At 69.0% G+C, this 41,905-nt stretch carries 43 protein-coding genes and 1 pseudogene (1 of these 44 running past the window's edge); 5 read left to right on the forward strand and 39 right to left on the reverse strand.

Annotated elements, in window-relative coordinates; genetic code table 11:
- A protein-coding gene (acnA, locus tag E5S66_RS10590) for an aconitate hydratase AcnA (RefSeq protein WP_138349175.1) crosses the window boundary here: on the reverse strand, window positions 1–1,965 show its 5' portion. Its footprint begins 792 nt before the window's first position; only the first 1,965 of its 2,757 coding nucleotides appear in the window; its start codon is at window positions 1,963–1,965; its stop codon lies off the left edge, out of view.
- 123 nt (window positions 1,966–2,088) lie between these two features.
- On the opposite strand from acnA, the gene E5S66_RS10595 reads away from it, so the two are divergent.
- The 5 genes from E5S66_RS10595 (at window position 2,089) to E5S66_RS10615 (ending at window position 7,150) form a co-directional block, all read left to right on the forward strand.
- Entirely contained in the window at window positions 2,089–2,913 is an 825-nt protein-coding gene (locus E5S66_RS10595; protein ID WP_171033533.1) for a GGDEF domain-containing protein, read from the forward strand.
- Between the two features lie 155 nt (window positions 2,914–3,068).
- Window positions 3,069–3,269 carry an AbrB/MazE/SpoVT family DNA-binding domain-containing protein gene (locus E5S66_RS10600; protein WP_028839306.1) on the forward strand — a complete coding sequence of 67 codons (201 nt, stop codon included), beginning with the start codon at window positions 3,069–3,071 and terminating at the stop codon, window positions 3,267–3,269.
- Window positions 3,266–3,664, forward strand: a complete 399-nt coding sequence (locus E5S66_RS10605) for a type II toxin-antitoxin system VapC family toxin (protein ID WP_138349177.1) — start codon at window positions 3,266–3,268, stop codon at window positions 3,662–3,664. Before E5S66_RS10600 ends, E5S66_RS10605 begins: the two co-directional genes overlap by 4 nt.
- Window positions 3,665–3,703: 39 nt before the next feature.
- Window positions 3,704–6,295 carry a bifunctional aconitate hydratase 2/2-methylisocitrate dehydratase gene (gene acnB, locus E5S66_RS10610; RefSeq protein ID WP_138349178.1) on the forward strand — a complete coding sequence of 864 codons (2,592 nt, stop codon included), beginning with the start codon at window positions 3,704–3,706 and terminating at the stop codon, window positions 6,293–6,295.
- Between the two features lie 534 nt (window positions 6,296–6,829).
- Window positions 6,830–7,150 (forward strand): DUF3817 domain-containing protein, encoded by a 321-nt coding sequence (locus E5S66_RS10615; protein WP_138349179.1) that lies wholly within the window; start codon window positions 6,830–6,832, stop codon window positions 7,148–7,150.
- Between the two features lie 150 nt (window positions 7,151–7,300).
- Here E5S66_RS10615 and E5S66_RS10620 read toward each other — a convergent pair.
- The 38 genes and pseudogenes from E5S66_RS10620 to E5S66_RS10800 all read right to left on the reverse strand — a co-directional run.
- Window positions 7,301–9,286: pseudogene (locus E5S66_RS10620) on the reverse strand (chemotaxis protein CheW); the annotation flags it as partial.
- 17 nt (window positions 9,287–9,303) lie between these two features.
- The gene (locus E5S66_RS10625; RefSeq protein WP_028839310.1) at window positions 9,304–9,669 is read right to left on the reverse strand and encodes a response regulator; all 366 of its coding nucleotides are present in this window, start codon (window positions 9,667–9,669) and stop codon (window positions 9,304–9,306) included.
- Window positions 9,666–9,944, reverse strand: a complete 279-nt coding sequence (locus tag E5S66_RS10630) for an STAS domain-containing protein (protein ID WP_051246973.1) — start codon at window positions 9,942–9,944, stop codon at window positions 9,666–9,668. The genes E5S66_RS10625 and E5S66_RS10630 overlap by 4 nt, the downstream gene beginning before the upstream one ends.
- Window positions 9,945–10,060: 116 nt before the next feature.
- Window positions 10,061–10,951 carry a chemotaxis protein CheW gene (locus tag E5S66_RS10635; RefSeq protein WP_171033534.1) on the reverse strand — a complete coding sequence of 297 codons (891 nt, stop codon included), beginning with the start codon at window positions 10,949–10,951 and terminating at the stop codon, window positions 10,061–10,063.
- Complete coding sequence (locus E5S66_RS10640; protein ID WP_138349182.1) at window positions 10,948–11,712, reverse strand: ParA family protein; 765 nt, start codon at window positions 11,710–11,712, stop codon at window positions 10,948–10,950. The genes E5S66_RS10635 and E5S66_RS10640 overlap by 4 nt, the downstream gene beginning before the upstream one ends.
- Entirely contained in the window at window positions 11,712–12,623 is a 912-nt protein-coding gene (motD, locus tag E5S66_RS10645; protein ID WP_138349183.1) for a flagellar motor protein MotD, read from the reverse strand. Before motD ends, E5S66_RS10640 begins: the two co-directional genes overlap by 1 nt.
- Before the next feature lie 12 nt (window positions 12,624–12,635).
- Window positions 12,636–13,376: a flagellar motor protein gene (locus E5S66_RS10650; RefSeq protein WP_028839313.1), complete on the reverse strand. Its 741-nt coding sequence runs from the start codon at window positions 13,374–13,376 to the stop codon at window positions 12,636–12,638.
- Window positions 13,377–13,385: 9 nt separating this feature from the next.
- Complete coding sequence (locus tag E5S66_RS10655; protein ID WP_138349184.1) at window positions 13,386–15,152, reverse strand: chemotaxis protein CheA; 1,767 nt, start codon at window positions 15,150–15,152, stop codon at window positions 13,386–13,388.
- A 2-nt stretch (window positions 15,153–15,154) separates the two neighbouring features.
- Window positions 15,155–15,772, reverse strand: a complete 618-nt coding sequence (locus tag E5S66_RS10660; RefSeq protein ID WP_028839314.1) for a protein phosphatase CheZ — start codon at window positions 15,770–15,772, stop codon at window positions 15,155–15,157.
- The gene (gene cheY, locus E5S66_RS10665; protein ID WP_138349185.1) at window positions 15,769–16,161 is read right to left on the reverse strand and encodes a chemotaxis response regulator CheY; all 393 of its coding nucleotides are present in this window, start codon (window positions 16,159–16,161) and stop codon (window positions 15,769–15,771) included. The genes E5S66_RS10660 and cheY overlap by 4 nt, the downstream gene beginning before the upstream one ends.
- A 98-nt stretch (window positions 16,162–16,259) precedes the next feature.
- Entirely contained in the window at window positions 16,260–17,012 is a 753-nt protein-coding gene (locus tag E5S66_RS10670; protein ID WP_425472211.1) for an RNA polymerase sigma factor FliA, read from the reverse strand.
- Window positions 17,009–17,866 (reverse strand): MinD/ParA family protein, encoded by an 858-nt coding sequence (locus E5S66_RS10675; RefSeq protein WP_138349186.1) that lies wholly within the window; start codon window positions 17,864–17,866, stop codon window positions 17,009–17,011. The genes E5S66_RS10670 and E5S66_RS10675 overlap by 4 nt, the downstream gene beginning before the upstream one ends.
- The gene (flhF, locus tag E5S66_RS10680; protein ID WP_138349187.1) at window positions 17,853–19,361 is read right to left on the reverse strand and encodes a flagellar biosynthesis GTPase FlhF; all 1,509 of its coding nucleotides are present in this window, start codon (window positions 19,359–19,361) and stop codon (window positions 17,853–17,855) included. The genes E5S66_RS10675 and flhF overlap by 14 nt, the downstream gene beginning before the upstream one ends.
- Before the next feature lie 37 nt (window positions 19,362–19,398).
- Window positions 19,399–21,426: a flagellar biosynthesis protein FlhA gene (gene flhA, locus E5S66_RS10685; RefSeq protein ID WP_425472214.1), complete on the reverse strand. Its 2,028-nt coding sequence runs from the start codon at window positions 21,424–21,426 to the stop codon at window positions 19,399–19,401.
- A gap of 59 nt (window positions 21,427–21,485) precedes the next feature.
- Window positions 21,486–22,628 carry a flagellar biosynthesis protein FlhB gene (gene flhB / locus E5S66_RS10690; RefSeq protein WP_138349189.1) on the reverse strand — a complete coding sequence of 381 codons (1,143 nt, stop codon included), beginning with the start codon at window positions 22,626–22,628 and terminating at the stop codon, window positions 21,486–21,488.
- Between the two features lie 6 nt (window positions 22,629–22,634).
- Entirely contained in the window at window positions 22,635–23,423 is a 789-nt protein-coding gene (gene fliR, locus E5S66_RS10695) for a flagellar biosynthetic protein FliR (RefSeq protein ID WP_138349190.1), read from the reverse strand.
- Window positions 23,424–23,432: 9 nt separating this feature from the next.
- Window positions 23,433–23,702 carry a flagellar biosynthetic protein FliQ gene (locus E5S66_RS10700; protein ID WP_028839320.1) on the reverse strand — a complete coding sequence of 90 codons (270 nt, stop codon included), beginning with the start codon at window positions 23,700–23,702 and terminating at the stop codon, window positions 23,433–23,435.
- A 13-nt stretch (window positions 23,703–23,715) separates the two neighbouring features.
- Window positions 23,716–24,522 carry a flagellar type III secretion system pore protein FliP gene (gene fliP, locus E5S66_RS10705; protein WP_138349191.1) on the reverse strand — a complete coding sequence of 269 codons (807 nt, stop codon included), beginning with the start codon at window positions 24,520–24,522 and terminating at the stop codon, window positions 23,716–23,718.
- Window positions 24,519–24,920 (reverse strand): flagellar biosynthetic protein FliO, encoded by a 402-nt coding sequence (gene fliO, locus E5S66_RS10710; protein ID WP_425472215.1) that lies wholly within the window; start codon window positions 24,918–24,920, stop codon window positions 24,519–24,521. Before fliO ends, fliP begins: the two co-directional genes overlap by 4 nt.
- Window positions 24,921–25,161: 241 nt before the next feature.
- Window positions 25,162–25,518, reverse strand: coding sequence for a flagellar motor switch protein FliN (gene fliN / locus E5S66_RS10715; protein WP_028839323.1), 357 nt, complete (start codon window positions 25,516–25,518; stop codon window positions 25,162–25,164).
- On the reverse strand, window positions 25,515–26,510 hold the full coding sequence (gene fliM / locus E5S66_RS10720) for a flagellar motor switch protein FliM (protein WP_028839324.1): 996 nt from the start codon (window positions 26,508–26,510) through the stop codon (window positions 25,515–25,517). Before fliM ends, fliN begins: the two co-directional genes overlap by 4 nt.
- 13 nt (window positions 26,511–26,523) lie before the next feature.
- A complete protein-coding gene (locus E5S66_RS10725) occupies window positions 26,524–27,030 on the reverse strand; it encodes a flagellar basal body-associated FliL family protein (RefSeq protein ID WP_171033535.1) in 507 nt (168 codons plus the stop codon).
- 145 nt (window positions 27,031–27,175) lie between these two features.
- Entirely contained in the window at window positions 27,176–28,363 is a 1,188-nt protein-coding gene (locus tag E5S66_RS10730; RefSeq protein ID WP_171033536.1) for a flagellar hook-length control protein FliK, read from the reverse strand.
- A complete protein-coding gene (gene fliJ / locus E5S66_RS10735) occupies window positions 28,363–28,809 on the reverse strand; it encodes a flagellar export protein FliJ (RefSeq protein ID WP_138349194.1) in 447 nt (148 codons plus the stop codon). Before fliJ ends, E5S66_RS10730 begins: the two co-directional genes overlap by 1 nt.
- Window positions 28,806–30,185, reverse strand: coding sequence for a flagellar protein export ATPase FliI (fliI, locus tag E5S66_RS10740; protein WP_138349195.1), 1,380 nt, complete (start codon window positions 30,183–30,185; stop codon window positions 28,806–28,808). The genes fliJ and fliI overlap by 4 nt, the downstream gene beginning before the upstream one ends.
- 118 nt (window positions 30,186–30,303) lie before the next feature.
- On the reverse strand, window positions 30,304–30,891 hold the full coding sequence (locus E5S66_RS10745; RefSeq protein ID WP_028839328.1) for a FliH/SctL family protein: 588 nt from the start codon (window positions 30,889–30,891) through the stop codon (window positions 30,304–30,306).
- Window positions 30,888–31,871 carry a flagellar motor switch protein FliG gene (gene fliG, locus E5S66_RS10750; RefSeq protein WP_171033541.1) on the reverse strand — a complete coding sequence of 328 codons (984 nt, stop codon included), beginning with the start codon at window positions 31,869–31,871 and terminating at the stop codon, window positions 30,888–30,890. Before fliG ends, E5S66_RS10745 begins: the two co-directional genes overlap by 4 nt.
- A gap of 7 nt (window positions 31,872–31,878) precedes the next feature.
- On the reverse strand, window positions 31,879–33,540 hold the full coding sequence (gene fliF, locus E5S66_RS10755; RefSeq protein WP_138349197.1) for a flagellar basal-body MS-ring/collar protein FliF: 1,662 nt from the start codon (window positions 33,538–33,540) through the stop codon (window positions 31,879–31,881).
- Window positions 33,541–33,624: 84 nt separating this feature from the next.
- The gene (gene fliE / locus E5S66_RS10760) at window positions 33,625–33,978 is read right to left on the reverse strand and encodes a flagellar hook-basal body complex protein FliE (RefSeq protein WP_028839331.1); all 354 of its coding nucleotides are present in this window, start codon (window positions 33,976–33,978) and stop codon (window positions 33,625–33,627) included.
- Between the two features lie 277 nt (window positions 33,979–34,255).
- Complete coding sequence (locus E5S66_RS10765; RefSeq protein WP_138349198.1) at window positions 34,256–35,749, reverse strand: sigma-54 dependent transcriptional regulator; 1,494 nt, start codon at window positions 35,747–35,749, stop codon at window positions 34,256–34,258.
- Window positions 35,746–36,129 (reverse strand): response regulator, encoded by a 384-nt coding sequence (locus E5S66_RS10770; RefSeq protein WP_138349220.1) that lies wholly within the window; start codon window positions 36,127–36,129, stop codon window positions 35,746–35,748. The genes E5S66_RS10765 and E5S66_RS10770 overlap by 4 nt, the downstream gene beginning before the upstream one ends.
- A 24-nt stretch (window positions 36,130–36,153) precedes the next feature.
- On the reverse strand, window positions 36,154–37,557 hold the full coding sequence (gene rpoN, locus E5S66_RS10775) for an RNA polymerase factor sigma-54 (RefSeq protein WP_138349199.1): 1,404 nt from the start codon (window positions 37,555–37,557) through the stop codon (window positions 36,154–36,156).
- 221 nt (window positions 37,558–37,778) lie between these two features.
- Window positions 37,779–38,342, reverse strand: coding sequence for a PilZ domain-containing protein (locus tag E5S66_RS10780; protein WP_171033537.1), 564 nt, complete (start codon window positions 38,340–38,342; stop codon window positions 37,779–37,781).
- A complete protein-coding gene (gene fliT, locus E5S66_RS13580) occupies window positions 38,339–38,650 on the reverse strand; it encodes a flagellar protein FliT (protein WP_171033538.1) in 312 nt (103 codons plus the stop codon). Before fliT ends, E5S66_RS10780 begins: the two co-directional genes overlap by 4 nt.
- The gene (fliS, locus tag E5S66_RS10785; protein ID WP_138349201.1) at window positions 38,647–39,039 is read right to left on the reverse strand and encodes a flagellar export chaperone FliS; all 393 of its coding nucleotides are present in this window, start codon (window positions 39,037–39,039) and stop codon (window positions 38,647–38,649) included. Before fliS ends, fliT begins: the two co-directional genes overlap by 4 nt.
- A gap of 8 nt (window positions 39,040–39,047) precedes the next feature.
- The gene (gene fliD, locus E5S66_RS10790) at window positions 39,048–40,388 is read right to left on the reverse strand and encodes a flagellar filament capping protein FliD (RefSeq protein WP_138349202.1); all 1,341 of its coding nucleotides are present in this window, start codon (window positions 40,386–40,388) and stop codon (window positions 39,048–39,050) included.
- Window positions 40,389–40,584: 196 nt separating this feature from the next.
- Window positions 40,585–40,980: a flagellar protein FlaG gene (locus E5S66_RS10795; RefSeq protein WP_138349203.1), complete on the reverse strand. Its 396-nt coding sequence runs from the start codon at window positions 40,978–40,980 to the stop codon at window positions 40,585–40,587.
- 163 nt (window positions 40,981–41,143) lie between these two features.
- The coding region (locus tag E5S66_RS10800; RefSeq protein WP_281278277.1) for a flagellin at window positions 41,144–41,905 on the reverse strand (762 nt) is incomplete at its 5' end.

Raw genomic sequence — 41,905 nt, forward strand, 5'->3', positions numbered from 1 at the left:
GCTCCAGGCGTACAGCTGGCCGTCGGGCGAGGCGATGCCGTTCCAGCGCGCATCGCCCTTGAACACGTCGGCGTAGTTGGACTTGAACATGTCCGGGCCGATGGTGGCGGCGATGGTGGAATGGATTTCCGCGCTGGCCGGCCAGACGTCCTTCAGGTACACCGGGTTGCCGTCGCGATCGTTGCCCAGCGGTTCGCTGGTCAGATCCACGGTGGTGCTGCCGACCAGCGCGTAGGCCACCACCAGCGGCGGGCTGGCCAGATAGTTCATCTTCACTTCGGCGTGGATGCGGCCTTCGAAATTGCGGTTGCCGGACAGCACCGAGGCCACGCACAGGTCGCCGGCGGCGATCCCGGCGCTGACTTCCACCGGCAGCGGCCCGGAGTTGCCGATGCAGGTGGTGCAGCCGTAGCCCACGGTGTAGAAGCCGATCTTCTCCAGCTCGTCCAGCAGGCCGGCCTTCTGCAGGTAGTCGGTCACCACCCGCGAGCCAGGTGCCAATGAGGTCTTCACCCACGGCTTGCGGGTCAGCCCGCGCGCGGCGGCATTGCGGGCCAGCAGGCCGGCCGCCACCATCACCGCGGGGTTGGAGGTGTTGGTGCAGGAAGTGATGGCGGCGATGACCACGGCGCCGTCCTTGATCCGCATGTGCTTGCCGTCGATGGCGATGTCGGCCTGGCCCTTGCCGTGCTGTTCGTTGCCCACCGCGGCGCCGCCGCCCTCGGCGATGAAGTCGGCCACCTCCTCGCTGCGCTTGTCGCGTGCGGAGGTCAGCACCGCGATCGCGGCGCGGCTGTTGTCGGGCATCTCCGGCAACAGCACCCGGTCCTGCGGCCGCTTGGGGCCGGCCAGCGAGGGCCGCACCGTTGCCATGTCCAGCGCCAGCATCGAGCTGTACTGCGCATGCGGGCTGTCCGGCGCGTGCCACAGGCCCTGCGCCTTGGCATAGGCCTCGACCAGTGCGATCTGTGCTTCGCTGCGCCCGGACAGGCGCAGGTAGTTGAGCGATTCGGCGTCGATCGGGAAGATCGCGCAGGTCGCGCCGTATTCCGGCGACATGTTGCCGATGGTGGCGCGGTCGGCCAGCGGCAGGTGCTGCAGACCGTCGCCGTAGAACTCCACGAACTTCCCGACCACGCCATGCTGGCGCAGCATCTGGGTGACGGTCAGCACCAGGTCGGTGGCGGTGGCACCTTCCGGCAGCCGGCCGGTGAGCTGGAAGCCCACCACCTGCGGGATCAGCATCGACGAGGGTTGGCCCAGCATCGCCGCCTCGGCCTCGATGCCGCCCACGCCCCAGCCCAGCACGCCGATGCCGTTGACCATGGTGGTGTGGCTGTCGGTGCCGAACAGGGTGTCGGGGAAGGCCCACAGCTCGCCGTCGATCCGCCGGGTCATCACCACCCGCGCCAGGTACTCCAGGTTCACCTGATGGACGATGCCGGTGTTGGGCGGCACCACCTTGAAGTCTGCAAATGCTTTCTGGCCCCAGCGCAGGAAGCCGTAACGCTCGGCATTGCGCTCGAACTCGATGCGGCCGTTGATTTCAAGCGCGTCCGGGCGGGCGAAAGCGTCCACCTGCACCGAGTGGTCGATGACCAGTTCGGATGGAATTTGCGGGTTGATCTGCTCGGGCCGGCCGCCCAGCTTGACCACCGCGTCGCGCATCGCCGCCAGGTCCACCACGCAGGGCACGCCGGTGAAGTCCTGCAGGATCACCCGGCCCGGCATGAAGGCGATCTCGGTGTCCGGCAGCGCCTTGGGGTTCCACTTCGCCACCGCCTCGATATGCGCTGGCAGCACGCTCACGCCGTCTTCGTGGCGGAGCAGGTTCTCCAGCAGGATCTTCATCGACCACGGCAGGTGCTTCAGGTCGAAGCGTTCGCCCAGCGCCGGCAGGCTATGGAAAGCGTAGTCTTGGCCGTTAACGTTGAGCGTGGCGCGGGTGGCGAAGGTATTGCTCATGGACGTGCTCCCGGTAATGCGTGGCGGCGTCCGCGTGCATCCGGACGCTGAAAAAAGCGGGGGTCCCCGCGACATCTTGCGGTTCCAATGTTAAGCCGGATTGAAAAGAGGCGAGGTTCGGTGATGAAACCCACGCGGGCAATCCACTTCAAGACCGGTCCACGTGCCGGCGCAGTGCTGGCGGTGTTGCTGGCAGCGCCACCCACGCACGCCGCGGGCGGGCAGGGCAGCAGCGTGTGGCCGTGGGCACTCTTGCTGTTCGCGCTGTCGGGGGCCGGGGCCGCGTGGGTCTGGGGCCTGCGTGAGCGCCGTGAGCGCGAGCGCCTGCAGCGGCAGCTGGACGAATACGCCACCAGCATGCGCCAGCAGGGCGAACAGCTGCAGGCGGCGCGGCGGGAACGCGAAGGACTGGTCGAGCGCCTGCAGCAGCAGGCGGTGGAGTTCGGCCGCCAGGCCCATGAGGACGGCCTGACCGGGCTGCCCAACGGGCGCGCGTTCGACGAGGGCTTCGCCCATCATTTCGCCCGCTCCAAGCGGCATGGGCAGGCGCTGAGCCTGATGCTGCTGGACCTCGACCACATCCGCCAGATCAACGACAACTGGTCGCATGCGATCGGCGATGAGGTGCTGGCCGAAGCCGCGCGGCTGCTGCGCTCGGTCTGCCGCACCTCCGACCTGCCGGCGCGGCTGGGCGGCGATGCCTTCGCGGTGATCCTCACCGATACCGACATGGAAGGCGCCAAGCGCTTCAGCCAACGCCTGCACGCCGCCTTCGCCAGCTGCAGGAGTTGGCATACCGCCGCGGCCGGCCCGAACTACGTCAGCTTCAGCGCCGGCCTGGTGCAGCTGGGCGAGGACGACATGGCTCCGGCGCAGCTGCGCCAGCGCGCCGACCGGGCGCTGTACCTGGCCAAGCACGCGGGCGGCGCCCGCACCAGCCTGGGCTGAATTCGCGCGGGGCAGGGCGGTTTCGTGGCGGCTGGCAGATCGAGCGGGTGACCGTATGGCGTGAGGTGCCGGCCGGGCTTCCGCTTGCCGGGCGGTTTAGAGTATGCATCGAAAAGTATGTATAATTCTGGCCTACCCAAAGCGCAGGGCTACCCATGGAAGCCACCGTCGCGGAGCGCGGCCAGATCACCCTGCCGAAGGCGGTGCGTGATGCCTTGGGGCTGACCAAGGGCAGCGTGCTCAAGGTCGAGCTGGACGGCGGCCGCATCGTCCTGAGCAAGCATGTCGACGACGCCATTTCGCGGGTGCGCGGCAAATTCGCGCTGGACGCCGGCGGCAAGGGCAAGCCCGCGTGATTGCCGTCGATGCGCCGGTGCTGGTCGAACTGCTGGCCGATGGGGCCCATGCCGACGCGGTGGAAACGACCCTGCGCCAAGCGCTGGGCGCCGGCCGGGTGGTGGTCAGCGACGCCGCATTGGCGCAGCTGTCCGCCGCGCTGCGCAACGGCGCCGACGCGCTGGCCGCGCTGGAGGAAATGGGCATCCATTACAGCGCGGTGGAAGCCAAGTCGGCGCTGCGCGCCGGCGAGATGCAGCGTCGCCAGCGCCAGCGCGGCGGCGAAGCGCGCCCGATTTCCGATTTTCTGGTCGGCGCCCACGCACTGCTGCAGTGCGATGCGCTGATCACGTTCGACGCCGAGTTCCATCGCGATTACTTCAAGGGTTTGAAGTTGATCGTCCCCCGGGACTGACGGCCCTCTCCACACGTAGTACCTGCCAAGGAAACCCCCATGCTCGCCGCCTACCGCCAACACGAAGCCGAACGCGCCGCCCTCGGCATCCCCGCGCTGCCGTTGACCCCGCAGCAGACCGCCGACCTGATCGAACTGCTGAAGAACCCGCCCGCAGGCGAGGGTGCATTCCTGCTCGACCTGCTGGTGAACCGCGTGCCCGCCGGCGTGGACGATGCCGCCAAGGTCAAGGCCAGCTACCTGGCCGCGCTGGCGTTCGGCAGCGAGGTCAACCCGCTGATCCCGCGCGCGCGCGCCACCGAACTGCTGGGCACCATGCTGGGCGGCTACAACGTGGCGCCGCTGGTGCAGCTGCTGGACGACGCCGAACTGGGCGGCGTGGCCGCCAACGCGCTCAAGCACACCCTGCTGGTGTTCGATGCCTTCCACGACGTGCAGGACAAGGCCAAGGCCGGCAATGCCAACGCGCAGGCCGTGCTGCAGAGCTGGGCCGACGCCGAGTGGTTCACCAGCAAGCCGGAAGTGCCGCAGAGCCTGACCATCACCGTGTTCAAGGTGCCGGGCGAAACCAATACCGATGACCTGTCGCCGGCGCCGGACGCCACCACCCGCCCGGACATTCCGATGCACGCGCTGGCGATGTTGAAGAACAAGCGCCCCGATGCGCCGTTCGTGCCGGAGGAAGACGGCAAGCGCGGCCCGATCGGCGCCATCCTCAAGCTCAAGGAAAAGGGCCATACCGTGGCCTACGTGGGCGACGTGGTCGGCACCGGCTCCAGCCGCAAGTCCGCCACCAACAGCGTGCTGTGGTGGACCGGCAACGACATTCCGCACATCCCCAACAAGCGTGATGGCGGCGTCTGCCTGGGCAGCAAGATCGCGCCGATCTTCTACAACACGATGGAAGACGCGGGCGCGCTGCCGATCGAGCTGGACGTCTCGCAGATGAACCACGGCGACGTGATCGAGCTGCGTCCGTACGAAGGCAAGGCGCTGAAGGACGGCAAGGAAATCGCCAGCTTCGAGCTGAAGTCGGAAGTGCTGCTGGACGAAGCCCGCGCCGGCGGCCGCATCCCGCTGATCATCGGCCGCGGCCTGACCGCCAAGGCACGCGAAGCGCTGGGCCTGCCGGCGACCGACCTGTTCCGCCTGCCGGTGGTGCCGCCGGATACCGGCAAGGGCTTCACCCTGGCGCAGAAGCTGGTCGGCCGAGCCTGTGGCCTGGCGGAAGGCAAGGGCATGCGCCCGGGCACCTACTGCGAGCCGAGGATGACCTCGGTGGGCAGCCAGGACACCACCGGCCCGATGACCCGCGACGAGCTGAAGGACCTGGCCTGCCTGGGCTTCAGCGCCGATCTGGTGATGCAGAGCTTCTGCCACACCGCGGCCTATCCGAAGCCGGTCGACGTGAAGACCCACCACACTCTGCCGGATTTCATCTCCACCCGCGGCGGCGTGTCGCTGCGTCCGGGTGACGGCATCATCCACAGCTGGCTCAACCGCATGCTGCTGCCCGATACCGTGGGCACCGGCGGTGACAGCCACACCCGTTTCCCGATCGGCATTTCGTTCCCGGCCGGCTCCGGCCTGGTGGCGTTCGCTGCCGCCACCGGGGTGATGCCGCTGGACATGCCGGAATCGGTGCTGGTCCGCTTCAAGGGCGAGATGCAGCCGGGCGTGACCCTGCGCGACCTGGTCCATGCGATCCCGCTGTACGCGATCAAGGCCGGCCTGCTGACCGTCGAGAAGAAGGGCAAGAAGAACATTTTCTCCGGCCGCATCCTCGAGATCGAAGGCCTGCCCAACCTGAAGATCGAGCAGGCGTTCGAGCTGGCCGACGCGTCCGCCGAGCGTTCCGCCGCAGCCTGCACGGTGCGCCTGGACAAGGCGCCGATCATCGAATATCTGACCAGCAACGTGACGCTGCTGAAGTGGATGATCGCGGAGGGTTATGCGGATGCCCGCACCCTGCAGCGCCGCATCGAGAAGATGGAGGCCTGGCTTGCCGATCCGCAGCTGCTGGAGGCCGATGCCGATGCAGAGTACGCAGCGGTCATCGAAATTGATTTGGCCGAGATCCACGAGCCGATCGTCTGCTGCCCGAACGACCCGGACGATGCCAAGACCCTGTCCGACGTGGCCGGCGCGCACATCGATGAAGTGTTCATCGGCTCGTGCATGACCAACATCGGGCACTTCCGCGCCGCGGCCAAGCTGCTGGAAGGCAAGCGCGACATCCCCACGCGGTTGTGGATCGCGCCGCCCACCAAGATGGATGCCGCCGAGCTGACCAACGAAGGTCACTACGGGACTTTCGGCGCGGCTGGCGCGCGCATGGAGATGCCGGGCTGCTCGCTGTGCATGGGCAACCAGGCGCAGATCCGCGAGGGCAGCACCGCGATGTCCACCTCGACCCGCAACTTCCCCAACCGCCTGGGCCGCAACACCAATGTGTATCTGGGTTCGGCGGAGCTGTCGGCGATCTGCGCGCGGCTGGGCCGCATCCCGACCCGCGAGGAGTACCTGGCCGACATCGGCGTGGTCAACGCGAACGGCGATGCGATCTACCGCTACATGAACTTCGACCAGATCGCGGATTACCAGCAGGTGGCGGCGACGGTCGCGGCGTAAGCGTTCTCCGTTCCACTTGGGACAAGCAAACGCCCGGCAGTGCCGGGCGTTTGTTGTTTGGCGGCTGGTGGTCATGTGAGCAGAGAGCGGGCTGTCCTGGTTTCCCGAAGCGTTCCCCGCCGGGCAGGCGCTGCTGCGAATGTCCCCCGGCATCGGCGTGGACGCCGCTGCCTCCTCCTTGATTTCGCAGCAGCGCCTGCCCGGCGGGGAACGTCACGGAGTTCCGTGGCGGCGGATGGGAAGAGCGTGCTTCTTTCCTGATGGCGGGTTTGTTTGGCACTTGCCCTGGCAATTCCCAGAATCGCGAAACCATCGGGTGCGCGCGGTGGCGGGTGGGTGCGGCGCCGAAATCAAGGAGGAGGCAGCGGCGCCTGCGCCGGTGCCGGGGGACATTCGGCGCTGCGCCTGCCCGCCACCGCGCGCTGCGATAAGCGCCGTGAGAAACGCGCAAACCGCAATCGACGGCACAGTCATGCCATCCCGAACAAGGTATGGTGTGCGGCCCTTCGCCCGACCACGCCCGCGCATTCCGCAATGACGACCAAACCACTGCTCGCCCCTTCCGGAAAACTGTTTGTCGCCATCGCGTTGATCGAAGCGTTGACCTGGACCGGGTTGCTGGTCGGCATGTACCTGAAGTACGTCAGCGGCACCACCGATCTGGGCGTGTGGCTGTTCGGGCGCCTGCACGGCGCGGCGTTCCTGGCTTACGTGGTGATCTGTTTCATCGTCGGTTCGCGGCTGCGCTGGCCGATGTGGGCGCTGCTGCTGGCCGTGCTGGCGGCGATCCCGCCGCTGGTCACCTGGCCGCTGGAACTCTGGTATCGGCACCGCGGGCTGCTGTCCAACCGTTGAAGCCACGCGCCTCGCGGCGCTGCCGCGAGACGTTGCGCGCGCGGGTCAGGCGACCTTGCGCACGCGCTTGGACAGCTCGATGACCTTGGCCATCTCGCCCTGCAGGTATTCCTCGGTGATCGCCACGGGCGCGGCCTGGGTCTTGGTGGACAGGCTGCCCACGTCCACGATCAGCGCCACCCGGCCATCGCCGAGGATGGTGGCACCGGCCACGCCGGCGATGCGGCGGTAGTTGCGCTCCAGGTTCTTCACCACCACCTGCTGCTGGCCCAGCAGCTCGTCCACTTCCAGCGCCAGCCGCTGGCCCTGGCTTTCCACCACCACCGCGATCGGCTGGGCTTCGGTGCGGGTGGCGGGCAGGCCGTAATGGTTGGCGAGGTCGAGCAGCGGCACGTAGTCCTCGCGCACGCGCAGCAGGCGCGAGTCGCCGGCCACCGTCTTGATGTGGTCGGCCGCGGGCTGCAGCGATTCCACCACCACGTTCAGCGGCAGGATGAAGACTTCGCCGCCCACCGCCACGGTCATGCCGTCGAGGATGGCCATGGTCAGCGGCAGGCGGATCGAGACGGTGGTGCCTTCGCCGTGGCGGCTGCGGATTTCCACCTGGCCGCCCAGCGCGTTGATGTTCTTGCGCACCACGTCCATGCCGACGCCGCGGCCGGACAGATCGGTGAGCGCTTCGGCGGTGGAGAAACCGGGTGCGAACACCAGATCCCACACCTGCGCGTCGGTGGGATTTTCCGGCAGTGGGATGCCGCGCTCGGTGGCCTTGGCCAGGATCCGCTCGCGGTTGAGGCCGCGGCCGTCGTCACCCACTTCGATGATGATGTGGCCACCCTGATGCGCGGCCGACAGGGTCACCGTGCCGGCCTCGGGCTTGCCGGCGGCGATGCGCTGCTCGGTGGTTTCCAGGCCGTGGTCGATGGCATTGCGCACCAGGTGCACCAGCGGGTCGACGATCTTCTCGATCACGCCCTTGTCGAGCTCGGTGCCTTCGCCGGAGGTCTTGAGGTTGACCTTCTTGCCCAGCCGCGAGGCGATGTCGCGCACCATCCGCGGGAAGCGGCTGAAGGCGAAATCCACCGGCAGCATGCGCACCGACATCACCGCTTCCTGCAGGTCGCGGGTGTTGCGGTCGAGCTGGCCGAGACCGGCCAGCAGCTGCTCGTGCAGGCCGGGGTCGAGTTCGGCCGAGCGCTGGGCCAGCATGGCCTGGGTGATGACCAGCTCGCCGACCAGGTTGATCAGCGCATCGACCTTGTCGACCGCCACGCGGATGGTGGTTTCGCCGGCGTCATGGCGGGCGTTGCTTGCAGCTGCCGCAGGCGCGGCGCTGGCAGGTGCGGGCACTTCCGCCGCGGCAGGCACGGCGGCGGCCACCGGCGCGGCAGGCGGCGTCGCTGCAGGAGCTGCGGCGGCCGCTAGCGGTTCGATATTGAGGGTGCACTGGTCCTCGACCCACGCGAACGTGTCTTCGATGGCCGAGCGCTTGACGTTGCCGATCAGCTGCAGGTCCCAGGCCAGCCAGGCTTCGAACGGATCGAGTTCGGCGAACGGCGGCAGTGCGTCGTCGCGGCAGGCGACCTTCAGTTCGCCCAGCTGCTCCAGTTCACGCAGCATACGCAGCGGGTCGTTGCCGCTGAGGAACAGCGAGCGCTCCGGCTCGAAGCTGATCGACCAGCCCTGCGGGTCGGCGCTCGCAGCCGGTGCGGCGGCCGCCGCGATCGGCGCGGCGATGTCGGCAGCGGCGCCTGCGCCCGACAGCAGGCGCTCCAGCTCGGCGCGCGCGCGCGCCAGCATGGCCTGGTCGATGGCGTCGCCGTGTTCGGCTGCGGCCAGCAGCATGCGCAGCGCATCCACCGAGCCCAGCAGGGCGCTGATGGCCACGCCCTCGAGCGTGCGCTTGCCGCTGCGGGCTTCGTCCAGCAGGGTTTCCAGCAGGTGGGTCAGGTCGGCGATGGCGGTGAAGCCGAAGGTGGCGCTGCCGCCCTTGATCGAATGCGCGGCGCGGAACACCACGTGGATGGTGTCGCCGCCGCCGCCGCCGGATTCCATGTCCAGCAGTCCGGCTTCCATGGCGGCGAGGTTTTCGCGGCTTTCTTCGAAGAAGGTGGCGTGGAAGCGGGTGATATCCATGGATGCCCCGAGACGGCTTAGCCGAGAACCTTGCGAACGGTGGCGAGCAGCTGCTCGGGATCGAACGGCTTGACCAGCCAGCCGGTGGCACCGGCGGCCTTGCCTTCGCTCTTCTTGTCGACGCCGGACTCGGTGGTGAGCATCAGCAGCGGGGTGAACTTGTAGCTGGGCAGGGCGCGCAGCTGGCGGATCAGTTCGATCCCGTCCATCCGCGGCATGTTGACGTCGGTGATCACCGCGTCGAACTTCTGCGTCTTGGCCACTTCCAGCGCGGCAATGCCGTCCTCCGCTTCCTTGACGTTGTAGCCGCCGCCGGACAGGGCGAAGGCCACCATCTGGCGCATGGAGGTGGAATCGTCGACGATCAGAAGGTTTGCACTCACGCGGTGTCTCCGGGGGCGGGATCGACACCCAGGCTGGCCGCGAGCGCGAGCTGGCGCGCGGCTTCCACCAAGGTGGGAGAGGGAAGGGTAATGGTGGTGACGCGGCCGCGCGCGGCGCGGTCCCGCATGAAGGCGTGCAGCAGCTGCAGCCCGGCAGTGTGCACGCGGCGCACCTCGGCGCCGGACAGTTCCAGCACTTCGTCGTCGAAGTGCGACTGCAGCGCCGCTTGCAGGTCGGCGACCTGTTCGATGCCGAGGTCGGCTTGCAGTGACAATGGCATTGGACGTCTCGTGAGGGGCTTGATCCCGGACTGTTTAACGGCGCGGAGCGCCGCGACTTGAGGGGGGCGGAACGAACTGCGCGTCAGTGCACAGTTTGCACTGCCCGGCCTCAGTCGAACACCACGCGTGCATCCAGCAGCACGGTGGGCGGTGCGCCCGGCGTGCGTGCGATGCCCATGCCGATGCGGTCGCGCACGCCGGGAGGCGGCGGCTCGATCTGCGGGGTGTCGAGGGTGACCACGTCGGTGACCGCGGTCACCATCAGGCCCACCAGCTCGTCCTGGTGTTCCAGCACCACGATGCGGGCGCGTTCGTCGGGCTCGACCGGCCTGCGGCGCAGCCAGCGGCCAAGGTCATGCACCGGCACCACCCGGCCGCGCAGGTTCATGACCCCCAGCAGCGACGGCACCGCGCCACGCACCGCGATCACCGGCGCCAGCCGCACCACTTCCTGCACCCGCAGCAGCTCCACCGCATAGCGGTCGTCGCCGACCGCCACCCGCAGCCAGCGCTGGCCGATCGGCGCGGCGACCGCCACCCGGTCCTCCTCGGGCTCGGCCATCGGCGGCATGGGCGTCGGTGCACGCGCGGCGGGGATGGCCTGCTGCAGGGGCTGCGATGCCGCCTCGGGGCCGGCGCAGATCGCGGCGTCGGCGGGCGACGGCTGCACGTGATCGAACACCACGTCGTCGTCTGGCCAGGCGTCGACGTCCGGCTCGGGAAGATCGCACGCATCGGCTTCGGGCAGCGCATCGACGCCGGTGGCGGCCTCGGCTTCCATCGCGACGGGTCGTTGCGGTGCGTCCGCGCACCCGGCGTCCGACGCCGGCGATACTTCAGGTTCCGGTTCGGCCAGCGCGGTGGGCGCTTCGACCGCGGGCGCCGACGGCGATGGCGACGGCGATGGCGACAGCGGCATCGCCAGCAGCGAGTCGACGTAGGCATCGACCATCGCGCCGTCGTCCTGCTGGCTGGCCAGGATGGTTGCCTGCGTGCTCATGCGGCCTCCTGTTCGGCGGGGGCGGTGTCCAGCAGCCATTGCATGGCGTGTTCGTAGGCGGCCAGTCCGCGCCCGTACATGTGCTCGCGGCTGCCCAGCGCATCGGCATCGCGCAGGCGCGTGTCGACCGGGATGGGATGCGGGCAAGCGCTGGCGCCGGGGTGCGCCTGCAGCTGTTCCAGCGTCTGCTGCCCGGTGCGCGTGCGCTTGTCGAACAGGGTGGGCAGGATCTGCCGCAGCAGCGGGCGGGCGCGCGAACGCTCCACCATCGCCGCGGTATGCAGCATGCCGGCCAAGCCGTGCAGCGCCAGCGGATCGGTCTGGGTGGGCACGATCAAGCGGTCGCAGGCGGCCAGTGCGTTGACCAGCAGCAGGCCAAGCGTGGGCGGGCAGTCCAGCAGGGCGTAGTCGTGGCCGTCGGGTTCGGCCTGCAGCGCCCGCCCCAGCGCAAGGCCGAGGCCGGGCTGGGTGGCGCTGCGCCGTTCCAGCGTGGCCATGGCCGGCTGCGCGGCGACCAGATCGATGCCCGGGTAGCCGCTGGGCCGGGCGACCTCGGAAATATTCTTGTCGTTGAACAGCTCGTAGGTGCCCACCGGCGGCGGCTCGGTGGGCACGCCGAAGGCGCGGGTCAGCGAGCCGTGCGGATCAAGGTCCACCAGCAGCACGCGGTTGCCGGCATCGGCCAGGCTGCGCCCCAGGCACAGCGTGCTGGTGGTCTTGCCTACCCCGCCTTTCTGGTTGGCGATCGCCCACACGCGCATCACTGCTTGCTCCCGATTGCGGCCGCGGTGCCGGCGGGCTGGGCCGCGCCGCGCATGTCCAGGCCTTCCATCACGCTGTCGACCCCGCGCGAACTGGCAAGGATCACCAGTTCCACCCGCCGGTTGGCGCTGCGGCCGGCCACGGTGCCATTGTCGGCGATCGGCTGGTATTCGCCATAGCCCATCGACGCCAGCCGCTCCGGCGCAATGCCGGAATCGATCAGCTCGTAGACCACATTGGTGGCGCGTTCCGCCGACAGGTCCCAGTTGGAGCGGAACTGCGCGGTGCGGATCGGCTGGTTGTCGGTATAGCCCTCCACCCGCACTGCGTTCGGCGCCTTGCGCAGCACGCCGGCAAGCTGGCGGATGGTGCCCAGCGCGGTGGCGCTGGGGGTGGCGACGCCGCTGGCGAACAGCAGGTCGCTCTGGATTTCCACCGCCAGGAAGTTCGCGCCGCGGCGCACCCGCACCAGGCCGCTGGCGACCAGGCCGGACAGGGCCTTTTCGATCTCGTCGCCCAGCGCCTGCAGCTGCGCCTGGCTGGCCTGGGCATTGGCGGCGGTCGCTGCCTGGTTCTGCTGTTCGCGCCGGCTGACCGGCATCGGCACCTCGACGCGGCTGGGCTGGGCCGGGCCGCGGCGCGCGCCGGTGTCGATCACCGAAGGATGGTCGAAGTCGCCGCCGCGCAGCTGCACCTGGCCAACCTGGACCGGCTTGATCGAACGCGGCGGGCCGCCGAACGCGGCGGAGAGAGAGTCCGCCACGACCCGATACTTGCCCTCGTTGAGCGAGGAGATCGCGTACATCACCACGAAGAACGCCAGCAGCAGGGTGAGCAGGTCGGCATACGGGATCGCCCACGCTTCGTGGTTGAGGTGATCTTCGTGCTGGTGGCTGGGGCGGCGGGCCATGGCTGCGGCCCCTCAGTGCAGGAAGCCGTTGAGGCGGCTTTCGAGGTTGCGCGGGTTCTCGCCTTCGGCGATCGCGATCAGGCCTTCGATCAGCATTTCACGCTCGACCTGCTGGCGATGGATCACGCCCTTGAGCTTGGAACACATCGGCAGGAACATCAGGTTGGCCGCGCCGATGCCGTAGATGGTGGCGGTGAACGCCGCGGCGATGCCGTGACCGAGCTTGCTGGGGTCGCTGAGGTTCTTCATCACCGCCATCAGGCCCAGCACCGCGCCGATGATGCCCATGGTCGGCGAATAGATGCCCATGCCCTCGAACACCTTGGCGGCGGCGGTGTCGCGGTGCTGCTGCGCCTGCGCCTCGATCTCCAGCATCTGCCGCATGGTTTCCGGCTCCACCCCGTCCACCACCATCTGCAGGCCCTTGCGCAGGAACGGATCGGCCAGCTGGTCGAGCACCGGCTCCAGCGCCAGCAGGCCCTGCTTGCGCGAGATGGTGCTCCATTCCACCATCCGCGCGATCAGGCCGGCATGGTCCTGCGGCGGCGGGAAGAACACCCAGCGCACGATGCCCAGCGCGCGCCGGAAGGTGTGCATGGGGGTCTGCAGCAGGATCGCGGCGATGGTGCCGACGATGACGATCATGAAGGCGGCGGGCGACCACAGGCCGGACAGGCCCGCGCCCTTGAGGATGCTGCCGCCTACAAGGGCGACCAGTCCGAGGATCGCGCCGATGACACTGAGGATATCCATATGTCCACGCTAACGGCTGCGCGCGGTGGCGCTTGAGCCGCGCTGCGCGGATTCGAGCAGTGCGTCCACATCCAGGATCAACGCCATGCGGCCGTCGCCGACCAGGCTGGCGCCGGCGTAACCGGGCAGTCCGCGCAGGCTGCGCGGCAGCGCCTTGATGACCACTTCCTCGCGGCCCAGCACATGGTCCACCAGCATGCAGAAGCGCTGTTCGCCGGCCTGCAGCACCACCCCGCGGGTGGCATCGGTCACGCCCTTGCCCTTGCCCAGCCACTCGCGCAGCGACAGCACCGGCAACGGACGTTCGCGCAGGTCGAGGATCTTCTGCCCGTCCATCCACATCACCTGGCTGTCGTCATGGGTGACCACTTCGATCACCCGCACCAGCGGCAGCGCATAGACGTCGTCATCCAGTTCCACCAGCAGGGTGGGCAGGATGGCCAGGGTCAGCGGCACGCGGATGATGAAGCGCGAGCCGCGGCCCAGTTCCGACTGGATCTGCACCTGGCCGGACAGCTCGCGGATCTTGGACTGCACCACGTCCATGCCGACCCCGCGCCCGGACAGGTCCGAGACCTCGGTACGGGTGGAGAAACCCGGCAGGAACAGCAGCGACAGGCACTCGTCCTCCGACAGCCGGCCGGCGCTTTCGCTGTCGATCAGGCCCTTGCGGATGGCGCTGCGGCGGATCGTCTCGGCGTCGATGCCGGCACCGTCGTCGCTGACCTCGATGGCGACGTGGTCGCCTTCCTGCTGCGCGGCCAGGCGCACCCGGCCCTGTTCCGGCTTGCCGATCGCGCGGCGCACCGCGGGCATTTCGATGCCATGGTCGATGGCGTTGCGCACCAGGTGCACCAGCGGGTCGGCCAGTGCTTCAACCAGATTGCGGTCGAGCTCGGTGTCGCCGCCTTCGACCACCAGCTCCACCTGCTTGTCGAGCTGGCGCGCGACGTCGCGGGCGAGCTTGGGGAAACGGGTGAACACCCGGCTGACCGGCTGCATGCGCGCCGACATCACCGCGCCCTGCAGGCGCGCGGTGACGGTATCGAGCGCAGTCACCGCGCGGTCGAGATGTTCGTCGTGCAGATCCGGCCGCAGCGTCTTCAGCCGGTTGCGCGCCAGCACCAGTTCGCCGACCAGGTTGACCAGCGCGTCCAGCCGGCGCACGTCGACGCGGACGGTGTGTTCGGCCTCGGCGGTTGCTAGCGCGGGTTTTTCCGTCGCCGCAGGTTTGGCCGGCGCGGGTTTGGGCGCCGGTGCCGGTTTCGGCGGTGGCGGCGGCGCGGCGCCGGGGATGGCGCCCTCGCCGTGCAGGCTGTCCAGCAGGGCGTCGAAGTCGAGGTCGTCAAGGTCGTCCGGCATGTCGAACGCCGCTTCGGCCACCGGCGCGGGCGCTGCGTCGGCGCCGCGCACCTGCTGCAGCAGAGCGGGATCGACTTCGTCCAGCTCCTCGCCGCGGCTCAGCCCGTCGAGCATGTCCAGCAGGATGTCCACCGCGCGCTGGGCGCCGTCGAAGGCGGCGGCGTCGAGTTCGCAGGTGCCGCTGCGGGCGGCGTCGATGCGGTCCTCGAAGGCGTGGCACAGGTGCACCATCGGCGGCAGGTCGAGGAAGCCCGCGCCGCCCTTGATGGTGTGGAAACCGCGGAACACGGCGTCCAGCGTGGCGCGGTCGCCGGGCTGCTGCTCCAGCGCCACGACCTGTTCGCCGAGGCGATCGAGGATTTCGCGCGCTTCGACCAGGAAGTCCGCGCGGGCGTCGTAGCCGTCCGCCGACATGGTCAGATCCCGAGATCGGCCAGCAGGTCGTTGGCCTCGTCCTGGGTGGCCGCCGGCGCGTCGACGCCGGAAACCGCCGGGCCGTTGCCCCTGCTGTCCTCGCCATGCAGCGCCTGGATGTCGCCCAGGCCGGACTGCAGCGAGCGGATCAGCTGGATCACCCGCTGGATGATCTGGCCGGTGAGGTCCTGGAAGCTCTGCGCCTCGACCATCGATGAAAGCCGCGAACGGATCGCATCGACGGTGGCCTCGTGTTCGGCGCCGATGGTGCCGAGCAGGGTGCGGCACTCGTCGGCCAGATCGAGGGTGCGCATGCTGGCTTCCTCGGTCATCTTGACCACGTGCTCCAGCCGGCTGCAGGCGTCCGGCAGGCCGCCGGCGGACGCCTTGGCGGCGGCGGGGATTCGCACGTCGATGGCGCGTTCCAGGTCGTCCAGTTCGCGCGCCAGCTTGACCAGGCTTTCCACCACCGGCTGGCGGCGCCATTCCAGCAGGGAATCCAGATGGTGCTTCCAGGCGGCGGCATCGCCTTGTTCCAGCGCCGCCATGGCGCCGTGCAGGCGCTCGATGACCTGGGCGTCGCCGGCGGGCACGGACGGCGGTCGCAGCGGCAGGCTCATGCGGCTTTCTCCATCCGTTCGAAGATCTTGGCCAGCTTGTCTTCCAGCGTGGCGGCGGTGAACGGCTTGATGATGTAGCCGTTCACGCCGGCCTGCGCCGCTTCGATGATCTGTTCGCGCTTGGCCTCGGCGGTGACCATCAGCACCGGGATCTTGGCCAGCGATTCATCGGCGCGGATCGCCTTCAACAGGTCGATGCCGGCCATGCCGGGCATGTTCCAGTCGGTCACGACGAAGTCGAACTTGGTCTTCTGCAGTTCGATCAGCGCGGTGGTGCCGTCGTCGGCCTCGGCGGTATTGGTGAAACCCAGGTCGTTGAGCAGGTTCTTGACGATGCGGCGCATGGTCGAGAAATCGTCAACGATGAGGATGCGGATGCCCTTGTCCATGGTGGATCCTGTGGATATTCGGTAACGGTAACGGTCGGCGACCGGAAATCTTGATGGTGCCGCATCCACACCGGAGATGCAGCCCCGGACGCACCGCCTCAGGCCGTTTCGGCGTCGACTTCGCTGCGCCAGTCGGTCAGCCGAGAACGCAGCCGCAGCATGGCCTGGCCGTGAATCTGGCAGACCCGCGATTCGCTGACGTTGAGCACCGCGCCGATCTCGCGCAGGTTCAGTTCCTGCTCGTAGTACAGCGACAGCACCAGCTGCTCGCGCTCGGGCAGGTTTTCGATGGCATCGCCCAGCGCACTGCGGAACGCGCCCTGCTCGAAGCGGCGGGCGGGGGTGATGTTGTCCTGCTGTTCCAGCCGCGGCTCGCCGTCGTGCTCTTCGGCGTATTCGTCCAGACTCAGCAGCTGGCCGCGCGCGGCGTCCTGCAGCACGTGGTGGTAATCGTCGACGCTCATCTCCAGCGCCTCGGCAATTTCCTGCGAGGTGGCGGCGCGGCCTTCGCGCTGTTCCACGTTGCGGGTGGCGGCAACCACGTTGCGATAGCGGCGGTGGACCGAGCGCGGCACCCAGTCGCCGGCGCGGATCGCGTCGATCATCGAGCCGCGGATGCGGATGGACGCATAGGTTTCGAAGGTGGCGCCCTGGTCCGACTGGAAGTTCCGCGCCGCTTCGATGAGGCCGATCATGCCGGCCTGGATCAGGTCGTCGATGTCGACGCTGGAGGGCAGCCGCGCCGCCAGATGGTGGGCGATCCGGCGCACCAGTTCGGCGTGGCGCGCCACGATGGCGGCGGCGTCACCGGTCTGCTGGGCGCGGTATTGGGCGGCGCCGGTATTCATCATGCACAGGCGCTCCCCTGGGCGGCGACCAGGCGCTCGGTGAAGAATTCAACGTGGCCACGCGGACCTTGCGGGGCCTGCCACTGGCCGATCTTGCGGGCGATATCGCGGAACGCCAGCGATGCGGGCGCGGTGGGGAAGGCATCGACCACCGATTCCTGCCGCTGCACCGCCAGCCGCAGCCATTCGTCGCGCGGGATGGCGCCGAGGTAGGACAGGGTGACGTCGAGGAAGCGCGAGGTCACCCGCTCCAGCTTGTCGAACACCGCGCGCCCCTCGTTGACGTTGGGCACCTGGTTGGCCAGCACCTGGATGCGGTTCACGCCGCGGTCGCGGCTGAGCACCTTGATGAGCGCGTAGGCGTCGGTGACCGAGGCGGGCTCGTCGCAGACCACCAGGATCACGTCCTGCGCGGCCTGGCAGAAGGTCAGCACGCCGTCGCTGATGCCGGCGGGCGTGTCCACGATCATCACGTCGAGCGGGATGTCGAGGTGCGAGAACGCGTTGACCAGGCCGACGTGCTGCTGCGGCAGCAGCTCGGTCATGTGGCGCTTGCCGGAGGCGGCCGGCACCACCATCAGTCCGCGCGGACCTTCGATCACGGTGTCGCGCAGCTCGCAGCGGCCAGCGAACACGTCGGCCAGAGTGAAGCGCGGCGACAGGCCCAGCATCACGTCGACATTGGCCAGCCCCAGGTCGGTATCCAGCAGCATGGTGCGCTGGCCGGCATTGACCAGCGCCATGGCGAGGTTGATCGAGGTGGTGGTCTTGCCCACGCCGCCCTTGCCACCGGTCACGGCGATCACGCGGGGCGCGGCATTGGCGTTCGCGGGGCGTTGGGACTCAAGCGGATGCATGGCGGCCTTCGTCTTGGTGGGGGCTGGCGGCGCTGTCGCGGCGCGGGAAGTCCAGGGTGCTGGCCAGTTGTTCCGCGTCGGCCAGCTCGATGTCCTCGGGTACCCGTTGGCCCGACGTGGTGTAGGCCATCGGCAGATTATGCTGCACCAGTACCGAGAGTGCCGCACCCGGGCGGATGCTTTCGTCCAGCTTGGTCAGGATCACCGCTTCCGGCGCCGCCGGGCGGTAGCGGCGCAGCAGTTCGCCGAGGTCGGCCGGGTGCGCGTTCGCCGGCAGCACCAACAGGCTGCGCACGTTGCTGGCGGCACGCACCCACAGGATCTGCCGCAGCAGGGCGCGGTCGCGCAGGCCGTAGCCGGCGGTATCGACCAGCACCAGCGGGTAGTCCGCCAATTGCTCCAGCGCGTGGGCGAGGGCTTCCGGGCCGTCGGCATCGCAGACGGTCACGCCCAGCCGGCGGCCCAGCACGTGCAGCTGTTCGCGGGCGCCGGCGCGTTCGTTGTCGGCACTGACCAGGGCCACGTCGCGGGTGCCGTGGCGCGCCGCGTAGCGGGCGGCCAGTTTGGCAATCGTGGTGGTCTTGCCGGCGCCGGTGGGGCCGAGCAGGGCGACGATGCCGCCGCGCTCCAGCAGTTCTTCGGCGGCAACCGGCAGCTCCGCGGCCAGCGCTTCGCGCAGCGGGGCGAGGATGGCTTCGGTCGGCAGGGTGGGGTCCAGTCGCTGGGCGATCCGCTGCGCCAGCGAATCGTCGCATCCGAATGCGGCCAGCGCGTCCAACGCGGCGGCGCGGGCGGGCGAACCGCGCAGGCGTTCGCTGGCGAACTGGCCCATCTCGCGCTCGATCACCTTGCGCATCGCCGCCAGTTCGGCGCGCAGCGCGGACACCGCGGGATCGGTTTCGATCACTCGCAAGGTCGGGGAGGCATCGGTGGTTGCCGGCGCCTGCGGTGCGGGGGGGGCGACGGGCGCCTGGATCGGCAGGCTCGCCACCGGCGCGGGCGCCACCTCGGCCGGTGCCGGCGGGGCGGCGGCGCGACGCAGGGCCTGGGCGAAATCGACGGGCTGGTCGGTCTGCTCATCGTCGATGCACACGTCGATGCGCGGCGCCTTCGCGGCAGCGGCGGGTTCGGGCAGCGCCAGCGCCGGGCTGGTCGCGGCGGCAGCCGGCGCGCGGGTGGGCTTGAACGCGGCCATCATCTGTTCCAGCCGGCTGCTCTGGCGTTCCGGCGGCGCGGCTTTTTCCAGCGGCGCCACTTCCACGCCGTCGATCCGGAACACCGCGCGGGCCGGCGCTTCGGCGGCAAGCGTGGGCACGTTCATGGTACGCAGGGTCTGCTGCACCAGCGCTTCGTCGTAATCGGTGGCGGCCACCACTTCCACGCCGCCTTCGGCGGCCTGGCGGCTGGACAGGATCACCGCGTCGGGGCCCTGTTCGTCGCGCACCATGCGCAGTGCGGTGCGCATGTCCGGGGCGATGAAGCGTTTGATTCTCATGGTGTCGATCCGCTATCCAGTCTGTGGAGTGCCAAGCTCAGCCAACCGCCCCCAGCAACCGCAACCGCTTGTCTTCGGGCACTTCGCCGTAGGCCAGCACCGAAAGCTGCGGCACGCTGTGGCGCACCAGCCGCGAGATCGCCGCGCGGATCCCGCCGGGGACCAGCAGGATCGCGGGTTCGCCGCGCTGTTCCTGCCGGGCCACGCACTCGCTGAGGTTCTGGTGCAGCCGCTCGGCGAGTCCGGGTTCCAACGCGGCGCCCTGGCCGCTGACCGAGTCTTGCAATATGCGTTCCAATTGCGGCGCCAGGGTGAAGACCGGCAGTTCCGGCGCCATGCCGTTGAGCTCCTGGACGATGAACGGGCCCAGCGCGGTGCGCACGGCGGCGGTCAGCACCGACGGGTCCTGGGTGTGGATGCCGTGTTCCAGCAGTGCCTCCACGATCCGGCGCATTTGCCGCAGCGGCACCTTCTCGGTCAGCAACGACTGCAGCACCCGCACGATCACCGACAGCGGCAGCAGTTTCGGCGTCAGGTCTTCGACGAGCTTGGGCGACGCCTTGCCGACGCTGCCCAGCAGCTGCTGCACTTCGTCATGGCCCAGCAGTTCGGCGGCGCGTTCGCGCACCAGATGCGACAGGTGGGTGGCGACCACGGTGCCGGCATCGACCACCGTGTAGCCCAGCGATTCGGCGTGGGCGCGCTGGCTGGGCAGGATCCAGGTGGCATCCAGCCCGAACGCCGGGTCCTTGCCGGGGATGCCTTCCAGCGGACCGAACACCCGGCCCGGGTCCAGCGCCAGCATCCGGTCCGGGTGCAGGTCGCCGCCCGCCACCGGCACCCCGTGGACGAGGACGCGGTACTGGCCGGCTGCCAGTTCGAGGTTGTCGCGTACATGCACGGCCGGGATCAGGAAGCCCAGGTCCTGGGTCAGCTTGCGGCGCACGCCCTTGAGCCGGGTCAACAGCTCGCCGCCCTGTGCCTTGTCGACCAGCGCGATCAGCTTGTAGCCCACTTCCAGGCCCAGCGGCTCCACCGGCGCCACTTCGTCCCAGCTCAGTTCCGCCACCGCGCTGGAGCCCGGCGCAGCCGATTCCTGAGCAGCGGGCGCCGCCTCGGCGTCCTCGTGTTTTTTCAGCCGCCAGGCGCCATAGCCGAGGATGCCGGCGAACAGCAGGAACGGCAGGTTGGGCATGCCCGGCACGATCCCGATCAGGCCCATCAGCGCGGCCGCCACCACCAGCGCGCGGCGCTGGCCGAACACCTGCGCGCTGACCGCCGCGCCCATTTCCTGTTCGCGGGTGGCACGGGTGACCAGCATCGCCACCGCGGTGGACACCAGCAGCGCCGGCAGCTGCGCCACCAGGCCGTCGCCGATCGCCAGCAGGGTGTAGGTCTGCATGGCATCGCCGAAGGCCATGTCGTGCTGCAGGATGCCGATCAGCACGCCGCCGATCAGGTTGATGAACAGGATCAGCAGGCCGGCGATGGCATCGCCGCGCACGAACTTGCTGGCGCCGTCCATGGAGCCGTAGAAATCGGCTTCGTTGCGCACTTCCTCGCGGCGCAGCTTGGCTTCCTCGCGGGTCAGCAGGCCGGCGTTGAGGTCGGCGTCGATCGCCATCTGCTTGCCGGGCAGGGCGTCGAGGATGAAGCGCGCCGACACTTCCGAGATGCGCCCGGAGCCCTTGGTCACCACCACGAAGTTGACGATGGTGAGGATGGCGAACACCACGATGCCGACCGCATAGCTGCCGCCGACCACGAAGTTGCCGAACGATTCGATGACGTGGCCTGCCGCGGCGCCGCCCTGGTGGCCGTGCAGCAGCACCACGCGGGTGGAGGCCACGTTCAGCGACAGCCGCAGCAGGGTGACCATCAGCAGCACGCTGGGGAATACCGAGAACTCCAGCGGGCGCTTCACGTAGACGACCGCCAACAGCACCATCAGCGACATCGCGATGTTGACGGTGAACAGGAGGTCGAGCAGGAACGGCGGCAGCGGCACCACCACCATCGACAGCATCGCCAGCACCACCACCGGCGCGGCGGCGCCGCTGCGCATCGACTGCAGCAGCGAGGACAGCGAGCTGGTGCCCTGCGCGCGGTTGTCGGGGGCGGCGCTCATCGCGGCGACTTCCCGTCATCCAGCGACGGATCCACGGCAACCGTGGCCAGCTGCGGCATCGGCCCGTGCGAAGGGTGCCAGCGGCGCAGCTGGAACACGTAGGAGAGCACCTGGGCGACGGCGGCGTAGAGCTGCACGGGGATTTCCTGATCGAGCTTGGCGTTCCGATACAAGGCGCGTGCCAACGGCGGCGCCGCGACCGTCGCCACCCGGTGCGCATTGCCGATCTCGCGGATCTTCAGCGCGATCTCGTCCACCCCCATCGCCACCACCTTGGGCGCGCGCATCCTGCCGGCCTCGTACTTCAGCGCCACCGCGTAGTGGGTGGGGTTGGTGACGATCACGTCGGCCTCGGGCACCGCTTCCATCATCCGCCGCTGCGACATCTGCCGGGCCAGCTGGCGGACCTTGCCCTTGACCTCCGGGTTGCCCTCGTTTTCCTTGTGTTCGTCGCGCAGCTCCTGCTTGGTCATCTTCAGCTTCTGCCGCCAGTTCCAGTGCTGGTAGGGCACGTCGGCCGCGGCCAGCAGGCCCATCGCGCCGACCACGGCCACCAGCACGTGCAGCATGAAGCCCATGCCCTCGGACACCGCCGCTTCCAGCGGCATCTTCTGCAGCTGCGGGATGAAGCGCAGCGCGCGATGCACCGCCCACGCGCCAATGGCGCCGATGATCAGGATGCGCAGGATCTGCCGGACCAGCTCGGCCGCGCCTTCCTGGCCGTAGGTGCGGCGCAGCCACGCCATCGGGCTGAGACGCTCGAAATTGGGCTGCAGCGCCTGGTTGCTGAACACGATACCGCCCATCGCCAACGGCGCGATGAAGCAGGCCAGCAGCGCTACTGTCAGCAGCGGCAACACCGGCAGCGCGGCACCGGCCACCAGCAGGGCGGCGTGCGGCAGCAGGCGATCGGGATGGCCGATCAGCGAGGGGTCGAAGGTCAGCGCGCCCTGCATCCAGCCCAGCGAGGTGCGCGCCATGTAGCCGCTGCTGGCCAGGATCGCGACCGCGGTGGCACCCAGCACCGCCACGTTGGCCAACTCGCGCGAACGCGGCACGTCGCCGCGCTCGCGGGCTTCGCGCAGGCGTTTGGGACTGGGGGCTTCTGTCCGGTCCTCGCGGTCCGCCGATTCACTCATTCCAACTCAACCCGTGATGGCGCGGGCGGCCTCGAATGCCTGCCCGAACAACGCCTCAACGGGGGGAAGCAATTCGCGTACCAGCACCACCAGCAGGGTCAGGCCGACCAGCAGCGCCAGCGGCATGCCGATCTGGATGGGATTGAACTGCGGCGCGGCGCGGGACAGTACGCCCACCACGATGTTGACCGCCAGCATCGCCACCGTGACCGGCAGCGACAGCAGCACGGCGGCGCGCAGGACGGTGGTGAAAAAGCCGGGAACTACCGACAAAAACGCGGAAAAATCGGCGAATGGCGCACCTATGGGCTGCATCGTGTAACTGTTGGCCAGCAGCCGGAACAGCACCAGGTGGGCGTCCAGGGTGAAGAAGATCAGGCCGAAGCACAGGTAGAACCATACCGACAGCACCGACATCTGGCTCTGGTTGGCGGGGTCGGCCATGGTTGCGAACGACAGCGCCATGTCCTGCGAGATGAACTGGCCGGCCAGGATGCCGACCTCGAACGCCAGCCGCAGCACCATGCCGATGGAAATGCCGATGGCGAATTCGCGCAGCACGTTCAACGCGGTCAGCGCGTCCACCGCCGCCGACGGCGGCACCGGCAGCATCCCGGACAGCGCCGCCGACACCGCCAGGGTGATGATCAGCCGCGCCCGCGCCGGCATGCCCTGGCCGCCGACGAAGGGCAGCACCTGCAGCGCCGCGCCGATCCGGATCGAGTGCCAGAGCACCGTGCCCAGCATCGCGAACAGGTTCACGCCCTGTGCGCTGATGAAGGTGACGTCGTCCATGCGCCGGCGTCAGCCGATCAGGTGCGGGATCTGCTGGTACAGCTCGGTGGTGAACGACACCAGCCGCCCCAGCAGGAAGTTGCCGGTCAGTGCCACCACCGCCACCAGCGCGATGACCTTGGCCACGAACGCCACGGTGGGCTCGTTGATCGAGGTGGCGGCCTGCAGGATGCCCACCACCACGCCGGTGGCCAGCACCGCCAACAGCAGCGGCATGGCCAGCAGCAGGGCCATGTACAGGCCCTGGGACAGCTGGGTGAGGGCGGTTTCCGGATTCATCGGCGGGCTCCGGTCAGATCGTGTTGAAACTGCCGGCCAGCGCGCCGACCACCAGCACCCAGCCGTCCACCAGCACGAACAGCAGGATCTTGAACGGCGCCGAGATCAGCATCGGCGACAGCATCATCATGCCCATCGACATCAGCACGCTGGCCACCACCAGGTCGATGATGACGAACGGGATGTAGATCAGGAACGCGATCTCGAACGCGGTCTTCAGCTCGCTGGTGAGGAAGGACGCGGCCAGCACCCCGAACGGCACATCCTGCGGGGTGGCGTAAGGGCCGGTGTTGGACAGGTTGGCGAAGGTCATCAGGTCGTTTTCGCGCACCTGCGCCAGCATGAAGGCGCGGAACGGCCCGGACGCCGCCTCCCAGGCGGTGCGGAAATCCATCTGCTTGTCGAGGTAGGGCGCGATGCCGGCGTTCCACGACTGGTCGAACACCGGCTGCATCACCATCACGGTGAGGAACAGCGCCAGCGCCAGCAGCACCTGGTTGGACGGCGCCTGGCCGGTGCCGAGCGCCTGCCGAAGCAGGCTGAGCACGATGATGATGCGGGTGAACGCGGTCACCCCCAGCAGCAGCGCCGGCAGCAGGGTGATGCTGGTCATCAGCAGCAGCACCTGCATCGGCATGCTGACCGGCTGGTTGCCGATCTGGCCGACGTTCACGTCCGGCAGCGACGGCGACGCGGGGGCCACTGCCGGTGCAGCTTGCGCGGCTTGCGCGGCTTGTGCGAACACGTCGCCGGCGAACAGGCAGCAGGCCAGGGCGCACAGGATCAGCAGCGTGCGCGGGCGGGGCAGGGACAGCTTCATGCCGGTTTTTTCCCGAGGCGCTGTGCCAGCAGCTGGGCGAACGGGGTCGGCTGCACCGGCGCGTCGTCGTGCAGTGGAGTTTCCAGGGTGTGCAGCAGGCGGGTGCCGGCGGCGCCGGTGCCGAGCAGCAGTTGGGTGCCGCCCACTTCCACCACCACCAGCCGCTCGCGCGCGCCCAGTCCCAGCGAACGCACCACCCGCAGGCCGGAATTGCCGCGCAGGCCGGTCATCCCCGGCATCCGCCGCGCCAGCCAGGCCAGTCCGAAGATCAGCCCCAGCACCAGTGCCAGCGCGAACAGGGTGCCGCCGATGCTGCCGGCCGCGCTGGGCGGGGACGCATGCGCCGGTTGCTGCACGGTCGCGCCGGTCTTGGCGGGCCGCGCCGGGATGCCGGCGATGGTCCTGGCCGCGGTGGCCGGCGGTGCGCTGACCGGCGCCGCGACAACGGTCGTGGCAGGGGGGGCCTGCGCATCGGTCGCGGCTGCCGCGACTGGCGCCTGCGGCTGCGCGGGTTGCATGCTTGCGGAGGCGGTATTGGCCGGAGTGCTGGCGTCCTGCACGGGTGCAGCGCCCGCGGGTGCGGGCCGCGGCGCATTCTGCGTGGGTGTGCTGCCGGGAAGTGCGGTGCTGTCCATCGGCTCAGCGCAGGCGCTTGATGCGCTCGCTGGGGCTGACCACGTCGGTCAGGCGCACGCCGAAGCGGTCGTTGACCACCACCACTTCGCCTTGCGCGATCAGGGTGTCGTTGACGTACACGTCCAGCGGTTCGCCGGCGGCGCGTTCCAGCTCCACCACCGAGCCCTGGTTGAGCTGCAGCAGGTTGCGGATCGGGATGCGCGCATGCCCGACCACCAGCGACAGGGTCACCGGCACGTCGAGGATGACGTCTAGGTTGAGGTCGTTCTTCTCGCCGGTCGCATTGGAAGTCTTGCTGGCGCTGGTGGCGGTCAACGCCTCGAACGCGGCGAGTTGGGCGGCTTCGTCGGAGGATGTCATAGCGTCGGTACCGGATTCTGGGGGGAACGGGTGGCGTGCACTTCGGTGATCTTCACCGCGTTCTTGCCGTTGTGGACGCCGAATTCGCCGGAGAACAGCGGCAGGTGTTCGACGTGCACGGGGATGTCGGGCTTGAGGTCGATCGGGATCACGTCGCCGACCTTCAGCTTGCTGAGTTCGCGCAGGCTGATCTGGCGGGTGGCGAGGGTGCTCTTCAGGTCCACCGCCACGTCCTGCAATTGCGCGTGCAGCGCGCTGGTCCAGCTCTCGTCCTTCTCGACGCGGTCGCTCTGCACGCCGGCGTCCAGCTGCTCGCGGATCGGCTCCAGCATCGACCAGGGCAGCGCCAGGTGCAGCTCGCCGCCGCCGCCCTCCAGCTCGACGTGGAAGCGGCAGACCACGATGTACTCGCGCGGGCTGATGATGTTGGCGAAGTGCGGGTTGACCTCGGAGTTCATGTACTCGAACTCCACGTTCATCACCGGCGCCCACGCCTCGGCGAAGTCGGAGAAGGTCTGCTTGAGCAGCAGCTGGATCACCCGCATCTCGGTGGGGGTGAACTCGCGGCCTTCGATGCGGGTGTGGTACTTGCCGTTGCCGCCGAAGAAGTTGTCGACCACGGTGAACACCAGGCGCGGCTCGAACATCACGATGCCGGTGCCTCGCAGCGGCTTCATCTTCACCAGGTTGATGTTGGTGGGTACCTGCAGCGAGTGCATGTATTCGCCGAAGCGGATCATGTCGATGCCGCGCACCGAAAGGTCGGCGGAGCGCCGCAGCAGGTTGAAAAGGCCGATCCGCCAGGTTCGCGCGAAGCGTTCGTTGATCATCTCCAGGGTCGGCAGGCGACCGCGGATGATCCGCTCCTGGGTGGCGAAATCGTAGGTCCGCGCCTCGCCGGGGACCGGCGGCGGTTCGACGTCGACCGCGCCCGAATCCACCCCGTGGAGGAGGGCGTCGATCTCGTCCTGGCTGAGCAGGTCGGTGGTCATCGGGCTGGTCCGCCTACTGGATCACGATGCTGGTGAACAGCAGCGCTTCGACCTGGTTGGCCGCGTGCTGCGCCCTGAGGGTTTTCTTGACCTCCGCCAGCGCCTGCGCCTGCAGCTGTTCCTTGCCGTTGCGGCCGGTGAGCTGCTGCGAGGTCTGCTGGCCGAACAGCAGCAGCAGCTTGTTGCGGATGATCGGCGTGTGCAGCGCCACCGCCGCGGCGGTGTCCGCATCGCGGGTCTGCAGCTGCACGTCGGCCTGCAGGTAGCGCGCGCCGCCTTCGTCGGCCAGGTTGACCACGAAGGCCGGCTCCAGCGCGATGTACCGCGCCGGGCCCGAGGGCTTGGCGCTGGCCGGGGCGGAGGGCTTCAGGAACCAGAACGCCGCGCCGCCGCCGGCGGCGACGATCGCCACCAGGGTCAGGGCGATGAACATCAGCTTCTTCGACTTCTTCGGCGGCGGTGCCTCGGGCGCTGCGGCACCGGGCTTGCCGGGAGGAGTCTTGGCGGGTGCGGCTGACACGGATCGATCCATCCTTGAGCGGGCTATGCCCATCATGGTGCAAATCGCGTGCCGTCATTGCAATGGCCAATCTCGACGCCGTCACGCCACACCCGCCCGCTGCCGCGCCAGGCGGGCGGAAAACCGCGCCAGGGTTGCCGCGCTATCAGGCGTAGACGTCAAGCAGCCCGCGGGCGCGACGGAAATCCGGCGGCAGCGGCGAACCCGCTTCGTCTGGCAGGGTCAGGCCACCGGCGTGGCCGGGCTGCGGCGTGCGGTCGCCGGACTGGCGTTGGCCGCCCTGGCCCTGGCCGACACCGGCATGGGCCAGATGCAGGCCGTGCTGCCCAAGCATTTCGCGCAGCCGCGGCAGGCTGGCTTCCAGCGCCTGGCGGACTTCCGGCTGGGCGCTGTGGAACTCCGCGCGCACGTTGCTGCCGTCCATCTGCAGGCGGATGTCGATGGCGCCCAGGTGCTCGGGCACCACCCGTATTTCCGCCTGGCCGATGCGCTGCCCTGCCAGCCAGGCGACGTGGCCGCTGAAGCCGTCGTCATAGCCCTGGGCGGGGTCCGCCGGCTGCGACAGCATGGGCACGGCGACTGGCGCAGCGGGGGCGCCGAGCGGCTGCACCCCGGCCAGCGACTGCAGCGCGTTGAGCGGCGCGGGGGAAACCGCGGCTGCGGCCTCGATCGGAGCGCCCGCCTGTTCCGCGGCAGGCAACACGAAGCCCGGCAGCGGTGCTTCGGCAAGCGCGACCTGGTTGGCAGCCCCCTGCTGCGGCAGCGGGAGGCGCGCGGCGCGAGCGTTGGGCAAGCCGGTATCGGCTGCGGTTTTCCCCGGCAGGCCGGCGCTGGCGGAGGTAACGGATGTGGGCGCGGACATGGCGATGTCGGCGCCGGCTGCCAGCCCCGGAACCGGCTGGCTGGCCGCCAGCGCGGACAACGAGCGTGTGCCGGCATCGACGGCGACCGCGGCGGCGGCGTTGGTCACGGATGCGGGCGGGAGGGTTGGCGCCACCGGCAGCACCGGCATCTGCTGTGTTTGCGGCATCTGCGCCAGCACGTTCAGCAGCGGATCGGCGGCAGGTGCTTCTTCCTGCCGTTCGCCGGCCGCGGCGCGGGTGGCCGCCGGCAGCGCGCCGGCCAGTGAAATCCCGGCTGCTTCCGGCTGCTCGCCCAGCAGCAGCGCGAACAACAGGCCGGGGTTGCCGGCCGGACCGGCAGCGGCGTCCTGCGTGGTGCCGACGGCAGCGGCCTTCGGGGCCGCCGTGCCGCTGGCGGCGGTGGCGTTCGCCGCCGGTACCACGGCTGCGGGCAGCGCGGACGGCAGCGGCAGGCTGGCGGTCTCGCCCATCATGATTCGTTGCCTTCCTGCGCCACGCGGACGCGGCGCGCGCCCAGGTCGTCCAGTTCACGCTGCTCGCGGCGGTCGGCCACGCGCACTTCCTCGGCGCGATAGCTGGCGGCCAGCTGCTCCAGCACCTTGTTGTCGCGGCTCGCCAGCATCAGCCGGGCGCGCTCCACCTCGCAGTTCTGGCGCGAGCTGTCGACCACCTGCGCCTGCTGCTGCAGGGCGGTGTCGAGCTTGGCGCGAAACGCCACGTGGTTGGCCAGCATGGCCGGCGCCAGCGTGCCGCCCGACGGCGCGACGCTGTAGGAATCGGCGTATTCCTTCAGCGTGTCCAGGCGCTGCTGCTGCTCGGCCAGGGTCTTGTCGCGCTCGGCCAGCATCTTCGCCACCGTGTCCTGGCGCTGCTGGGTGACCCGGAGGAGGGGGTCCAGTCGTTGCGAACGGGTCATTGAACGATCTCCGGTACGCCGTCGAGCAGACGGGCAAGGGCATTGCGACTGGTTTCGACATCGGCCGACTCGGCGACGTCCTGGCCAAGGAACTGGAGGATCTGCGGCCACAGCGCAAGGGCGTCATCGACCACCGGATCGTTGCCGCGCTGGTAGGCGCCGATGGCGATCAGGTCGCGCTGGGCGTTGTAGGCGGCCATCAGCTGCTTGAGCCGGCGGATGCGGCCGCGCCATGCCGGGTCGGTGATGTCCTGCATCACGCGGCTGACCGAGACTTCCACGTCGATGGCCGGGTACAGGCCGGCGTCGGCGATCCGACGGGTCAGCACGATGTGGCCGTCGAGGATGGCGCGGGCGGCGTCGGCGATCGGCTCCTGCTGGTCGTCGCCTTCGGTCAGCACGGTGTAGAAGGCGGTGATCGAGCCGCGGCCGTCGGCGCCGTTGCCGGCACGTTCCACCAGTGCCGGCAGGCGCGCGAACACCGACGGCGGGTAGCCGCGGGTGGTCGGCGGTTCGCCCACCGACAGGCCGATTTCGCGCTGCGCGTGGGCAAAGCGGGTCAGGGAGTCCATCAGCAACAGCACATGCAAGCCCTGGTCCCGGAACCATTCGGCGATGGCGGTGGCGCGCAGGGCGCCGTGCAGGCGCGCCAGCGGCGGCCGGTCGGCCGGGGCGGCCACCACCACCGAACGGCGCAGGCCTTCCTCGCCCAGCGTGCTCTCGACGAAATCGCGCACTTCGCGGCCGCGTTCGCCGATCAGGCCGACCACGATCACGTCGGCGGCGGTGTAGCGGGTCATCATCCCCAGCAGCGTCGATTTGCCGACGCCGGAGCCGGCGAACAGGCCGACGCGCTGGCCGCGGCCGATCGGCAGCAGGGCGTTGATGGCGCGCACGCCCACGTCCAGCGAGCGGGTGATCGGCTCGCGCATCAGCGGGTTGATCTGCACGCCGGCCAGTCCGACGAAATCCTCCGGGCGCAGCGGCGGGCGGCCATCGAGAGGCACCCCATCGCTGTCGATGACGCGGCCCAGCAGGCCTTCGCCCACCGCCACTTCACCGCGCCTGGAGCCGGTGATGACGCGGGCGTTCGGCAGCAGCCCGGACAGGTCGGAGGTGGGCATCAGGAAGGCGCGGTCGCCGGCGAAGCCGACCACTTCGGCATCCACCCAGCGGCCGCCGCTGCTTTCCACGCTGCAGCGCGCGCCCAGCGGCGCTTCGCAACCGGTGGCTTCCAGGGTCAGGCCGACCGCGCGGCGCAGCACGCCTTCGCGAACCATGCCCATGCCGTCGACACGCGCGGTGTCCATGCCGCGCAGCCGCATCGCCAGCCGCAGGCTGCGTGCTTCGTCCCACTGTGCGGCGGCAATGCTCATCGGCTGCGTCCCGCGAGGCTGCGCTTGGCGGCTTTCCACGAACCGCGACAGGCGTCACGGTTCTCCATGCCTATCCAGCGCTTTTTCGCAGCAAAGATCAAGGGGGCGGCAGGTCGGTTCATGCACCGGCTCCGCTGACGATCCGCTGCAGGACCGCGTTGAGGCGCGTCGACAGGCTGCCGTCGATGCGCACGCTGTCGGCATGCAGGCGCAGGTCGCCACGGGCCAGGGTGGTGTCGCCGCTCAGGCGCACGCCTTCCAGCGCCAGCAGCTGCGGGGCAAGCATGGCCAGGTCATCCGGATGCAGGCGCAATTCCAGCTGGCGTTGATCGCTGCCTGCCAGTTCCAGCGCTTCGCGCACCAGCGCCTCAAGCAGTGCCGGTTCGGCGGCGTAGTCGCGGCGCAGCAGGGCGCCGGCGATGCGCACGGCGAGATCGCCCAGCGCATCGCCGACTTCCGCGTCCAGCCGCGCCAGCGGGCGGGTGAACGCATCGAGGATGCCTTCCATCTGCGCGGCGATGCGGCGCACTTCGGCCTGGCCGGCGGCGACGCCCTCGGCGTGCCCGCGCGCATAGCCTTCCGCATGCGCGGCCTCTTCGATGGCCTGCACTTCCTCCACGCTGGGCATGTGCCGCACCGGTTCCTGCGGTGGGGGTGGCGGTGGCGGCGCCAGCTCCGGCGCGGCCCAGCGCACGGCATTGCTCATACGAAGACCTCGGCCTTGGCGGCCAGCTGGATGGTGCCGTCTTCGGCCATCTTGCGGACGATGGTGAGGATTTCCTTCTGCGCGGCCTCGACCTCGGCCAGCCGCACCGGGCCGCGCGCTTCCATGTCTTCGACCAGCATTTCCGCGGCGCGCTGCGACATGTTGGAGGTGATCTTGTCCTTGACCTTGGCATCGGCGCCGCGCAGCGCCATTGCCAGGCGATCGGCCGGGACTTCGCGCAGGACCGACTGCATGGCGCGGTCGTCGATCTCGGCCAGGTTGTCGAACACGAACATGTGGTCGCGGATGCTGGCGGTCAGGGTTTCATCGACTTGCGCAATGGTGCCGAGGATGACCTCGTCCTGGCCGCCATCCATGAAGTTGAGGATGTTGGCCGCCACCTTGATGCCGCCGATGGAGGACGACTTCAGGTTCTGGTTGCCGGCGAACTGCTTGGCCATCACGTCGTTCAATTCATTGAGCGCGTGCGGCGGGATGCCGTCCAGGGTGGCGATGCGGATCAGCACGTCGGCGCGGGTGCGCTCGGGCAGGAACTTGATCGCGTCGGCGCCCTGGTCCGGATCCAGGTGCGACAGCACGATGGCGATGATCTGCGGGTGTTCGTTGCGCACCAGGTCGGCGATGGCGCGCGGCTCCATCCACTTCAACGTGTCCAGGCCGGTGGTGTTGCGGCCCAGCAGGATGCGGTCGATCAGGCTGCTGGCGCGCTCTTCGCCCAGCGCCTGCACCAGCACGCTGCGCACGTACTCGTCGGCGCCGCTGCCGATGTTGGGCTGTTCGAGGGTGTCGACGAAGTCGTCGATCACCTTCTCGACGTCCTGCCGCGACACGCCGCCGACCGAGGTCATGGCCACGCCCAGCTTCTGCACTTCCTTGGCGCCCATGTGCTTGAGCACTTCGGCGGCCTGCTGCTCGCCCAGCGACAGCAGGATGACGGCGGCGCGCTGGACGCCGGACAGGGCGTAATCACTCATCGGCATTCACCAGTTCACGCACCGCCGAGGCAACGCGTTTGGAATCGGTGGCCACGGCATCGCGCGCCACCTGCACCTTGGCTTCGAAATCGCGCCGCTTGGCGATCCGCTCCTGGGTCAGCGCCGGCGGCAGCGGCTGGTCGTCGTGGTCGAGCATCTCGGTGATCTCCGCATCCTGCGCTTCGTGCTTGACCAGCACCTTCGGCGTGGTCAGCGCGCGAAAGGCGGGGCGCAGCACGAACCACACCACCGCCAGCACCGCCAGGCCGCCGAGCAGGGTGCGCAGCAGGTCGCGGGCCTTCGGATTTTCCCACAGCGGCGCCGGTTCGATGGCCAGTTCCGGCTGGCGCGCGAACGGCGAGTTGACCACGGTCACGGCGTCGCCACGCTGGGCGTCGAAACCGATCGCCTGCTGCACCAGCGACTGGATGCGCTGGATTTCCTGCGCGTTGAGTGCGCGTTCTGTGGGCTTGCCGTTCTTGCCCGGCGCGCCGGCCAGGTTGTCCACCAGCACCGCGGCGGTGACCCGGCTGATCCGGCCCGGCGCCTGCCGGGTGTGGGTCAGGGTGCGGTCGATCTCGTAATTGCGCACCGAGCTGCGGGTGCCGTTGCCATTGGCCGCGGTGGTCTGCGCGGCGGTTGCCGGCGCTGCGCCGGCGGCATTGGGGGCGGGGTTGGCGGCTGCTGCCGCGGCCGGGGTGTTGGTGGCGCTGCCCGGCACGCCCTGCGGCGGGGCGGCGGCGGCCAGGTTGCCGGATTCGGACAGCTGCTCGCTGCGCACGATGGCGGGGTCCGGGCCGTACTTCTCGCTGGCCTGCTCGGTCTGGCTGAAATCCATGTCCACGCTGACTTCGGCGCGAACCCGGCCGGGGCCGGTCATCGGCTCCAGCAATTCCTGGATGCGGCGCACGAACACCGCTTCCTGGCGACGCTGGCGTTCGAACTGCTTGGCGCTGATGGCGGCGTCGCTGTCCGGATCCGGATTGGACAGCAGGCGGCCGTACTGGTCGACCACGGTGACGTTGCTGGCCGGCAGGCCGGGGATGGACGAGGACACCAGATGCACGATGGCATCCACCTGGCCCTGCTCCAGGCTGGCGCCGCTCTGCAGCTGCAGCACCACCGAGGCGCTGGCCGGGTCCTTGTTGCGGGTGAACGCGGACGGCTTGGGCATGGCCAGGTGCACCCGCGCCTCGCGCACCGGGCGCAGGTTGGAGATGGTGCGGGCCAGTTCGGTTTCCAGCGCATGCTGGTAGCGCGCGTTTTCCACGAACTGGCTGGTGCCGAAGCCCTGGTCGCCTTCCATCGCGGCGAACCCGCGATCCTCGCCCGCGCCGATGCCGCCGGCGGCCAGCGCCATCCGCGCTTCGCCGATGCGGTCTTCCGGCACCGACAGCGCGCCGGTGGTCGGGTCGATCTTGAACGGCAGCTGCGCATTGCGCAGCACGTCGCGCGCCTCGCCGGCAGTCTTGGCGTCCAGCCCCGGCAGTGGCGCGTAGGTGGGCTTCTGGGTCCAGAAGAACAGCCACAGCCCCAGCGCGATGGCGGCCGCGGTCACGCCCAGGGTCAGCAGCTGCCGCACCATCGGGATGTCCTGCAGGCGTCCCAGGTTCTTCAGGCCTTCGGTGTTCTTGGGAAGTGCGATGGCGCTCATGGCTGGCGGGATTCTGGCTGGAAAGGGCGGAAGGGGTGAAGCGAAAACGGCCGGGCGCGCGGCGCCGGGTGGCGGTCAGGCCTGCTAGACCGGCATGTTCATCACGTCCTGATAGGCCTGGACCAGGCGGTTGCGCACTTCCACCGCCGCCTTGAAGGCGACCTGGGACTGCTGCATCGCCACCATGACCCGGGCCAGGTCGGCGCGCGGATCGCCGATTTCAAACGCATGCTGCAGCGCGCCGGCCTCGTTCTGGGTCTTGCTGACCCCGTCGATGGCGTTGCTCAGGGTCTTCTGGAAGTCGGCGCGCGCCGGCTGCCCGGTCTCGATGGCATTGGACGGGCGTGCATCGACGGCCGCCGGATTGCCCAGCGGGCCCTGCGCCCGCGTCTCGTGGGCGCGGATCTGGGAGAGGATCGAGCTGATGGCATCGGTCATCTGGGCACGGGGACAGGGAAGCCTGTCGCCTTTCGTGCAAAACCCATGCCGGGGCGGTGACGGAAAACTGCCGGTGGTTATGCCGGAAAATTAAATGTCTTATATTTCAATGAAATATGAGGCATATCTCATGCTTCATCTAGAAGCAGTTTTCGCCGTGGCCATTGCCTGCGGCCGGAAACTTCTCGCGTCCGATATGGCGTCGGGGCCGCAGCCCCGCCAACGAGAAAGTCCTACGAAAGCTGTTCCAGAACGGCGCATGGCGCCCGAGATTCGCTCAGGAATCGCGATGGCTGTCTTCGAGCGGCGCTTCGCTGCCGCGGCCGATCCCGTATTTGCGCAGCTTCTCCAGCAGGGTGGTGCGACGCAGGCCCAGCAGGGGGGCCGCGTGGGCAACCACGCCGCCGCTCTGCTGCAGGGCCTGGCGGATCAGCTCGTTTTCGATTTCCGCAATGTGCTGGCGCAGATCCAGGCCGCCCGCCGGCAGCGACACCAGCGGCGACAGGGCGGCCGGGTCGGGCGGCGATGGCGGCGGCGCGGGCGAGGGCGCGACCGGCTGCAGCGGCGGCAGCTGGGTTTCGCGCGGCGGCGGTGCATCGCGCAGCAGTTCTTCCGGAATCGCGGCGCGGTAGCGCGCCGGCAGGTCGCCGACGCCGACCCGGCCTTCCGGGTGCAGCACCGCCAGTCGCTCCAGCAGGTTGCTGAGCTCGCGGACGTTGCCCGGCCAGTTGTAATGCTGCAGCGCCGCGATGGCCTCGTCGGTCAGGGTCACCCGGCCACGCCCGGCTTCGGCCAGCTGGCGGGTGATCGCCATCACCAGATCGGGCAGGTCGTCGCCGCGTTCACGCAGCGCCGGCAGCTCGATCGGGAACACGTTGAGGCGGTAGAACAGGTCCTCGCGGAACCGGCCATCGGCGATATGGGCCTCGAGGTTGCGGTGGGTGGCCGCCAGCACGCGCACGTTGCAGGTGATCGGCGGGCCGCCGCCCACGCGCTCGAACACGCGCTCCTGCAGCACCCGCAGCAGCTTCACCTGCATCGCCATCGGCATGTCGCCGATCTCGTCGAGCAGCAGGGTGCCGCCCTCGGCCATCTCGAAACGGCCCTTGCGCTGGGTCAGAGCGCCGGTGAACGCGCCTTTCTCATGGCCGAACAGCTCGCTTTCCAGCAGGTCGGGCGGGATCGCGCCACAGTTGATGGCGACGAACGGCTTGTCCCTGCGCTGCGAAAGACCGTGGATGTAACGCGCGGCGACTTCCTTGCCGGTGCCGGATTCGCCCAGGAGCAGCACGGTGGTGTCGAAGCGGGCCACCTGGTCGATCAAGCGGTTCAGCCGCAATACCGCGGAACTGCGCCCGGTAGGGCCGGCCTGCGGGATTTCCCGCCGCTCGTCGTCGTCCATCCGCTTGATGCTGGCGCGGCGCAGCACGTCCTGCAGCTGGTTGCGGCGGATCGGATAGTCCAGCGTCCAGACCATTTCGGGGTGCAGGTGCCGGCGCCAGCCGCTGGCGTCGGCCGGGCCGGGCAGGACGATCACCGGCGGGTGCATGGGCTGCGCCGCCAGCCAGGCAACGAACGCATCCCAGGCGTCGGCATCGCCGACGTCGCCGGCGATCACCGCGACCCAGTCGGTGGCGCGCGCCTTGCCCAGGTCGAGGTCCGCGGCATCGACCACGATGCGCGGGGTGAAATCCATGAAATCCAGCAGCGTCGCCAGCCGTTCGGTGCGGGCGTCGTCGGCATCGACCACCAGGATGCGCGATTCACTCATGCGCCGGCCTCGTTCCCGGCCAGGCTTTCCAGCAGCGGCAGCACTTCCTGCATGTAGTTGAGCTTGCTGACGAAGGCATCGCTGCCGGCGCGCTGGGCATGCTCGCGGTGCTCGTTGTCGTCGAAATGGCTGACGATGGCGACAAATGGGGGCGCATCCTGGGCTTTTATCAGCCGCGTGGCCTGCAATCCGCCCATTTCCGGCATCGCCAGATCCATCAGTACCACGTCCGGACGCAGGGATTCGGAACGGGCCACCGCCTCGATACCGTTCGCCGCGGTGCCGGCGATGTCGATCCACGCATGCTTGCGCATGTGTCGGGTCACCGCGTTGATGAAGCCTTCGTGGTCATCCACGAGCAGCACCCTGATGGTTCTCAACATCTTCTTCCCCCCTTGAGAAGATCAGCCCAGCCGCGCCATCGGGGCCGGGCCCCGCTCGCGGCGGCGCATCCGCGCCGGTGCGATGCACAGCTGTTCACGATACTTGGCCACGGTGCGGCGCGCCACGCGAATGCCCTGCCTGGCCAGCATCGCGGCAATCACCTCGTCGGCCAGCGGCGCGTGCGCCGGCTCGTCCTCGATCAACCGGCGCACCATCGCCTTGATCGCCGCGCCGGACACCTCCGCGCCCTCCAGCCGCACCGCGAACAGGCGCTTGAGTTCCAGCGTGCCGCGCGGGGTCTGGATGTATTTGCCGGTGGTAATGCGCGAGATCGTGGATTCGTGCACCCCGATTTCCTCGGCCACCTCCTTCAGCGTCAGCGGCGCGATGGCTTCCTCGCCCTGTTCAAGGAAGGCCCGCTGGCGCGTGACCAGCACCCGCGCGGTCTTGAGCAGGGTTTCGTTGCGGATGCCCAGGCTGCGCAGCAGCCAGCGCGCTTCGTCCAGCAGGCCGCGCATGCCGGCGTGGCCTGAGGCCTGCTCCGCATGCGCGCACAGGCGCAGGCGCGGCGCGCTGCGGGTATTCAGGCGTACCTGCCAGCCGCCCCCGCCGCGCCAGGCGATCACGTCCGGCACGATGAAAGCGGGCTCCGGCTCCGGCGGCTGTTCCACCGGGTGCGGTTGCAGCGACAGCACCAGCGCCACTGCTGTCGCCACCTCGGCGGGCGATGCGTCCAGCTGCCTGGCCAAGGCCGGGAGTTCGTGCCGGGCCAGCGTTTCCAGCTGCTCGCCGACGATGCGCAGCGCCAGCGCCCGCGCATCGCTGGCGGACAGGGTGCGCAGCTGGGCCAGCAGGCATTCGCGCGGGTCGGCCGCGGCCATGCCCGGCCAGTCGCCCTCCAGCAGCAGGCGCTGGCGTGCGGCCAGCAGGGCCGTGGCGTCGGCGTCGGGTAGTTCGTCGGCCAGCTGCATAGCGCCATGGCGGGCCAGGTCGAACGGATCGCCTTCCAGATAGCCGCGGTCGTCGCAGCAGTCCAGCCACCATGCGGCCATCGCCAGTTCGCGCGCGTTGCAGCGCAGCTGCAGCTGTTGCAACAGGCGCTGGCGCGGGTCGCTGGATTCGCCGGCGGCGATGCGGGCGGTGGCATCGTTGTCCGGATCGCCGGCATGGCTGCCGCCGGACAGGAACATCGGTTCAGGCAATTCGTCCCAGGCGGCGGCTTCCAGCGCGGCGTCATCGCCATCACCGGCGGAAACGGGCTCTTCCTCGTCCGCCTCCTGCTCCAGCAGGGGGTTGCGTTCCAGGATCTGATGGAGTTCCTGTTCCAGCTGCAGCGAAGTGACCTGCAACAGGCGGATCGACTGCAGCAGCTGCGGGGTCAGCGTCATCGACTGCCCCATCTTGGCCTGCAAGCTAGCCTTCATCCCGGCCCCCCGTGGTCCTGCCTGAACTGCCCATCTGCTGTGGTTAAGTCGCCCCTACCGAGTAACCGCGCACGCGTCTTGCATGCAGTGTAGGCGAATCCACTGAAATAGGCGCGACCGAAGTCGGAAAATCGACACGTGGGCAGGCGCAGCGTTCGGGGCGGCAGCGGCAGGGCGCGGTGCGCACTGTCGGGGTGAACGGCCGGGCAGTGGCGCGCCGGTTACAGGTCGCGTTGGGCGCGAAGCTCGGCGATGGCGCGACGATGTTGGCGGAACAGGTGGCGCTCCAGCGCGGCGCGGGTGGGTTCCGGCAGTGGGTCGAATTGCAGCCACTGGCTGGGCCTGCCGTCGTCGCCGGGTGCGCAGGCGATCACCACCGCCGGCAGCACCAGCGGCTCCGGCAACCAGGGGGTTGCCTGCATGCGGAACAGGCCGGTGCTGCCTTCCACGCAGGCATCGCCGGCCGGCATGCGCACGCCCTGGGCCGACCAGCGAATCGGCAGCCGCGAATCGGCGCTGGCTTGCGCATTCAGGTTGCCGACCAGCGTCAGCAGCAGGTCGAGTTTTGCTTCGATGCGCCGCAGCGCCAGCCCCTGCGGGCCTTCTTCTTCTTCGTTGCGGCTGTCTTCGATGATGGCGATCGCGGACAGGTGGATCTCGGCGCGGGAGCAGACGGTTTCCAGCCAGGCCGGATCCAATTGTTGTGGCACGAATGCCGCCCGCTGCAGGTCTTCACAGGCCAGCGCGTCGCCGAACAGGGCCGCGTCGGCGTGTTCGCGGTTCATCCCATCGCCTGCAGGTAGGCGTTGGCGCCTCGCTGGTGGCGCTGCAGCTGCTGCAGCTGGTCGGCGACGAAGTCGCGCCGCTGCCCCAATTCTTCCAGCATCGCCTGCTGGTCGTTCAACAGCTGCACCCATGCCTGCACTTGGCGCGGGTCCAGCAGCGCGGTGTCCGCGCCACCCAGCGCCTGACGCACGGCGCGATCATGCGCGTCCACCAGCGCCGCGGCCGCGTCCAGATCGGCCCGGCCCAGCGCTTCGCGCAGGGCATCGACCGGCAGGGCGGGTGGGGCGTCGGTGGTGTAGTCGGTCACCGGGCGCGTTCCGGGTCGATCTGCTGCCAGGCGGATTCGATGTCGGCGATCAGGCCGTCGACCTCCTGCACCACCGCGACATCGTTGTTCAGGTTGGCCTCGGTCAGCCGGCGCTGCGAGTAGTCGTACAGCGCAGCCAGACCGTCGGCGATTTCGCCGCCGGCGGCGTGATCCAGGGATCCGTCCAGCTCGCTGATGATCAGGCTGGCTTCGCTGATAGCCTGCCCCTTGCGCGGCAGGTCGCCGATTTCCATGCAGGCGCTGGCAAGCTTCAGGCGTTCGCGAACGCCGGCCAGCATCAGGCTTACCAGCCGATGCGGGGAAGCGTCCAGCACGGCGCTGCTGACGGCGGTCTGGCGATAGTGCTGGGCGGAGGTGCGAGCGTTCATGGGATTGGTCAGCGGCTGTTGAGGGCGCCCAGTTGCTGGGCGATATAGCTGGAGGTGCTCTGCATCTGGGCCATCATCGCGTCCAGCGCGGTGAACTGGCGGCGATACGAGGCTTCCAGGCGTTCCATGCGGGCGTCGAGGTCGGCGCGCTGCTGGCTCACCGTCTTCATGCGGGTATCAAGGCTCTTGCTGCGATCCGCCAGCAGCCCCTGCGCGCCCACATAGTTATGCAACATGTCGCGCACGCTCTTGCCCAGGTTGGCGTCTTCGCCGAGCAGGCTCTTGATCGCGCTGGGGTTGGCGGCAATCGCCGCGTCGAACTTGCTGCCGTCCAGACTGAGCGAACCGTCGACCGCGGTTTTCAGGCCCAGCGCATTGAGTTCGGCGTAGTTGTTGCCGATCGCGTTGCGCAGCGAAGCGGTGATCGCGCGCGGTGCGGAGTCGCCACTCAGCGGCCCCGCCAGCTTGCCCTCGCCACCGGCGGCGCTCTGCGTGCGCAGCGCGCCCAGCGCGGTGTTATAGGCGCTGATGAAGCCGAGCATCGAGGCCTTCAGCGTACTGGCGTCGGAATCCACGTCCAGCGAGAAGGCCTCGCCGGGCTTGGCCTTGGTCAATGTCAGGGTGATGCCGTCAACGAGGTCCGTCAGCGTATTGGTAGACGACGTACGAGTGATGCCGTCCACGTGCACCACGGCGTCCTGCGCTGCAGCCACCTCGGTCAGCGTGCCGCCGGTGGTAGCCAGCACCGACAGGCCACCATCGCCGCCGCTGGCACTGACTGTCAGGGCGCCGGCGGCACCGGTCTTGCCCGAACTCAGCACCAGCACCTGGCCGGAGTCGCCGTTGACCAGGGTGGCACTCACGCCTTTGCCGGCGGCCTGGCTGTTGATGGCATCGCGGATGTCGGCCAGGGTTCCCTTGCCGGCATCGATGGTGACATCGAAGGCATCGCCATCGCCCACTTTCAACGTCAGCGTGCCATCGCCGATCTGGGTGGTGCTGGTGGCAGCGGCCGACTGCAGTTTGTGCGCAGTGGCCAGCTTCTCGACGATGACCGAGTAGCTGCCCAGCGCAGCGGAGGTGCCGGCGCTGGCGGTGAAGCCCGCATCCGTGGCTACGGTGGCCTTGCGACCGGGCAGTCCGCCGGCGCCGTCAAGCTTCTTCAGCGAACTTTCGATGCCGGCCAATGCGGCCTTGATCGAACCGAAAGCGGAAATCTGCGCCTTGGTGGACGTCTCGATGGTGTTCAGCCGGTTGTCCGCCGGCGCGCGTTCGGCCGCGACCAGCTGGCCGACCAGCTCGCTGACGTTAAGGCCCGAGCCGATGCCCGCGCTGGTGATGGTGGCCATCTTGCGTCCTCCGTGGCGACCGCAAGCGCGGTGCCGTTGCCTTCATGGAATTTAACGGCGCAGCCCGCCAATCCTTGAGTGATGCAAACCTCGAGCCAAGCCCGGGCGATCTAGCTGGACCAGCATGCGTGGCCGCGACAGGCAGTGCTGGCGAAAGCCGCTTCCTCAAGGACGGCAACTCCCGACCTTGCGCCGTTCATGCTTCCCGGTCAAGCAGGCCGCGGCCGGTTGCAGCCAGCCGCCGCGCAACCGCCAGTGCGGCCTCGTCGGGGATCTGCACGATGGTCTCGCCGGTGTCGGAATCCACCACCGACACCACGATGCGGTTCGCGTCCTCATCCACCCGGAAGCGAAGGTTGGTCTGCACGCGGGAGTCCGCCAACGCCTGGTCGATCTGCTTCTGCAGTTCGCTGGCAGTGGGTTTGCTACGCGCCTGCTCGGCGGCGGCCTGCTGGGCATGGGCCTCGTTGGTCTGGCGCGCAGCCTCCGGGGAGAGCGCGCCGGCGGGCGGACGCGACAAAGCCTCGGCGCCGGGCGTCGAGGCGGGAACGGCTCCGTTAGGCGGAGCGCTGATGGGCGCGATGCTGGACATGACGGCTCATCGAAGGGGGCGGGGTAACTCTCCTGCAGTAAGGCCGGGGGCTGTCCTGCTGCAAATTGCGTGGTGCTGGAACTGGGATTGCCGACACTTGGGCCGGCCCCGACCTGATGCGTATCGGGGCCGGCCGTCGTCGTGCTGTCTTGTGGTGCCCGCCTTAACGCAGCAGGCTCAGGACGCTCTGCGGGACCTGGTTGGCCTGGGCGAGCATGGCGGTGCCGGCCTGGTTCAGGATCTGGCTGCGGGTCAGTTCCGCGGTTTCCTTGGCGAAGTCGGTGTCGCGGATGCGGCTGCGCGAGGCGCTCAGGTTTTCCGAGGTGGTGTTCAGGTTGCTGATCACCGAGCTGAAGCGGTTCTGGATCGCGCCCAGCTCGGCGCGCGAGCTGTTCACCGCGGTCAGGGCGTTGTCCATGATCGAGATCGCCTGCTGCGCGCCGGCGAAGCTGGAGATATTCACGTTGCTGGTGAACTTGGACGTTGCGGCAGTGGTTGCGTTACCGATGGCGTCAGCCGCGTTAGAGCCTGCGACTGTGATGCTGGCGCCCTCCTTGATGGAGGTGAGCACAATCTTGTTCGCGTCCGCGCCGGTGCCCAAACTGGCCACGACGTTGGTTTCACTGGTTTTCGCGTTGATGTTCTTGACGATCGCGGCGGCAGTAGTAGCGACGCTGCCTTGGGCCGTGACGTCGGCGATCGCAATGGAATTGATGGTCAGGCCGCTGGTCGCTGCGTCAGTGACGGCTCCTGCGCCCGTCGCGCCCGCCAGCATGGTTTCGCCCAGTGCACTGGTCTGCGCACTGGCGATGTTGTCAACGGTGATCAGCTGCCCGGCGTTGGCGCCGACCTGGAAGGCCTGGCCGGCGAAGTTGCCGTCCAGCAGCTTGGTGCCGTTGAACTCGGTCTGACTGGCCACGCGCTG

The sequence above is a fragment of the Thermomonas fusca genome, assembly GCF_005862345.1.
In the GTDB taxonomy this organism is placed as follows: Bacteria; Pseudomonadota; Gammaproteobacteria; order Xanthomonadales; family Xanthomonadaceae; genus Thermomonas; species Thermomonas fusca.

What these genes read in the sequence shown, in the direction of transcription:
- fliP (WP_138349191.1), bottom strand. Translation starts at nt 24,522, where the DNA reads ATGAAGCTGTCCCTGCCCCGCCCGCGCACGCTGCTGATCCTGTGCGCC.
- E5S66_RS10650 (WP_028839313.1), bottom strand. Translation starts at nt 13,376, where the DNA reads ATGGATATCCTCAGTGTCATCGGCGCGATCCTCGGACTGGTCGCCCTT.
- E5S66_RS10615 (WP_138349179.1), top strand. Translation starts at nt 6,830, where the DNA reads ATGACGACCAAACCACTGCTCGCCCCTTCCGGAAAACTGTTTGTCGCC.
- fliR (WP_138349190.1), bottom strand. Translation starts at nt 23,423, where the DNA reads ATGGACGACGTCACCTTCATCAGCGCACAGGGCGTGAACCTGTTCGCG.
- E5S66_RS10795 (WP_138349203.1), bottom strand. Translation starts at nt 40,980, where the DNA reads ATGTCCAGCATCGCGCCCATCAGCGCTCCGCCTAACGGAGCCGTTCCC.
- fliD (WP_138349202.1), bottom strand. Translation starts at nt 40,388, where the DNA reads ATGGCCACCATCACCAGCGCGGGCATCGGCTCGGGCCTTAACGTCAGC.
- E5S66_RS10600 (WP_028839306.1), top strand. Translation starts at nt 3,069, where the DNA reads ATGGAAGCCACCGTCGCGGAGCGCGGCCAGATCACCCTGCCGAAGGCG.
- motD (WP_138349183.1), bottom strand. Translation starts at nt 12,623, where the DNA reads ATGGCCCGCCGCCCCAGCCACCAGCACGAAGATCACCTCAACCACGAA.
- rpoN (WP_138349199.1), bottom strand. Translation starts at nt 37,557, where the DNA reads ATGAAGGCTAGCTTGCAGGCCAAGATGGGGCAGTCGATGACGCTGACC.
- cheY (WP_138349185.1), bottom strand. Translation starts at nt 16,161, where the DNA reads ATGGACAAGGGCATCCGCATCCTCATCGTTGACGATTTCTCGACCATG.
- E5S66_RS10655 (WP_138349184.1), bottom strand. Translation starts at nt 15,152, where the DNA reads ATGTCGGCGGACGGCTACGACGCCCGCGCGGACTTCCTGGTCGAAGCG.
- fliE (WP_028839331.1), bottom strand. Translation starts at nt 33,978, where the DNA reads ATGACCGATGCCATCAGCTCGATCCTCTCCCAGATCCGCGCCCACGAG.
- E5S66_RS10730 (WP_171033536.1), bottom strand. Translation starts at nt 28,363, where the DNA reads ATGGGCGAGACCGCCAGCCTGCCGCTGCCGTCCGCGCTGCCCGCAGCC.
- flhB (WP_138349189.1), bottom strand. Translation starts at nt 22,628, where the DNA reads ATGAGTGAATCGGCGGACCGCGAGGACCGGACAGAAGCCCCCAGTCCC.
- flhA (WP_425472214.1), bottom strand. Translation starts at nt 21,426, where the DNA reads ATGCGCAGCGGCGCCGCCGCGCCGGTGGTGGTGCTGGCGATGCTGTCG.
- E5S66_RS10640 (WP_138349182.1), bottom strand. Translation starts at nt 11,712, where the DNA reads ATGCGCGTGTGGGCGATCGCCAACCAGAAAGGCGGGGTAGGCAAGACC.
- E5S66_RS10670 (WP_425472211.1), bottom strand. Translation starts at nt 17,012, where the DNA reads ATGATGAATACCGGCGCCGCCCAATACCGCGCCCAGCAGACCGGTGAC.
- E5S66_RS10765 (WP_138349198.1), bottom strand. Translation starts at nt 35,749, where the DNA reads ATGAGTGAATCGCGCATCCTGGTGGTCGATGCCGACGACGCCCGCACC.
- acnB (WP_138349178.1), top strand. Translation starts at nt 3,704, where the DNA reads ATGCTCGCCGCCTACCGCCAACACGAAGCCGAACGCGCCGCCCTCGGC.
- E5S66_RS10780 (WP_171033537.1), bottom strand. Translation starts at nt 38,342, where the DNA reads ATGAACCGCGAACACGCCGACGCGGCCCTGTTCGGCGACGCGCTGGCC.
- E5S66_RS10675 (WP_138349186.1), bottom strand. Translation starts at nt 17,866, where the DNA reads ATGCATCCGCTTGAGTCCCAACGCCCCGCGAACGCCAATGCCGCGCCC.
- E5S66_RS10745 (WP_028839328.1), bottom strand. Translation starts at nt 30,891, where the DNA reads ATGAGCAATGCCGTGCGCTGGGCCGCGCCGGAGCTGGCGCCGCCACCG.
- E5S66_RS10660 (WP_028839314.1), bottom strand. Translation starts at nt 15,772, where the DNA reads ATGAGCCTGCCGCTGCGACCGCCGTCCGTGCCCGCCGGCGACGCCCAG.
- E5S66_RS10700 (WP_028839320.1), bottom strand. Translation starts at nt 23,702, where the DNA reads ATGAATCCGGAAACCGCCCTCACCCAGCTGTCCCAGGGCCTGTACATG.
- E5S66_RS10595 (WP_171033533.1), top strand. Translation starts at nt 2,089, where the DNA reads ATGAAACCCACGCGGGCAATCCACTTCAAGACCGGTCCACGTGCCGGC.
- fliJ (WP_138349194.1), bottom strand. Translation starts at nt 28,809, where the DNA reads ATGACCCGTTCGCAACGACTGGACCCCCTCCTCCGGGTCACCCAGCAG.
- fliI (WP_138349195.1), bottom strand. Translation starts at nt 30,185, where the DNA reads ATGAGCATTGCCGCCGCACAGTGGGACGAAGCACGCAGCCTGCGGCTG.
- E5S66_RS10635 (WP_171033534.1), bottom strand. Translation starts at nt 10,951, where the DNA reads ATGAGCACGCAGGCAACCATCCTGGCCAGCCAGCAGGACGACGGCGCG.
- fliS (WP_138349201.1), bottom strand. Translation starts at nt 39,039, where the DNA reads ATGAACGCTCGCACCTCCGCCCAGCACTATCGCCAGACCGCCGTCAGC.
- fliF (WP_138349197.1), bottom strand. Translation starts at nt 33,540, where the DNA reads ATGAGCGCCATCGCACTTCCCAAGAACACCGAAGGCCTGAAGAACCTG.
- flhF (WP_138349187.1), bottom strand. Translation starts at nt 19,361, where the DNA reads ATGAGAATCAAACGCTTCATCGCCCCGGACATGCGCACCGCACTGCGC.
- fliN (WP_028839323.1), bottom strand. Translation starts at nt 25,518, where the DNA reads ATGACATCCTCCGACGAAGCCGCCCAACTCGCCGCGTTCGAGGCGTTG.
- fliM (WP_028839324.1), bottom strand. Translation starts at nt 26,510, where the DNA reads ATGACCACCGACCTGCTCAGCCAGGACGAGATCGACGCCCTCCTCCAC.